Origin of the sequence: Lacticaseibacillus hegangensis (assembly GCF_003946465.1) — a bacterium.
GTDB lineage: Bacteria > Bacillota > Bacilli > Lactobacillales > Lactobacillaceae > Lacticaseibacillus > Lacticaseibacillus hegangensis.
The window spans coordinates 57,672-98,374 of sequence record NZ_RHOL01000007.1 but is presented as its reverse complement, the minus strand read 5'-3'; the positions used below and the strand labels follow the sequence as shown (position 1 = coordinate 98,374).

At 55.5% G+C, this 40,703-nt stretch carries 34 protein-coding genes, 7 tRNA genes, 1 riboswitch and 1 other annotated feature (1 of these 43 only partly in view); of the genes, 29 read left to right on the top strand and 12 right to left on the bottom strand.

All coding sequences use genetic code 11. The features are described from left to right. The first annotated feature begins 84 nt into the window (after window positions 1-84). From EKM86_RS03235 to EKM86_RS03215, 5 genes are all read left to right on the top strand, one after another. Window positions 85-156: transfer RNA gene (locus tag EKM86_RS03235), tRNA-Asn, on the top strand. 5 nt (window positions 157-161) lie between these two features. Then, window positions 162-250, top strand: a tRNA-Ser gene (locus tag EKM86_RS03230). Window positions 251-258: 8 nt separating this feature from the next. After that, window positions 259-330: transfer RNA gene (locus EKM86_RS03225), tRNA-Glu, on the top strand. 5 nt (window positions 331-335) lie between these two features. Continuing rightward, a tRNA-Val gene (locus EKM86_RS03220) sits at window positions 336-408 on the top strand. A 13-nt stretch (window positions 409-421) separates the two neighbouring features. Next, a tRNA-Asp gene (locus tag EKM86_RS03215) sits at window positions 422-495 on the top strand. Window positions 496-538: 43 nt separating this feature from the next. Here EKM86_RS03215 and EKM86_RS03210 read toward each other — a convergent pair. Further along, window positions 539-1,180, bottom strand: a complete 642-nt coding sequence (locus EKM86_RS03210; protein WP_125755074.1) for a hypothetical protein — start codon at window positions 1,178-1,180, stop codon at window positions 539-541. Between the two features lie 119 nt (window positions 1,181-1,299). Then, window positions 1,300-1,388: riboswitch (SMK box riboswitch) on the top strand. Here EKM86_RS03210 and metK point away from each other — a divergent pair. From metK to EKM86_RS03180, 6 genes are all read left to right on the top strand, one after another. Further along, on the top strand, window positions 1,386-2,570 hold the full coding sequence (gene metK / locus EKM86_RS03205) for a methionine adenosyltransferase (protein WP_125755073.1): 1,185 nt from the start codon (window positions 1,386-1,388) through the stop codon (window positions 2,568-2,570). Its footprint overlaps the riboswitch before it by 3 nt. Before the next feature lie 63 nt (window positions 2,571-2,633). After that, complete coding sequence (locus EKM86_RS03200) at window positions 2,634-4,097, top strand: MDR family MFS transporter (RefSeq protein ID WP_125755072.1); 1,464 nt, start codon at window positions 2,634-2,636, stop codon at window positions 4,095-4,097. A gap of 47 nt (window positions 4,098-4,144) precedes the next feature. After that, window positions 4,145-4,921 (top strand): MurR/RpiR family transcriptional regulator, encoded by a 777-nt coding sequence (locus EKM86_RS03195; RefSeq protein ID WP_125755071.1) that lies wholly within the window; start codon window positions 4,145-4,147, stop codon window positions 4,919-4,921. A gap of 248 nt (window positions 4,922-5,169) precedes the next feature. Then, window positions 5,170-6,531 carry a PTS sugar transporter subunit IIC gene (locus tag EKM86_RS03190; protein ID WP_125755070.1) on the top strand — a complete coding sequence of 454 codons (1,362 nt, stop codon included), beginning with the start codon at window positions 5,170-5,172 and terminating at the stop codon, window positions 6,529-6,531. Window positions 6,532-6,622: 91 nt separating this feature from the next. Next, on the top strand, window positions 6,623-8,065 hold the full coding sequence (locus EKM86_RS03185) for a 6-phospho-beta-glucosidase (RefSeq protein ID WP_125755069.1): 1,443 nt from the start codon (window positions 6,623-6,625) through the stop codon (window positions 8,063-8,065). 11 nt (window positions 8,066-8,076) lie between these two features. Continuing rightward, window positions 8,077-9,000, top strand: coding sequence for an ROK family protein (locus EKM86_RS03180; protein ID WP_125755068.1), 924 nt, complete (start codon window positions 8,077-8,079; stop codon window positions 8,998-9,000). 47 nt (window positions 9,001-9,047) lie between these two features. Here EKM86_RS03180 and EKM86_RS03175 read toward each other — a convergent pair whose 3' ends face one another. After that, window positions 9,048-9,731, bottom strand: coding sequence for a phosphatase PAP2 family protein (locus EKM86_RS03175; RefSeq protein ID WP_164506143.1), 684 nt, complete (start codon window positions 9,729-9,731; stop codon window positions 9,048-9,050). A 78-nt stretch (window positions 9,732-9,809) separates the two neighbouring features. After that, window positions 9,810-9,989, top strand: a binding site (T-box leader). A gap of 62 nt (window positions 9,990-10,051) precedes the next feature. Between EKM86_RS03175 and leuS the strand changes: the two genes are divergently transcribed. The 4 genes from leuS (at window position 10,052) to ltrA (ending at window position 16,823) form a co-directional block, all read left to right on the top strand. Beyond that, window positions 10,052-12,460 carry a leucine--tRNA ligase gene (gene leuS, locus EKM86_RS03170; protein ID WP_125755066.1) on the top strand — a complete coding sequence of 803 codons (2,409 nt, stop codon included), beginning with the start codon at window positions 10,052-10,054 and terminating at the stop codon, window positions 12,458-12,460. 164 nt (window positions 12,461-12,624) lie between these two features. Next, window positions 12,625-14,256, top strand: coding sequence for a putative polysaccharide biosynthesis protein (locus EKM86_RS03165; protein WP_125755065.1), 1,632 nt, complete (start codon window positions 12,625-12,627; stop codon window positions 14,254-14,256). A 5-nt stretch (window positions 14,257-14,261) separates the two neighbouring features. Further along, window positions 14,262-14,972, top strand: a complete 711-nt coding sequence (locus tag EKM86_RS03160; RefSeq protein WP_125755064.1) for a pseudouridine synthase — start codon at window positions 14,262-14,264, stop codon at window positions 14,970-14,972. Window positions 14,973-15,440: 468 nt separating this feature from the next. Then, entirely contained in the window at window positions 15,441-16,823 is a 1,383-nt protein-coding gene (gene ltrA / locus EKM86_RS03155) for a group II intron reverse transcriptase/maturase (RefSeq protein ID WP_125755063.1), read from the top strand. Window positions 16,824-16,911: 88 nt separating this feature from the next. Here ltrA and EKM86_RS03150 read toward each other — a convergent pair whose 3' ends face one another. Further along, the gene (locus EKM86_RS03150) at window positions 16,912-17,742 is read right to left on the bottom strand and encodes an NAD(P)H-hydrate dehydratase (protein ID WP_164506145.1); all 831 of its coding nucleotides are present in this window, start codon (window positions 17,740-17,742) and stop codon (window positions 16,912-16,914) included. 99 nt (window positions 17,743-17,841) lie between these two features. Here EKM86_RS03150 and EKM86_RS03145 point away from each other — a divergent pair. From EKM86_RS03145 to EKM86_RS03105, 9 genes are all read left to right on the top strand, one after another. Beyond that, window positions 17,842-17,925: transfer RNA gene (locus tag EKM86_RS03145), tRNA-Leu, on the top strand. Between the two features lie 436 nt (window positions 17,926-18,361). Then, on the top strand, window positions 18,362-20,329 hold the full coding sequence (locus EKM86_RS03140) for an ABC transporter substrate-binding protein (protein WP_225419342.1): 1,968 nt from the start codon (window positions 18,362-18,364) through the stop codon (window positions 20,327-20,329). A gap of 115 nt (window positions 20,330-20,444) precedes the next feature. Next, on the top strand, window positions 20,445-21,953 hold the full coding sequence (locus EKM86_RS03135) for an ABC transporter permease (RefSeq protein ID WP_125755060.1): 1,509 nt from the start codon (window positions 20,445-20,447) through the stop codon (window positions 21,951-21,953). A 3-nt stretch (window positions 21,954-21,956) separates the two neighbouring features. Continuing rightward, on the top strand, window positions 21,957-22,904 hold the full coding sequence (gene oppC / locus EKM86_RS03130) for an oligopeptide ABC transporter permease OppC (RefSeq protein ID WP_125755059.1): 948 nt from the start codon (window positions 21,957-21,959) through the stop codon (window positions 22,902-22,904). 14 nt (window positions 22,905-22,918) lie between these two features. Continuing rightward, window positions 22,919-24,034 carry an ABC transporter ATP-binding protein gene (locus EKM86_RS03125; RefSeq protein ID WP_125755058.1) on the top strand — a complete coding sequence of 372 codons (1,116 nt, stop codon included), beginning with the start codon at window positions 22,919-22,921 and terminating at the stop codon, window positions 24,032-24,034. After that, window positions 24,024-24,974, top strand: coding sequence for an ATP-binding cassette domain-containing protein (locus tag EKM86_RS03120; RefSeq protein WP_125755057.1), 951 nt, complete (start codon window positions 24,024-24,026; stop codon window positions 24,972-24,974). The genes EKM86_RS03125 and EKM86_RS03120 overlap by 11 nt, the downstream gene beginning before the upstream one ends. 138 nt (window positions 24,975-25,112) lie before the next feature. Then, a tRNA-Leu gene (locus tag EKM86_RS03115) sits at window positions 25,113-25,196 on the top strand. Between the two features lie 172 nt (window positions 25,197-25,368). Then, window positions 25,369-27,111, top strand: a complete 1,743-nt coding sequence (locus EKM86_RS03110; RefSeq protein WP_125755056.1) for an ABC transporter ATP-binding protein — start codon at window positions 25,369-25,371, stop codon at window positions 27,109-27,111. Continuing rightward, on the top strand, window positions 27,086-28,879 hold the full coding sequence (locus EKM86_RS03105) for an ABC transporter ATP-binding protein (RefSeq protein ID WP_125755055.1): 1,794 nt from the start codon (window positions 27,086-27,088) through the stop codon (window positions 28,877-28,879). The genes EKM86_RS03110 and EKM86_RS03105 overlap by 26 nt, the downstream gene beginning before the upstream one ends. A 34-nt stretch (window positions 28,880-28,913) precedes the next feature. Here the strand turns inward: EKM86_RS03105 and EKM86_RS03100 are convergent, their stop codons facing one another. Further along, window positions 28,914-30,257, bottom strand: a complete 1,344-nt coding sequence (locus EKM86_RS03100; protein WP_225419341.1) for a metallophosphoesterase — start codon at window positions 30,255-30,257, stop codon at window positions 28,914-28,916. 127 nt (window positions 30,258-30,384) lie between these two features. On the opposite strand from EKM86_RS03100, the gene EKM86_RS03095 reads away from it, so the two are divergent. Continuing rightward, entirely contained in the window at window positions 30,385-31,449 is a 1,065-nt protein-coding gene (locus EKM86_RS03095; protein ID WP_125755054.1) for a competence protein CoiA, read from the top strand. 68 nt (window positions 31,450-31,517) lie between these two features. Here the strand turns inward: EKM86_RS03095 and EKM86_RS03090 are convergent, their stop codons facing one another. Continuing rightward, window positions 31,518-32,129: a DsbA family protein gene (locus tag EKM86_RS03090; protein WP_125755053.1), complete on the bottom strand. Its 612-nt coding sequence runs from the start codon at window positions 32,127-32,129 to the stop codon at window positions 31,518-31,520. Between the two features lie 115 nt (window positions 32,130-32,244). Then, a complete protein-coding gene (locus EKM86_RS03085) occupies window positions 32,245-32,838 on the bottom strand; it encodes a CYTH domain-containing protein (RefSeq protein WP_125755052.1) in 594 nt (197 codons plus the stop codon). Between the two features lie 103 nt (window positions 32,839-32,941). Between EKM86_RS03085 and EKM86_RS03080 the strand changes: the two genes are divergently transcribed. From EKM86_RS03080 to EKM86_RS03065, 4 genes are read left to right on the top strand one after another with little or no spacing between them, the layout of a single operon-like run. Beyond that, on the top strand, window positions 32,942-33,661 hold the full coding sequence (locus EKM86_RS03080) for a GTP pyrophosphokinase (protein WP_125755051.1): 720 nt from the start codon (window positions 32,942-32,944) through the stop codon (window positions 33,659-33,661). After that, the gene (locus tag EKM86_RS03075; RefSeq protein ID WP_125755079.1) at window positions 33,633-34,442 is read left to right on the top strand and encodes an NAD kinase; all 810 of its coding nucleotides are present in this window, start codon (window positions 33,633-33,635) and stop codon (window positions 34,440-34,442) included. Before EKM86_RS03080 ends, EKM86_RS03075 begins: the two co-directional genes overlap by 29 nt. Further along, window positions 34,432-35,331 carry an RluA family pseudouridine synthase gene (locus EKM86_RS03070; RefSeq protein WP_125755050.1) on the top strand — a complete coding sequence of 300 codons (900 nt, stop codon included), beginning with the start codon at window positions 34,432-34,434 and terminating at the stop codon, window positions 35,329-35,331. The genes EKM86_RS03075 and EKM86_RS03070 overlap by 11 nt, the downstream gene beginning before the upstream one ends. Before the next feature lie 16 nt (window positions 35,332-35,347). After that, window positions 35,348-36,217, top strand: a complete 870-nt coding sequence (locus tag EKM86_RS03065) for a DegV family protein (protein WP_125755078.1) — start codon at window positions 35,348-35,350, stop codon at window positions 36,215-36,217. A gap of 54 nt (window positions 36,218-36,271) precedes the next feature. On the opposite strand, the gene EKM86_RS03060 is transcribed toward EKM86_RS03065, so the two are convergent. The 6 genes from EKM86_RS03060 to EKM86_RS03035 form a co-directional block, all read right to left on the bottom strand. Beyond that, window positions 36,272-36,739, bottom strand: a complete 468-nt coding sequence (locus EKM86_RS03060; protein WP_125755049.1) for a hypothetical protein — start codon at window positions 36,737-36,739, stop codon at window positions 36,272-36,274. Between the two features lie 48 nt (window positions 36,740-36,787). Further along, the gene (locus EKM86_RS03055) at window positions 36,788-37,426 is read right to left on the bottom strand and encodes a copper homeostasis protein CutC (protein WP_164506144.1); all 639 of its coding nucleotides are present in this window, start codon (window positions 37,424-37,426) and stop codon (window positions 36,788-36,790) included. A 12-nt stretch (window positions 37,427-37,438) separates the two neighbouring features. Continuing rightward, window positions 37,439-38,260, bottom strand: a complete 822-nt coding sequence (locus EKM86_RS03050) for an undecaprenyl-diphosphate phosphatase (protein WP_125755047.1) — start codon at window positions 38,258-38,260, stop codon at window positions 37,439-37,441. A 136-nt stretch (window positions 38,261-38,396) separates the two neighbouring features. Continuing rightward, the gene (locus EKM86_RS03045) at window positions 38,397-39,431 is read right to left on the bottom strand and encodes a lactonase family protein (protein WP_125755046.1); all 1,035 of its coding nucleotides are present in this window, start codon (window positions 39,429-39,431) and stop codon (window positions 38,397-38,399) included. A 107-nt stretch (window positions 39,432-39,538) separates the two neighbouring features. Next, window positions 39,539-40,516: a GMP reductase gene (locus EKM86_RS03040; RefSeq protein WP_125755045.1), complete on the bottom strand. Its 978-nt coding sequence runs from the start codon at window positions 40,514-40,516 to the stop codon at window positions 39,539-39,541. A gap of 179 nt (window positions 40,517-40,695) precedes the next feature. After that, window positions 40,696-40,703, bottom strand: the end of a protein-coding gene (locus EKM86_RS03035; protein WP_125755044.1) for a magnesium transporter CorA family protein. Its footprint extends 940 nt past the window's final position; 8 of the gene's 948 nt are visible here — the last part of the coding sequence; its start codon lies off the right edge, out of view; its stop codon occupies window positions 40,696-40,698.

The following is a 40,703-nucleotide window of genomic DNA, read 5'->3' as shown; positions in this document are numbered from 1 at the left end:
AACACAGAAGTTAAGCTTCTCTACGCCGAGAGTAGTTGGTGGGTGACTGCCTGCGAGGGTAGGAAGCTGCCGCGCTTTTTTTATTCCGGATTAGCTCAGTGGTAGAGCACCTGACTGTTAATCAGGGTGTCGTCAGTTCGAGCCTGACATCCGGAGCTTATGGAGAGTTGTCCGAGTGGCCGAAGGAGCATGGTTGGAAACCATGTATACGGGTTTTCCCGTATCAAGGGTTCGAATCCCTTACTCTCCGTTGCGTATGGCCCGTTGGTCAAGTGGTTAAGACACCGCCCTTTCACGGCGGTAACATGGGTTCAAATCCCGTACGGGTCACTTATGGAGGATTAGCTCAGCTGGGAGAGCGTCTGCCCTACAAGCAGAGGGTCACAGGTTCGAGCCCTGTATCCTCCATTTTTTTATGTTTGGTTCCATGGTCTAGTTGGTTAGGACGCCTGCCTGTCACGCAGGAGATCACGAGTTCGAGTCTCGTTGGAACCGCTAATTCAAAAACCGTTCATCCCAGGAGGATGAACGGTTTTTGTTAGCCATGGATGCGGATCAAAACAAAGGTGAGACTCAAGGCGATGCCTGCCCAAGTGAAAGGCAGCATGGTTGCCTTGATGCGGCGGGTGTTAAGAACGCTCAACACCACCAGCACCGCCGCGCAAAAAGACAAGGTAAATTGCTGGAGCCAGTAGCCTGTGCCAAGTCCGGCTAGGATCAAGACTGCCAGGGCCCAAAGCGGGAGCTGATCGGCCCAAACGCTGAGCAAGAGCAGGGCATTGATCAAAGCGAAGACGACAGGCACAAGGGTCGTCAGGCCATGGGTGAGGCTTGCGCTCAGCATGAGTTGAATGAAGGTGACTTCAATCAGCCAACCGGAAATCGCGGATTTGACGCTCATTTTTTGGGTGGCAAGCAGCCAACCCAGGCCCACCTGAGCAAGGGCGAGCGGCAAAAGCGCCCACTGGTTACTGCTCCCGATGATCGCTAGAGTGAAGGCCGCAATCGTCCAAGTTCCTGGGCGCGCCGTGGTGGCAAGCGCCGCCAGGGCGATGGTGAGGCCAATCAGCGCGAGAAACGGCCAGTCATGAAAGCTGAAGTTCGCCCAGTTCAGCAGAAGCGGCAGGGCCGCAGCTTGAATGAAGCGGCTCACAGTGAGCACACTTTTTTGTATCGTCATAGGCAAATTCCTTTCGTCACGTGTCCTATCATACCGAAAGGGTAGACGCGGTGCAAAAGTAATTTGGCTGGAAGCTTGCCTGACGCGTTAGATTTAAGGGTGACCCTGTGATAAGATTAGACAGTTGCAAAGAATTCCCGATGGGATTCAAGACGATGTGTCTTGGAGATGCCTTGTAACCGAAACAATAAGGGGGAAAAATAAGATGCAGGAACGACATTTATTTACTTCGGAGTCGGTCTCTGAAGGACATCCAGATAAAATCGCGGACCAGATTTCGGACGCCATTTTGGATGCAATGCTGACGCAAGATCCAGATGCCCGTGTGGCGTGCGAGACGACAGTGACGACGGGGCTGGTGCTGGTGGTCGGAGAAATCTCGACGAGCGCCTACGTCGACATTCAAAAGACGGTGCGCGACACGATTCGGCGGATCGGATACGACAAGGACTCCGGATTTGATCCGGATTCCGTGGGGGTCATGACCGCGCTTGATGAGCAGTCGCCGGACATTGCGCAAGGCGTTGATGACTCTTACGAAGCGCGAGAAGGCGAAGACGATCCGCTCGACCGCATTGGGGCCGGCGATCAGGGCATGATGTTCGGTTACGCGATCAACGAAACGCCGGAGTACATGCCGCTGCCCATCGAGCTGGCCCACCAGCTGATGCAGCGCATCGCTAAGCTGCGCAAAGAGGGCACTATCACCTATCTGCGCCCGGACGCCAAGGCCCAAGTGACCGTCGAGTATGATGACAACGAAAAGCCAATGCGGGTGGACACCGTGGTCATTTCCACGCAGCACGATCCCGACGCTACCCTGGAACAGATCCGGCAAGACGTCGAGGCCCAAGTCATTCGCGCAGTCATTCCTGCCAACTTGCTGGATGACAACACCAAGATTTACGTCAATCCGACCGGGCGCTTTGTGCTTGGCGGACCAGAGGCTGACTCTGGCTTGACCGGGCGGAAAATCATTGTGGACACCTATGGCGGGTTTGCCCGGCACGGCGGCGGTGCTTTTTCCGGCAAGGACGCGACTAAGGTCGACCGCTCGGCCTCTTACGCGGCGCGCTACATCGCGAAGAATGTTGTGGCCGCCAAGCTGGCCGATAAGATGGAAGTGCAGCTCGCGTACGCGATTGGCGTCGCACAGCCAGTGTCTGTCTCAGTAAACTGCTTTGGCACGAACAAGATCTCAGAAGAAAAAATTACCCAGGCCATCCGCGAAAACTTTGATTTGCGGCCGGCGGGGATCATAAAAATGCTTGACCTAAAGCGGCCGATTTACGAGCAAACCGCGGCTTATGGTCATTTTGGACGTACAGATGTTGATCTGCCGTGGGAGCACCTGGATAAGGTGCCTGAGCTGGCGAAGTACTTAGATTAACGAGAAAAGAGGCGGCCGTTCCGGGGGATCCTGGACGGTCGTTTTTTATGGAATGGAGTAAATATGTTAAGTAAAACCAAGCAAACTAACGTGGCAATTACGACAATCGCGATTTTTGTGGCGACCTTCATGACAGCAATTGAGGGCACCATTGTCGCAACTGCCATGCCCACCATCGTGGGAGACCTTCACGGCGTTCGCCTGATGAACTGGATCGTGTCGATTTACCTGCTGACAAACGCGATGGCCACCCCGATTTACGGGAAGTTCGCGGATAAAATTGGCCGCAAACCGGTGTTCCTGCTGGGACTGCTGCTATTTATCATTGGTTCCGCGGCTTCGGGTCTGTCGCAGTCGATGCCCATATTGATCATCTGCCGCGCCTTTCAGGGCATCGGTGCTGGGGCCATCATGCCGGTGACCTTCACCATCATTGCCGACATCTATCCCTACGAAAAGCGGGCCAAGGTGCTCGGGTTCAATGGTTCGGCCTGGGGGATCGCTTCGGTAGTGGCGCCGCTGTTGGGTGGGTTCATCGTCGATACGCTGTCGTGGCACTGGATCTTTTTCATCAACGTCCCAATTGGGCTGATCACGATGCTGCTGATTGCCGTGTTCTTTCATGAACAACACGAAACGGTGCCGGCGCCAGTTGATTACCTGGGGACGCTGTGGCTGGTCTTGACCCTGCTGTTTTTGATGCTGGGCTTTCAGGCGCTGGCGAGTGCCCATGGAATCGTCAACTTCTTGGGGCTGCTGGTCGCGGCTGGGGTGGCGCTTTGGTGCTTTGTCCGGCGCGAGCGGCGTGCCGCAGATCCGATCATCGATTTAAAGCTGTTTAAGAACCGGCCCTTTGTGGTCGCCAATGTGCTAGCCGCCCTGGTTTCGGGCGTTGTGATCGGCTACGAAACGTACATGCCCATGTGGGTCCAAGGGGTACTGGGGATGGCGGCCTCGTTTGGCGGCTTTGCCATCACGCCCAGCAGTTTGATGTGGGTCGTCGGCTCGTTTATCGCCGGCCGGTGGTTGACTAAGATGACGCCAAAGCGGATCTTGACGCTGGCCTTGCTAGATATTCTGGTGGGGATTGTGGTCTTATCCCTGGTGCCGGAAAGCACGCCTTATGTCGCCTTCTTGGTGATTGCAGCCGTGATGGGTTTTGGCTTTGGGATCGTGATCACGACGACCACGGTGCGGGCCCAGGCGGTGGTCAAACCGGAGGAGATTGGTGTGGCTACCAGCTTCAACACCTTGTCCCGCACGCTCGGGCAAACGCTGATGGTCTCGCTATACGGCGTGGTATTGAACCTGCGCATGGCGCAAGGTGTCGCAGCGCATCCTGATGTGAATATGAACATGCTGAACCGCCTGATCAATCCCCAAACCGCGGTCAGCTTGCCGAAGCACCTGCTGCCGGTGTTGCATGAGATCTTGTACTCGGGCCTGCACAACATTTACTTTTTCTCGGTCGTGATCGTCGTGCTCGGGCTGGTGTTCAATGCACTGGATCGGCCGGCGCGGCAATAGCATTCGCTGAAAAGAATTGAGAGTTGTATTTTGCGTTTCAAGCCGTCATGATAGAAGAAAAGGCTACAGGGGGCGCTGGGTTGTTCTCATACGAAAAATTGCAGACGCTGAATGAAATCGAGACGGCAATTTACAATTACGTCATCAAGCACGAGGCGGCAGTGGAAACCATGCCGATCCGCGAACTGGCCAAGCACGCGCATGTCAGCACAGCTTCGGTGCTGCGGTTTGCCGAGAAAATGGGTTACGACGGCTACGCAGAACTGCGCTTTGCGCTGAAGCAGGACCGCAAAGCCAAGGCAGCGGAATTTCAGGCCACCAGCTATGACTCATCGGTGCCGTTAGCCGATTTTTTCAATAAAGTGAACTCGGCTGATTTCAATAAGCTGATCGACGAGGCCTTGGCTATCGTTCAAAAGGCGCCACTGGTCATGTTCTTTGGGTTAGGGTCCGGGAACTCACTGGCTCAGTATGGAGCCAGGTTCTGGTCAAACGCGGGGAAAATTGCGCTGCCAGTCTTCGATCCGTTCCAGCCGTTTCCGCAAAGCAGCCCACTGCCGGCGGGCACAGTCGTGGTCGTGCTTTCGGTGTCCGGCGAAACGACCGAGGTGATCGATTTCGTCAACAAGGTGCGGCCGGAAGACGTGAAAATCATCGCAGTTACCAATTCTGGGGCCTCGACCTTGGCCAAGCTGGCGGATTTGACCATCGCTTACTTCATGCCGGAGATCAAGCACGCGTCGCTAAATTTGACGACGCAGGTGCCAGTGGTCTACCTGATCGAGCTGATTGGTCACCGACTAGATGAGCTCAACCACCAGTAAACATAACGATAGTTTTGACACCCGTTACATTTCTGTAACGGGTGTTTTTACGTGAAACCGGTTTCTTTACGGGCCTCAAGGGTAGCGCTTACGTGGTGGAAGCGGCTACACTAATAACTGTGATGAGCGCATCACATTGATTTCGGCCGAAATCATTCATATCGCAGGGTGACCTGCACAAGTGTTTAGCAATGATACATTGACTTGGCTGTCGAGTGAAATCGGCGGCAGAAAGATAGGTGAACATAATGGGGGATTATATCAACCAAAAAGTTTTGCCTAAGATCATGAAGTTCACGAGCACCCGTCCGATCACGGCGTTGAAGAATGGCATGATGTACACCATTCCTTTCATCATCGTGGGGTCCTTCTTCCTGATTTTGGGTTCGTTGCCTGTTGAATCATGGGCAAACTGGATGAACAGTACCGGCTTGGTGCCGTACTTCAACCAGATTTACAACTTCAGTTTTAACATCATGGCGCTGATTGCCGTCACCGGTATCGCGTACGAATGGGCACGCGCTGAAAAAATCGATCCGCTGGCTTCAGGGATCACTGCGCTGCTGTCATTCCTGATCGTGCTGCAGCCTTCTAACCCAATCGTTAACCAGGCTGGCAAGACCATCGTGACCAACTCCCGTGGGATCACGGGCTGGATCGATACCGGCTTCTTAGGCGGCAAAGGGATGATCGCTGCGATCATCATCGGCCTTTTGACCGGCTGGATCTATTCTTGGTTTGTTAAGAACAACATCACCATCAAGCTTCCCGATTCAGTGCCGGCGAACGTTGCTAACTCGTTCATCGCGCTGATTCCAGCCGCCGTTCTGCTGACAGGCTGGGGCCTGGTTTACATGGCCTTCGATCACTTTGCTCACGAAGGCATGCTGCAGTGGCTGTACCAAGTCATTCAGACACCGCTGCAAGGGCTGACTGATTCCTTCGGTGGGGTCCTGGTTGTTTCCCTGCTGATCACGTTCCTGTGGTTCTTCGGGGTTCACGGTTCCGCCATCATTTCCGGTGTTATGACCGGGATCCTGATGTCCAACTCGACTGATAACGCGGCGCTGTTCCACTCTGGTAAGGCGCTGACGGTTGCTAACGGCGGCCATATCTTCACGCAGGCGCTGCTGGACCAGTTCGGGACTGTTACTGGTGCTGGTATCACTGTTGGGCTGCTGTTCTACATTTTGTTCTTTGCCAAGTCAGATCAGTTGAAGGCGCTGGGCACTTTGGAAATTGCCCCAGCGATCTTCAACATCAACGAGCCATTCCTGTTTGGGATTCCGCTGGTTATGAACCCTGTTCTGGCCATTCCGTTCATGGTTGTTCCAGCCCTTTCCATGTCGCTCACTTACTTTGCGATTAAGCTCGGGATAATTCCACTATTTAACGGGATATATGTGCCATGGACCACACCCGCGATCTTCTCCGGGTTCTTGGTCGGCGGCTGGCGCACTGCCCTGTGGCAGGCCCTCATGCTGGCCATGTCCTTCGCGGTTTACTTCCCATTCATTCGCACCTACGACAAGACACTGCTCAAGCAGGAGCAGGAGAAGTTGGCTGAGGAAAATAAGGAAAAATCTGATACTGCAACGGCTCAGGCTTAATGCTGAACTAGTCTAATTAGTGCTTAAGCGTCCGGATCCCGTGGATTAAACACCGGGCTTCGGGCGCTTTGTTTGTTGAAAGGAGTGCCACATGGCAAAATTACGCAAAGATTTTCTCTGGGGCGGGGCAGTGGCTGCCCACCAACTGGAAGGCGGCTGGCAGGAAGGCGGCAAAGGCGTCTCCGTGGCCGATGTGATGACCGTGGGTGCAAACGGCGTTGAGCGCCGGATCACCGATGGCGTGCAGCCCGGCGAGAATTACCCCAACCATGACGCCATCGATTTTTACCACCACTACAAGGATGACGTGAAGCTGTTTGCCGAGATGGGACTCAAGGCGTTTCGGACCTCGATTGCTTGGACGCGGATTTACCCGAATGGGGATGAAACCGAGCCGAACGAGGCCGGGCTGAAGTTCTATGACGACCTGTTTGATGAGCTGCTGAAAAACGGCATCCAGCCCGTGATCACGCTGTCCCATTTTGAAATGCCGTATCACCTGGTGACCGAGTACGGCGGCTGGCGGAGTCGTAAAGTGATCGACTTCTTCGTCCGTTTCGCCACCACCGTGTTCAAGCGGTACAAGGACAAGGTGAAGTACTGGATGACCTTCAACGAGATCAACAACCAGGCCGACTACAACGCCAAGTTTGCGCTGTTCACGAATTCCGGCCTGTTGATCAAGCCTGGCGAAAACGCCGAGGCTGTGATGTATCAGGCGGCGCACTACGAAACCGTCGCCTCCGCCTTGGCCGTGCAAATCGGCCATCAGATCAACCCGAATTTCCAAATCGGCGCGATGATCGCGATGGTGCCGATTTATCCGGCCAGCCCTGACCCGCGCGACGTCTTCAAGGCCGAGCGGGCCATGCAGTCACGCTACTGGTTCGCGGATGTCCAGGCCAACGGGCGCTATCCAAGCTGGCTGACCGAGTATCAGAAGGCCAAGCAGATGAACCTGGATATCACGCTGGCGGACCTGGATGTGCTGAAGGCGGGCACGGTGGATTACATCGGCTTTTCTTACTACATGTCCTTTGCGGTCAAGGCCAAAAAGGATGAGCCAGCCGCCTTCGACTATCAGGAAGGCGTTGACAAGGTCGAGAATCCGACCGTTGAGCGCTCCGAATGGGGCTGGCAGATCGACCCGGTTGGCCTGCGTTACGCGATGAACTGGTTCAACGACCGGTACCGTCTGCCGCAGTTTATCGTCGAAAATGGTTTCGGTGCTGTGGACAAAATCGACGCGCAGCATCACGTTTACGACGATTACCGAATCGCCTACCTGAAGGCGCACATCGAGCAGATGAAGCTGGCCGTTGAAGTCGACGGTGTCGATCTGATCGGATACACCCCTTGGGGCTTCATCGATCTGGTATCAGCCGGCACCGGCCAGATGGATAAACGTTACGGCTTCATCTACGTGGACAAAAACGATGAAGGTAAAGGCACCTTGGCGCGGTACAAGAAGGATTCCTTCTACTGGTACCAGCAGGTGATCAAGAGTAATGGTGAGGATCTGGACGCCAAGTAGGAGGCGGACGCATGAAAACATTTGTCGGCTTTGATGTCGGCGGGACGACTATCAAGTATGGCTTAGTCTCGGCGGCGGGCAAGATCCTAGATCATGGGTCGTTTAAGACGCTTAAGCGCGCTTCGAGCAACGTCAATAAGATGGTCGGCGTGGTGACCGCGTATCAAAAGCAGCAAGTGATCGATGGCGTGGGCGTAGATGCGCCAGGCATTGTCGACAAGGCCGGGTACATGATTACTGGTGGGGCCATCGACAGCTTTTACCAGTACCCGCTGGGCAAAACGCTGGCAGATCAGTTGAAGCTGCCGGTAAAAGTTGAAAACGATGCGAATGCGGCGGCCATTGCCGAGCGCTGGCTGGGCAACGCCAAGGACGTCGACGATTACATCTGCCTAGTTTTGGGCACAGGCATCGGCGGCGGCCTAGTCCTGAACGGTCAGGTCTACCGCGGCGCCCACGGGATGGCCGGTGAAATTGGCTGGAGCATCACGCATGACTTGGATTTTCGCGACGACCTGGAAGGGGTTTCGCTCAACTATTCGGCTTCTGTGGTCACGGGGCTGGTGCGCCGCTACAACCTGTCGCTTCAGCACTATGATTCCAAAGCCAAGGCGGAACAGGACGCGGCGCAGATCATCGCGCTGGCGCACGAGGACGATATGATCGCCCAGCCAATTTACAGTCAGTTTCTGAGCGACGTGGTCGTGATGCTGATGAACCTGATCGGGACCCTTGACCCCGAGCGGATTTTGATCGGTGGCGGCATCAGCCAAAACGACCTCTTCATGCAAGACCTGCAAGGTCGCTTTGACGAGTTCATTGCGCGCCATCACGGCCTGAGCAGTGCCCGTCAAAGCTTTCCGTACCGCATCATGCCGGCGGGTCTGCGCAACAACGCGGGCCTGATCGGGGCGGTTTATCCTTTGACAAGGTAAAAAAGAGGATTCGGACGGCTGGGTGGCCGTCTGAATCCTTTTTTGGGTTACGGGCGAGGGGCGCGTCCGGCCCAGCCGGTCGGCCCCACTGCAGTCAGCCACGGGTACATCAGCCACCACAGCAGCATCAGTCCGGCCAAGGCGGAACTCCAGCCGGCGAGCACGTCGGTGGGAAAGTGGACCTGCACGTAAATACGCGAGACCCCGATCAAAGCGATCATCACCACCGAAAAACCCACCAGCAGGCGCCGAGCCCACGGCAGCGACACGAGGCTAAGTGCGATCAGAATCACCGTGCCGTACAGTAGCATTGAGCCGCTGGCGTGGCCGGAAGGGAAACTCCAGCCGCCCGCGGGAGTCAGCGGCGTGATGGCTGGATCCTGGATGAACGGCCGGGGCCGGCGGATCCAACTTTTCACGATGTGGTTGAATAGGCTCATCAGGCAGATCGAGGCAAAGGCGAACCAGGCGTAGCGGCGCCGCCGAAAGTAAAAAAGGATGCCCGCGACGATCAGGCCAACGATCACCACCACTGGCGGGTCGCCGAGGTTGGTGATCACCAGTACAATGGCGGTCAGCCACGCCGGCCGGTACGCTGTGACCACCTGAATCACGCACTGGTCGACTGCCGTGATCCAGGCCGCGTGCGTGGTCACGCCAATTAAAATGGGGATGAAGACCGCTAAGCTGACTGCCGCGATGATCAGCGGATAAACAGGACGTTTTTTCATAATAAACGATTTTAGCATATTTGCGCCCCGGCGCGGCTTGTTTCAAGCTTAGGATTTTGCTATGATTGACCCAACATCGAACGTGTTGGGACGAGTAGGCAAGATGATTCACTGAAGAAAGCAGGCGGCCGCTGCGAGCCTGCGTGAAGCCTTGCCGAACTGACCCGAGTAACGCACGCCGGCACTGGCCGTTATCCAGAAACGAGGGCTGCTGTTAGGCAGAACTTAGGTGGTACCGCGGCAAAAGCCGTCCTAACAATGTTAGGGCGGCTTTTGGCGTTTTTCCCGCCACGTTCGGTAAATTCAAGGAGGCATTACGCATGTACGATCACAAGGCGATCGAGAAAAAGTGGCAAAAGCACTGGGCTGAGCACAACGAGTTCAACACCACAACGGACCCGAACAAGAAGAACTACTACGCGCTGGACATGTTCCCGTACCCGTCAGGCCAAGGCCTGCACGTCGGCCATCCGGAAGGCTACACGGCCACTGACATTATTGCCCGCATGAAGCGTGCCCAGGGCTACAATGTGCTGCACCCAATGGGCTGGGACGCGTTTGGGCTGCCTGCCGAGCAGTATGCGCTGAACACCGGCCACAATCCGAAGGGCTTCACCCACAAGAATATCGAGACCTTCAAGCGTCAGATCAATAGCCTCGGGTTTTCTTACGACTGGAACCGGGAAATTGCCACGACGGATCCGAACTATTACAAGTGGACCCAGTGGATCTTCGAGCAGCTGTACAAGCACGGTTTGGCCTATGAGGCGGAGGTGCCGGTCAACTGGAGTCCGGATCTGGGCACCGTGGTCGCCAACGAGGAAGTCATTGACGGCAAAACGGAGCGCGGCGGCTTCCCGGTCATCCGCAAGCCAATGCGGCAATGGATGCTGAAAATCACCGCCTATGCGGATAAGCTGCTGGCCGACCTTGATGACCTGGACTGGCCAGAAAACATCAAGCAGATGCAGCGCAACTGGATCGGCCGCTCAGTCGGCGCGCAGATCACCTTTGACGTTCAGGGCACAGACAAGCACTTTGATGTTTTCACCACGCGCCCGGACACGCTGTTTGGCGCGACTTATGTGGTCATGGCCCCAGAGCACGAGCTGGTGGACGCCATCACGACCCCTGAGCAGAAGGCTGCAGTTGACGCGTACAAGGCGGACATCGAGCACAAGTCGGATCTTGAACGCACCGACTTGAACAAGGACAAGACTGGTGTGTGGACCGGCGCGTATGCCACCAATCCCGTCAACGGGGAAAAACTGCCAATCTGGATTTCCGATTACGTGCTGGCCACATACGGCACCGGCGCCATCATGGCGGTGCCAGCTCACGACGACCGCGACTTTGCCTTTGCCAAAAAGTTTAACCTGCCAATCCGCGCCGTGATCGAAGGCGGCGACGTTGCCGACGCGGCCTACACTGGCGACGGCGTGCACATCAATTCCGATTTTTTGAACGGCAAGAACAAGCAAGACGCCATTGACGCCATGCTGCAGTGGCTTGAAGACAAGCAGATTGGCGAGAAGAAAGTGAACTATAAGCTGCGCGACTGGGTCTTCTCGCGTCAGCGATACTGGGGCGAGCCGATTCCTGTGATTCACTGGGAAGACGGCGAAACGACCCTGGTGCCTGAAGACGAGCTGCCACTCGTGCTGCCAGAAGAGGCGGACATCAAGCCAAGTGGCACCGGGGAGTCGCCGCTGGCCAACCTGGATGACTGGGTCAACGTGGTCGATAAAAACGGCCGCAAGGGTAAGCGTGAAACCAACACCATGCCGCAGTGGGCAGGGTCCTCTTGGTACTTCCTGCGCTTTGTCGATCCCCACAACAAGGAAAAGCTGGCCGATTACGATAAGCTGAAGGACTGGATGCCAGTCGACTTGTACATCGGCGGGGCGGAGCACGCGGTACTGCACCTGCTTTACGCGCGGTTCTGGAACCTCTTCCTGTACGACATCGGCGTGATCCCGAACAAGGAGCCATTCCAGCGCCTGTTCAACCAGGGGATGATTCTGGGCGACAACCACGAAAAGATGAGCAAGAGCAAGGGTAACGTGGTCAATCCCGACGACGTGGTCGAGCAGTACGGAGCCGATACGCTGCGCCTGTACGAAATGTTTATGGGCCCACTGGATGCCGGTATTGCCTGGAGCACCACTGGCCTGGCCGGGGCGCGCAAGTTCTTGGATCGTGTCTACAGCACCTTTATCGATGACAATGGCAAGATGCGCGATCATATCACGACCATCAACGACGGCAAGCTGGACAAGGTCTACAACGAAACCGTCAAGAAGGTCACCGAGGACTACGAGACGCTTCACTTTAATACCGCCATTTCGCAGATGATGGTCTTCATCAACGAAGCGCGCAAGGTCGATGACCTGCCATACGCCTACGTGGAAGGCTTCGTCAAGCTGCTGGCGCCGATTGCCCCGCACCTGATGGAGGAAATCTGGCAGAAGCTGGGCAACGCGCACAGCCTGACCTACGCGCCGTGGCCGAGTTACGACGAAAAGGCGCTGGTGACCGAGCAGGTTCAGCTGATGGTGCAGGTCAACGGCAAGCTGCGAGGGCACGTGATGGAGCCAGTCAATGTCGATCAGGCCCAGGCGATCGCCGATGCGATGACGATTGAAAACGTCAAGAAGTTTACGACGGGCAAGACAATCGTCAAGCAGATCGTGGTGCCAAACAAGATCGTCAATATTGTCGTCAAATAGCATTTTGAATGGTCCGACCCCGGTCGGGCCATTTTATGTGAAAACTTACGGATTGCTAACGTCTTGGGGTTCCAATTGAAAGGGGCCGAGGCTTCCCTTAAAATAGAGACTAATCTGATCCGCAACGGTAAACGCATTTTTATTGAGGAAATTGGGGTAACGGCATGGCAAAAAATCCGCAGGTCAACACACCGAACGCGCAGGAGCAAATGCTGCGCGGTTCGGCTTGGATGACGGCCGGAAGCATATTGTCCCGCGTACTCGGGGCGATTTATATCATTCCATGGCGCATCTGGCTAGGTGCGGCCTTTTTGGCGGCCAACAACCTGTTTACTAAGGGCTATAACATCTATAGCATCTTCTTGACCATTGCGACGGCTGGTGTGCCTGGGGCGATTTCCAAGCAGGTGGCCCATTATAACGCCATGAACGAGTACCGCACCGGCGTCCGGCTGTTTCGGCAGGGCACCATTTTAATGGGCGTCATGGGGCTGCTGTCATTCGGTCTGATGTGGATGCTGGCCCCGTGGCTGGCGCTGGGCGATGCCGCGCTGACTCAGGTGTATCGGTCGCTGGCCTGGCCGCTGTTGATCATACCGGTGATGAGTACGCTGCGCGGATTTTTCCAGGGGTACAGCGACATGGCACCGTCTGCGCTGTCTCAGCTGGTTGAGCAAGTCGCGCGAGTGATTTACATGTTGGTGATGACATATGCCATCATGGTGCTCGGCAGTCATAATTACGTGGACGCGGCCTCACAGTCAACGTTTGCGGCGTTTGTCGGGGCACTGTTCGGCCTGCTGCTGTTGGTGCTTGTGTTGGTGTCGCGCCGGCAAAAGTTTCAGACTCTGGTCGCCGGCTCGACCGATGCTGTCAAGATCTCGACGCCTCGGATCCTGAAGGAAATCATCTCCCAGGCGGTGCCGTTCATCGTCATCGGCTCTGGCATCAATCTGTATTACCTGTTTGATCAGTATACTTTCAATCCCATGATGGCCAGCCACTGGCAGGCGACCACGCAAGAGCTGAACAGTCTATTCACGCTTTACGCTGGCAATGCCAACAAACTGATCATGATCGTGATCAGTTTGGCCGTTGCCATGGCGTCGACCGTGCTGCCGCTGCTGTCCGGGGCGAAGACCCGGGGGGATAAGCACGCCATCGGCGAACAAGTCACCAACTTGCTTCAGCTGTTTTTCATTGTCATGGTGCCTTGTGCCCTTGGCATGGCGGCGGTGGCCAAACCGCTTTACGTAGTCTTTTACTCCTATGATCAGTTAGGTATTCGCCTGCTGGTGCTGTCGGCCTTTGTTGCCGTTGCCATGGGACTGTTCACGGTACTCGCAGCGGCTCTGCAAGGCCTGTTTCACAACGGCATCGCGATTTACGATATGCTGATCGGGATGGTGGTCAAGGTCGTGCTTCAGTGGCCCCTGATTTATTTTTTGAACGTCTGGGGGGCGCTGGTTGCGACCCTGGCCGGTATGCTGGTCTCTAGCGTCTTAATGATTCAGGCGCTGCGTCAGCGGTATCCGGTCCGCCTGCGCCAGACTGCGCGGCGGCTGCTCGGCATCACACTGTTTTCCGCCGTGATGGCCGTGGTGGTTCGACTGCTCGTGTGGCTGATTGGACTCGTGATCGCGCCTGAGCGCGCAGTTGGGGCCGTTGTGGCCTTGCTGATTGCCGTGCCAATCGGCGTGCTGATTTACGGGTATGCGCTGCTCAAAACCCGGCTGGCCGATATGGTGCTAGGCGAGCGCGTCGGGCGGCTGCGTGCGCGGCTGCACATCAGGTGACGCCGATGCGATTAGACCGCTACTTGGCCAATCTGCAATACGGCACGCGCAGTGATGTCAAAAAAATGATCAAGGCCAACCGGGTGGCCATCAACGGGCAAAAGGTGCGCAACGGCAGCGTGTCAGTGGTGCCTGGGGCGACTGTGACGGTCGACGGAAAAACGGTGGGCGGCAGCTTGCAGGTGTACTATCTGATGAACAAGCCTAGCGGGGTCTTAACCGCGAATTCTGACGCCGCGCAGAAGACAGTGTTGGACTTGATCGCGCCGGCAGACAGGCGACCAGGTCTTTATCCCGTTGGTCGGCTGGACAAAGATACTACTGGACTGCTGCTTTTGACCAACGATGGAGCGTTGGGCCATGACCTGCTTTCGCCCAAGCGCCACGTGCCTAAGACTTATCTGGTGTCGCTGGCGGCTGCGCTGACGCCAGCCATGGCGGACCAGCTGGCCGAGGGGATTACCTTCCAAGAGTTCACCAGTGCTCCAGCGACGGTGGCAGTGCGGCCAGGCAGTGAAGGCCGGTTGATCGAGTTAACGATTCATGAAGGCAAGTTTCACCAGGTGAAGCGGATGCTGAAGGCGGTTGGCAACCAAGTGACCGACTTGCAGCGGATTCAGATGGGCCCGTTGCACTTGCCAGCGTCACTGCCTTCAGGGCAGTATCGCAAGCTGACAGAAGCAGAGCTGGCCGCCTTACTGGAGGCAAAAAAATAGCCGAATCACCCGCGGGTGGTTCGACTTTTTTGGTGCGCCCGGCATGGGCGTCAACTAGGTGGTGAAAGTCCACTGCGGGCCGTAGTAGTCGGAACCGCTAGCCAAGGGCAAGGGTGTCCATCGCGAGGTGGAATCTGAAGGAAGCCTGATGAGCAAAGTACCGCACCGATGTATAAGAAGCAGCTATAAGGCTTGAACTGACTGGATGAGGTTGCCAAACAAACTGAAGTCCGATACTGCTCGAAGTCACGAGAGTAGAGCTGACGGTGACATGGTACGAAAGTTGACGTTCTTACCCGGGGAGGCCTGTATCGCAGTATTCTGTCTGGGAATGCCCTAATGTAAACAGAATAAAGCGGGTCAGTGATGGCTCGTTGAGCGATCCAGGAGTCAGCCGAGGTCATAGTAGTGGCGAAGCCACGAAGGACCGAACAGTAATAACTCACATTGAGATTGGAAGTGGAGACCGTGCGACAATCGCAGAAAACAGAACAAGCTGACCGCCAGCGAAAGGTAGGTCTGGAAGACCAAGAACAAGCTGGGGCGCGTAGTAAGACCTCCGTGGAAGAAGAAATGATGAGTGGCATTCAGTTTCAAGCGTTAGTTCTTGACCGCGACAACCTGAACAAGGCGTATCTACGAGTGGTCAGGAATAAGGGAGCGGCAGGCATCGACGGTATGACCGTTGATGGTCTACTGCCATACTTACGTAAACATCGAGCAGAGCTGCTTGCGCAGTTGCGCGACGGTACTTATAAGCCGGCGCCAGTGAAGCGAGTAGAAATACCAAAGCCCAACGGTGGCATGCGAAAGCTTGGCATACCAACGGTAATCGACCGTTTTGTGCAACAGGCCGTGGCCCAGGTACTCTCGCCGATGTATGAGCAAGTATTCTCTGACAATAGTTTTGGTTTTCGCCCGCACCGAAGTGCCCATGACGCTATCCAACGTGCCGTGGAGCTGGACGATCAAGGTTACCGCTATGTCGTTGACCTCGATCTGAAAGCATACTTCGATACGGTGAACCACGACATGCTTATCAAGTTTCTCGAACGGCGCATCAACGACCGCTGGCTTCTGCGGCTCATTCGCCGCTTTCTAACCAGTGGCACGATGAATGGCAAGATGCTCGAACGCAGCGAGCAAGGGACACCGCAAGGCGGTCCCATCTCCCCGCTGTTAGCTAACGTTTACCTCAACGAATTTGACCAGGAGCTCACCGCCCGTGGCCATGAATTCGTGCGCTACGCCGACGACTGCAATATCTTCGTCAAGAGTCCTAGAGCTGGTGAGCGTGTGCTCGCTAGTGTGACCCGTTTTCTCGAGAAGGAGCTCAAGCTCACAATCAATCAGGAGAAGACGAAGGTCGTTTCCACCAATAGGATGAAGTTTCTGGGGTTCACGATTGGACATACTAAGGATGGGGCATATCCGTATCCGGTGAGGCAATCGAAAATCAGAATCAAACAGGCGTTAAGGAAACTAACTAAGCGAAATCGTGGGGTTCCATTGGACCGGATGTTACAGGAGATTCAAATGAAGATGCGCGGCTGGTTGCAGTACTACGGCTTCGGCAAAATGAAGACATTTGTGGCGCAATTAGACGCCTGGCTTCGAAGTAGAATTCGTCAGTACATTTGGAAGCAGTGGAAGAAGGTCAAAACTAAAGTCATGAACCTGAAGCGATTAGGATTGTCAGCTAATGACGCGTTTACCGCCGCAAGCACCCGTAAGGGGGCATGGCGAACGGCTCACAGCAAGACATTGACTTATACCTTAGGAAACGAAAAGCTGGAGCACCTTGGACTGATAAATCTGTCCAAGACGCTCCAGCAAATCCAGAATGCTTAAATTACTGAACCGCCGTATACGGAACCGTACGTACGGTGGTGTGAGAGGTCGGTAGCTGAATTAATCAGTTACCTCCTACTCGATTGTATCAGGCCCGAGTTGTCGCAGCCTGCTGCATGTACTGGGGCAGCTGCTGGATCAGCGCGGAAGGCAGTACGACATAATTCGTTTTGGCGAGCGCTTCGGCGATGGCGCTGTGGGTATAGACTGCCGCGCAAAGTGCAGCGTCGTTCAGGCCAAATTGAGCAGTGAAGCCGGCCAGAATGCCCACCAAGGTATCACCCATACCGCCAGTGGCCATCGCCGGCGTGCCCAGGGGATTTTCGTAGCTGGTCGTCGGGGTGAAGATCTGAGTGCGGTGCGATTTGACGATCACAGTGCCAGGCAGCTTGGCGGCGGCTTGTTGATTTGAGTGCTCATCTTGAGCCTTAATAGTAATTCCTGACAGCCGCTGCCATTCCATTTGGTGCGGGGTCCACACGGTTTTCGCGTGAGTGAGCATCAACTGGCGGTCGGCTATCAGCGTGATTGCGGAGCCATCAATAATGAGCGTCTGCGACTCAGTGACTGCTTCAAGTGCCCGCGTCAGGATTGTTTCTGCCAGTTCATCGATGCCAAGGCCCGGCCCGATGGCGACCACGTCCATGGTTGGGATTAGCTTTTTCAGCTCGGGATCATCGTAGGGGATGACCATAGCCTCGGGCAGGCGGGCATGCAGTGCCGTGTGGTTGACCGGGTCGGTGGCGACACTGACCAGGCCTGCGCCACTATAAACCGCAGCACTGGCAGCCATGATTGCGGCCCCACCGAACTGGGCGTTGCCGCCAATCACGAGCACGCGCCCAAAAGTGCCTTTGTGGCTCTCTGGCGGCCGCGGCTGAACCACTTGGTTGATGCAGGATGCCGGAATTTTCTTCACAATGCTCACCTCATGGGCATTATACCGCAGCATTACCCGGCTTTTTTCAAAAAAGGGTTGGCAAGCAGGCCTTTGGTTGATATACTTAATCCTGTTGTTGCCGCAATGGCGGAATTGGCAGACGCGCAGTGTTCAGGTCGCTGTAGGGTTTTCCCTGTGCAGGTTCGACTCCTGTTTGCGGCATCAGGCATCAACAAAACTGGTCATCAAGAGATGGCCGGTTTTTTTGTGTCGTTTTAGGCCAGACATTTCAAAACCAACGCAGATGAGTCGACGGCGGGAAAATATTCTCGGTTTAGATATTGCTTTCTTCGTTGCATATTCTAAGAAGCCGGCTGGGCGGCTTAGAATCCTTTAATACTTAGCGAATGCTGAGAGAGCGGGGCTGGTGAAGGAGCGGTAGGCACCAGCAAATCGGCAAAAATCAGCGTGAAGTGGTCAAAAAAAGGTGCTTCAACCCCAGCGCCAGCCTGAATTGTTCAAGGAAAAATCGCATTTGTTCGCGAAAAATCTCCACACATGCTTGACACCCCCCTCTAATCAATTTATAATCTTAGATATTCTCAAGAACGTTAGAGGCGGAATTGGGAACTATCTCATAGGTTGGAGGCTTATGTGTATGAAGATGAATAAGAAACGAGGCGCGGTGGTCGTCGCATTGACGTTGGCCACACTGCTCGCAGCTTGCGGGAATAAAGCAAGCAGCAACGGTACCTCAACCAGCACTTATAACTATGTGTACAGCACCGATCCGGATAACTTTGATTACTCGGTTTCCGGCCGTGCCACAAACAGTGACCACTTGAGCAACTTCGAAGAGCCTTTGATGACCACCAACAAGTATGGTGAAATCGTCCCAGGTCTGGCAAGTTCTTACAAGGTCAGCAACGGTGGCAAGACTTACACTTACACCCTGCGCAAGGGTGCCAAGTGGGTCGATAACCAAGGCAACACATATGCTAACGTTAAGCCACAAGACTTCATCACTGGCATGAAGCATGCGGTTGCAGCAAAGTCTGAAACCCTGTACATCGTTCAAGACTCCATTGTTGGTTTGGACGACTATGTCAATGGCAAGACCAAAGACTTCAGTAAGGTTGGCATCAAGGTGGCTGGTAAGAACAAAATTTCTTACACCTTGAATCAGCCGGAACCATTCTGGAACTCTAAGTTGCAGTACGGGATTTTGGAGCCAGTTAACGCTAAGTTCTTGGCCGAAAAAGGTAAGAGCTATGGTCAGCCAAAGGCCAGTGGTATTCTTTACACTGGGCCGTACCTGCTGAAGAACTTCACTTCAAAGTCGGTTATCGAGTACACGGCTAACCCGCAGTACTGGAACAAGAAGGACGTTCACGTTAAGGACGTCAAGGAAACGTACAACGATGGGTCCAACCCAGACGCTTTGTACAAGTCCTTCCAGAAGGGCGACTTCAGCCAGGCCCGAGTATACCCGAACCTGCCTGGTTACAAGGATGTTAACAAGAAGAACATCGTTTGGGGCCCACAAGACGCTTCGACGTACAATGTGACCTTTAACTTGAACCGTAAGTCATACAACATGACTGATAAGAAGACGGACAAGCAAAAGCAAGACACCAAGAAGGCCGTTTTGAACAAGGACTTCCGTCTGGCAATTCAGTTCGCGTTCAACAAGACCGCGTACAATGCGCAGTCTACTGGCGCCGCTGGTGCTACGAAGTCGCTCCGTAACTCCTTCATCCCACCGACCTTTGTTCAGGCTGACGGCAAGAACATTGGTACCTTCACGCAGAGTGATCTGCACGCATTGGGCTCCGAGTACAAGACTATGAATTTGACGGACGCGCAAGACGGCACTTACAACAAGGCTGCCGCCAAGGCTGAATTTGCCAAGGCGAAGAAAGCCCTGCAGGCTGAAGGGGTTTCCTTCCCAATCAAGCTTGATCTTCCTGAAGAGGAAAAGCAGGCCCTGCTGTTGAACCAGGCCAAGTCCTTCAAGAGCTCGGTTGAGTCCGTTCTGGGCAAGGATAACGTTGAAATCGACATCGTCCAAGCTGCTGAAGACAAGTACCTGGCTGGGACTTACCAAGCCGCAACCGGGGCACAGGCAGACTTCGATATCAGTAACGCCTCTGGTTGGAGTCCTGACTATCAGGATCCTTCCACCTACCTGGACGTTTACAAGCCATCTAGCGGTGCACTGCTGCAGACGTTGGGGATGACACCAGCATCAGCACTGACTTCAGCTGCTGACAAGGCTGATTATGCTGCGGTAGCAAAGGCCACTGGGCTTGATCAGTACGAAAAGTTGGTCGATCAGGCTGAAGCCATCAAGACTGACACGAATGCGCGTTACAAGGCATTTGCGAAGGCTGAAGCTTATCTGCTGAGCATTGGTGTTCAGATCCCTGTCAATTCTCTGGGCGGTACTCCTTCTGTAACGAAAGTTGTTCCATTCACTGGCAAGCGGACTTGGGCCGGTGCAGGTTCTTCGCGCTTTGACGGCGTTAAGCTGCAAGCTAAGCCTGTCACGACTGCTCAGTACAACAAGGCTCTGAAGGCCTGGAACGCTAAGCGGGCTGAAATCGCAAAGGAACAGGACAAGTAAACTAAGCTTTGAGCTGACCTGATAAGCTCTTTGATCTTAGGCGTGTTAAAGGGCTAGCACACTGATAATGTGACTAGCCCTTTTTCTTTAACGAAGATAAGAGGGGGAACCGCACATGAAGAAGTATCTGTTCTTTCGCGTACTTCGGTCGATTGTGAGTATCTTTCTGGTCACGACCCTGACATTCATCCTGATCTACACCATGATTCCACGCCGGGATGTGTTCAAGCAGGATCCGATGATCCAGAAACTCTCATCAAAGCCCGATTCGCTAACTGACTACAAGAATAACGCGTACGAAAAAATGAATTACATCGATTACATGGACACTAGGTCGCTGATCAAGAAGATCGAAGCTGATAATTCGAAGATCACTGTGACAGCTGCCCATACCGCCTCCAATAAAGCTGCGTTCGAAAAATGGACGAAGGCCAATGGTTACACCTTGCATCGCTTTAAGATCAGCAAGGATTACTATGCGACTCGTGATCTGCCCATTTGGGAACGGCTCAGCCGCTTCTACGGCAATATGATCAAAATTGATACCCCTTGGGCCATTCATGACCCGAAGAATCCGAATCTGCCACGTTACCTAAAGATCAAGCATGATCCTTTGGTTGGCTGGGCCGTGGTCGGGTCTGGGACTAAGTACCGCTACCAGCTGTACTTCAACTCACAGTTTCCGTTTATTCACGAGAACTTCTTGAAGTTTAATCTTGGCACCTCATACCCGTCATACGCGGGCGAGGAAGTCACAGAGGTGATTGGCGGCGGCCAAGGCCCGGCTGACAGCATTACTAAGACGTTCCCGAACGGCCGCAAGATCATCACCTCGGATGATGTTTACACGCGGGCCTATCAGCCGCGAAAGCACCGCAACGAGATGGATTATGAGCAGTACAAGGACGATTACACCAACACAGAACAGATCAATCGCGACCCGTCAATGATTGGGACCTCTGTGCGCGCCGGTCTCATCGGTCTGATCATCTCCTATGCAATCGCAATTCCGGTTGCCATTTACATGGCCCGGAAGAAGGGCAAGTGGTTCGACCGTGCTGGGACCTTCGTGGTCACTGTGCTGATTGCGGTACCAAGCCTGGCTTTCATCTATGTCTTCCGTTACCTAGGTGCCACACTATTTGGCCTGCCGGATTCATTCCCGACGCTGGGTGCAGAGAACTGGCGCTCCTGGGTCCTGCCAGCAGTGGTCTTGGGATTGCTGAGTGTGTCTGGACTGGTCATTTGGTTCCGGCGCTTCATGATCGACCAGCAGAAGTCTGATTACGTGAAGTTTGCCAAGGCCAAGGGCCTGAACGAGAGTGAAATCTACACCAAGCATATCTTCAAGAATGCGTCGATCCCAATTGTTCAGGGTATCCCTGGATCCATCATCGGCTTGATCGGCGGGGCGACGATGACCGAAGAAATCTTCGCCACTCCTGGGATGGGGAAGATGCTGCCAGATTCGATTCAAGCGCATAACAATGCGGTGGTCATCGCGCTGGTGTTCATTTTCACCACCATTGCGGTCTTGTCGGTGCTGCTTGGCGATATTGCCATGGTGCTGGTCGATCCGCGGATCAAATTGTCGTCTTCTGACACGTCGAAAGGGGAGGAATAGCCAATGGCTGAAAAAGATACGACTCAACCAGAAATTTTGGATTCCGACTTTACCCCGGTGGAGATCGACAAGCTGGAAACGGAAAAACTGGATACGGAAAAGTACTCCTACTGGGGTTCTGTGGGCCGCGCGTTTTTCTCGAGCAAAGTCACGATTTTCCTGTTGCTGTTGATGTTGGCGATCCTGCTGATGTCATTCATTCAGCCGTCATTTTCTGGGTACTCCCTTAACAACGTAGCCAAGATCAATGACTTTGGGGCGCGGTACAACTGGCCGAATGCCAAGAACTGGTTTGGGACCGATGATAACGGCCAGTCGCTGTTTGACGCGATTTGGGCCGGTGCCAAGATTTCCATCTCGATTTCTGTCATTGCGACCTTGATCACGACCGTCATTGGCGTTGCGGTCGGCGCGGTCTGGGGCACCTCCAAGGGCCTCGACCGGATCATGCTGGAAGTTTACAACGTCATTTCAAACGTGCCGCAGCTGCTGATCATCATGGTTCTGTCCTACTCCTTTGGGGCAGGTTTCTGGAACCTGATCTTCGCGATGACCGTTACCGGCTGGTTAGGCACGGCATATTTCATCCGCGTCCAGGTCATGATCATGCGCGATCGCGAGTACAACATTGCGTCTAAAACGCTGGGCACTGGGTTGGGCCGGATGGTCTTGCGCAACATCATGCCTTACCTGACCTCGGTTATTGTGACAAACGTGTCGCTCTCCTTGCCGTCCTACATTTCGTACGAAGTGTTCCTTTCCTTCCTAGGGGTTGGGCTTTCGGCAAGCACCCCGTCGCTGGGCCGATTGATTTCGAAGTACTCACCGTACATGACCAGTTATCCATATCTGTTCTGGCTGCCAGTACTTGTACTGGCGCTGATCGCGGTCTCCCTGTACTTAGTCGGCCAGCGGCTGGCTGATGCCTCGGATCCGCGCACACACTTATAAAAGGGGGAGTGACAATGAGTGACGAAAAAGAACCAATTCTAAAAATTGACGACCTCTCTGTTCACTTCCATGTCCGCGGCAAAACGCTCAAGGCGATCCACCATGTGTCGATGGATCTGTACAAGGGCGAGGTGCTGGCCATTGTTGGTGAGTCCGGTTCCGGTAAGTCAGTGTTGACCAAGAGTTTCACCGGGATGCTGGAAGAAAATGGTGAAATCGCCGGTGGCACGATCGTGTACAAAGGCAAGCATCTGGAAAAGCTGACCAAGGATAAGCAGTGGGAAGGCATTCGCGGTAATGAAATTGCCACGATTTTCCAGGATCCCATGACTTCGCTTGACCCGATTCGGACGATTGGATCTCAGATCGCAGAAGTTGTGGTCAAGCACCAGGGCAAGTCCAAGGCGGAAGCCAAGCAGATCGCCATCGAGTTGATGAACCGTACCGGCATTCCGAACGCGGCGGCGCGCTACAATGAGTACCCATTTGAGTATTCTGGTGGGATGCGGCAGCGCATTGTCATCGCCGTTGCCCTGGCATGTCGGCCTGACATCCTGATTTGCGACGAGCCAACGACTGCGCTGGATGTCACGATTCAGGCCCAGATTCTTGACCTGATCAAGTCTTTGCAAAAGGAAGATGGGTTCACGACCATCTTCATCACACATGACCTGGGGGTGGTGGCGTCAATCGCCGATCGCATCGCCGTCATGTATTCCGGCCGCATCATCGAGTACGGGACCTGCGACGAGATCTTTTATGATCCGCGTCACCCGTACACCTGGAGCCTGCTTTCTTCTCTGCCGCAGTTGGCGCAAAAAGGCGGCCAGCTGTACTCAATTCCAGGCACGCCGCCAAGTCTGTACAAGGACATTGTCGGTGACGCCTTTGCGCCGCGTGATCCGTGGGCGATGAAGGTCGATTTTAAGGCTGATCCGCCGTTCTTCAAGGTTTCCGACACTCACTATGCCAAGACCTGGCTCTTGGACCCGCGGGCGCCGAAGACGGAAAAGCCGGAACTGATCCAAAACCTGCACGAACGGATGGCGGCGACGGTGGCCGAGTCTCACTTGGAGAACTTGGATCTTACGTTAAGCGACAAGAAGGAGGACGATGCAGATGGCGAATGATCGAGAAACAATTGTCAGCCTGAAGGATCTGCAGATCTCCTTTGGCTCAGGTAAAGATAAGTTTGTCGCCGTTCAGGATGTCAACTTTGACATTTTCAAGGGTGAGACCTTCTCGCTGGTTGGCGAGTCCGGTTCTGGCAAGACCACCATTGGTCGCGCTATTCTGGGCATCAACCCGACCGAAAAAGGCACCATTACTTTTGAAGGCGAACAGATCAACGGCAAAATCTCCGAACGGAAAAAGCATTCGATCGAGCGCAAGATTCAGATGATCTTTCAGGATCCGTCTGCCTCGTTGAACGACCGCGCGACCGTCGACTACATCATTTCGGAAGGCCTGTACAACTATGGGCTGTTCGATTCCGAGGAAGATCGCGTCAAAAAGGTCCGCACAATGCTGGAAGAAGTCGGACTGCTGCCAGAGCAGTTGTATCGTTATCCCCACGAATTCTCTGGTGGCCAGCGTCAGCGCATCGGGATCGCCCGTGCGCTGATCATGCAGCCGGACCTCGTGGTGGCCGACGAGCCAATTTCCGCGCTAGATGTTTCGATTCGGGCGCAGGTGCTGAACCTGCTGAAGAAGTTCCAGCGTGAACAAGGTGTCACGTACCTGTTCATCGCGCATGACCTGTCCGTTGTTCGGTTCATTTCCGATCGGATCGCAGTCATTCGCGCCGGCCGAATCTTGGAGCTGGCACCCACTGAAGAGCTCTTCACGAACCCGATTCACCCGTACACCGAAGCGCTGCTTTCGGCTGTACCGGTGCCGGATCCGCAAATTGCCCGCACCCGCAAGTCGTATGTCTACGACCCAAGCATGCACCACTATGAAACCGACAAGCCGAAGTTTGTCGAGATCAAGCCTGGCCACTACGTTTACTGCAACGAAGAGGAAGAGGCCCGCTACACCAAAGAGTTAAAGGAACAAGGTCAGCTCTAATCGCATTCGAGGTGCCATTTGGCCCCCTCTGAATGGTACTTTCAATCGTCCCCGCTCAGTTGAGCGGGGATTTTTGGGTCGCGCAATGAATCACAGTTGGCAAAGCCTGCTACGCTTGCTATAATGTGTCTTGGTGCTGCCGCAATGGCGGAATTGGCAGACGCGCAGTGTTCAGGTCGCTGTAGGGTTTTCCCTGTGCAGGTTCGACTCCTGTTTGCGGCATCAGGTTTGATGAACCGGCCATCCTCAAATGGCCGGTTTTTTATAGCCGTAAATATTTGACAGCCGACCGATGTGCAGTAAACTGACCTTATGAACATTTCAATCAGCGCCACGGATCCTTAGTCCTTACTAGGCCTGGGTTCAGTGGCGCTTTTTTCGTGGAGGTGGCAAGGTGTTTAAAATCCTGATGCAAAATATGCATGGCAAGGTGCGCCTGACCTTTTTTCTCGCGCCGCTGGTGATGCTGATTGAGGTCTTCTGCGACTTGCAGCAGCCGACGATGATGGCGGACATTGTGGACTCAGGACTGGCCAAGGGCGATATGCAGTTCGTGATCAAAACGGCGGCCTTAATGCTGATGTTTGCGTTGATTGGCATCTGTGCCGGCGGCGGGTCCGGCGTTTTGGGTAATTATGCCTCACTGCACATGGGGCAGAGCCTGCGCACCAAAATGCTGACCATCGCTTTAAATTCTCGCGCGGCTGGCGGGCTGCCCCCAGCAACTTTGATTACCCGCATCACCAACGACGTGACCCAGATGCAGAATTTGGTGATGATGATGACGCGGGGGATGGTGCGGGCGCCGATGCTGATGCTTGGCGGCGTCGTGATGTCGACGCTAGTGTCGCCACGCCTGGCGCCGATTTTATTCGTGATTCTGCCAGTTCTGCTGGTTTACACACTGCTCGTGATGCGTCGCAGCCTGCCGTTTTACACGGACATGCAAGGCAAAACTGATGACATGAACCGAGTGATGCGGGAGAATTTGCAAGGGGCTAAAACCATCAAAGCGTTTGTCCTCGAAGATCACCAGCAGGCGCAGTTTAGCGAGACCAATAACGCCTTGCTGAACAGCTCCGTGCGGGCTGCCATGGCGGCGGTGCCGCTTGCGCCGGTGATTCAATTTTTGCTCAATCTCGGGGTCGTGATCGCGTTGGCGTATGGCGGCAGCTTGGACGTCGGTGGGGTGATTCTGGATGGGCAAATCATTGCCTTCATCAATTACATGATTCAAATCACCAACGCGATGGTCATGACGGTGAACATTATCACCGCCTTTTCACGGGCGATCACGTCGGCAACGCGTGTTCAGGCGGTCCTCAGCGAGCAAGTTGGTGAGGTGCGGGTTGGTTCTGCTGCTGGCGCGCCGCAGGATTCAAGTGTGACGTTTGATCACGTCTCGTTCGGCTACGATCAAAGCAAGCCCATCCTGGATGACATCAGTTTCGCCGTGCCAAGTGGGCAGTGGCTCGGCATTATCGGCACCACTGGTTCTGGCAAGTCAACTTTGATCAATTTACTGACCCGTGGGTTTGATGATTATACCGGCACCATTAAGATCGGCGGTGTGGACACCCAGCAGCTCGACTTGGCGGCGGTGCATCACAAGGTGACCGTGGCCACCCAAGACGCCATGCTGTTTTCTGGGACGGTGCGGCACAACCTGACCTTTGGCGACAAGGTGGCCACCGATGCTGAGCTGGCCGCCGGCGCGCACCTGGCGGACGCGGATGAGTTCATCGATCCGCTGCCCAAGCGGTATGATGCGCCGGTTGAGCAGGGCGGGAAGAACTTCTCCGGCGGCCAGCGGCAGCGGCTGAACATTGCGCGCGCGGCCGTGCCAGATCCCGATATTCTGGTGTTCGACGATGCGACCAGTGCCGTCGACCAGACCACGAACGCTAGGATTCAGCAGCGTCTGGTTCAGCACCGGCGCGGCCGCACCACGCTGATCATCTCGCAGCGGGTGGCCAACTTGCTGCAGTGCGACCAGATCCTGGTCATGCAGGAGGGACGGCTTTCGGCTCGCGGCACCCACGAGGAGCTGCTGGCTAGTTCGCCATTTTACGCGCAATTGGTTGAGACTCAGCTGGGAGGAGGACGCTCAGATGCAAGTGATGAATCGCGGTCCTAGACACAACCTGCACCAGGAAAAAGTCCAAGTCACGGACTGGAAGAAGACGACTCGGCGGATTCTAGGCTACATTGGCTTTGCACGCGGGAAGCTGCTGATTGTTTTTGGGCTGACCATTTTCACCACCGCAGCCACCATTATTGGCAACCGGGTCAACGGCATTGTCGTCGATCAGTTTCTCAAGGCCAGCAAGCTGCATTTACTTTATGTCATTTGCTTGGTGCTCGGTGTGATGTACCTGCTTTCAGCGGTGTTCACCTATTTTCAGAATTCGGTGACGGTGAAAGTGGCCCAGAAGGCGTCAGCGGACATTCGGGGCGATATTTTCAGCAATCTGCAGCGCCTGCCGATGCGCTACTTTGACACGCATGACAACGGGGATGTGATGTCGCGGCTGACAAACGATGTGGACAACATCAACACCGCCATGATGCAAACCTTTGTCCAACTTTTTACGGGGATTGTTTCCGTTGTTGGCATGGGGGCGGCGATGCTGGTGCTGTCGCCGCTGCTGACGCTGATCGCGCTGGCTGCTTCAGGGCTGACGTACCTATTCACTCGCGCCGCGGCTAAGGTCACCCAAAAGGCTTTCATGACGCAGCAGGAGGCGCTGGGTGCGTTAAACACGCAAATTGAGGAATCGGTTTCGGGTAAGCAGGTGGTTCAGCTCTTTGATCACGAGGCAGACACGATGGCGACGTTTAATCAGACCAACGCGCGATACACACATGCTGCTTTCATCGCGCAGTCTGTGTCCAGCTTCATCGGGCCGGTAAACAACGGGACCAACAACCTGGCGTACCTGGCGATCACTGCGGCAGGGGCGATTTCGATGCTCACCGGCAGCAGCACAATCACGGTTGGGATCATCTTCACCTTTCTGATTTATCTGCGGAATTTCACCGGGCCGATCAACAATGTCCTGAATTTGATCAACACCCTGCAGCTGTCTCTGGCATCGGCTGAGCGTGTCTTTGAGGTGATCGATGAGCAGCCCGAGCAAGATCTCCCAGGCGCCGTCACAGTTAAAACAACCACCGGTCACGTTGAGTTTGAGCACATTGATTTTGCCTATGAACCCGGCCGCCAGATTTTGCATGACATTAATCTCGTTGCCGAGCCTGGCCAGACCATCGCGCTGGTGGGGGCAACCGGCGCGGGCAAGACCACCATCATGAATTTGCTGACGAATCTTTACCCGCTGCAGACCGGCCGGGTGCTGCTGGACGGCCGCGACGTGACGACAATTCGGCGAGCCGACTTGCGGCACTTGATCACCGTGGTGCAACAGGAGCCGTACATGTTCCAACTGTCGATTCGAGAAAACATTCGGCTGGGGCGAGCGTCTGCCAGCGACGATGACGTGGTGCTGGCAGCCCAGCGCGCCCATGCTGACGGGTTTATCCGCCAGTTGAAAGACGGCTATGACACGGTTCTGTCAGAAAACGCGCACAATATCTCGCAAGGCCAGCGGCAGCTGCTCAGCATCGCCCGCGCTTTTATTGCGGAGGCGCCAGTGCTGGTGCTGGATGAGGCCACAGCCTCGATTGACTCCAACACCGAGGCGGACGTTCAGCGCGCCATGACTGGCTTGATGAAAGGCAAGACCAGCTTTGTCATCGCGCATCGTCTGTCAACCATTCGCCACGCGGACCAGATTTTGGTCATCGATGCCGGCCGGGTGGTTGAACGCGGGACCCACGAGAGCCTGCTTAAGCAAAATGGCGCCTATGCCGCGCTGTATAATAGCCAGTTTGATCAGCAGTAAAAAACCAGTTGACGCATAGGCGTCAGCTGGTCTTTTAGTTGGTGGCAATGACTTGATGCAGATCATTGCGATCCTTATCCTGCATGATCGATTGCATGTAGCGGTGCAGACTCGGTAATTGGTTGTCGACCTGGTAGCCGGGAGTTTTGCGGAGTTTAGCTGCCTGAGCGTTTGAGAGCGCGTCTTGGCCAGTAAAGAACCGCCAGTTGAGCTGGCCGAGAAATTTGACGCCGGCGGCTTGCTTTTGGGGACTCAGTTTTTTCCCGTACAGACTGTTCAGCGCGAGCGCCTCGCCATTTTGCAAGAACAGCCGCTTCAGGTAGGGCTGGTAATGCCTTAGGTCCGGGTTTTGCCGCTGCTTCGCACTCAGGACTGGCAGCACATTCACTGCCTTGCGATCATAAGTCAGCTTGGTGGGGGTGAGCTGAACCACCCCGTAGCCCCCAGGGGAGATAGAGAATGCACCATTGACGATTTCGACCGGTTCACCGGGCTGACTGCCGCTTTTGATGTCTTGTGCGTGGATATGGCCGGAGAAAACGACTGGGACATGATACGTCGTCAGCAGTTTCCGCAGGGCGGAGGCGTTATTCAGCACGTAGCCATGGTTGACCATCGCATTGTGTGAGTAAAGGTTGTGGTGCATGAACACCAGGCTGGTGCGGCCAGCCTTTTGACCAGCGGCCAGTCGGCTGCGCAGCCAGCTCATGGTGGCTGGTTTTAGCTCGCCGCCGGTGTTCGGGTTGCGGTTGCTCGGCTGGATGGTGTAAATGTTGGAATCGAGCATGATCAGCTGGTAGTCGCGATTTAAGTTCATGGTATAGCTGAGCGAATCAGCGTCTTCGCTGGTTTCATTGCGATATCCATCGCTGAAGATATTCCGCCAGTCGGTGGGGCTGATCTGTTCCACCTTCAGCTGCTGCTTGCCCTGATACTTGCGGGCCCAGCCGTCATAGATGTCGTGATTGCCGGGGATGGCCAGCACGTGAATGCCGGCCTTTTGAAGCGGAGCCAAGCGCTTTGCAAGGCTTTCGGCGCTGGCCTTGGCCCCGTTCAGGGTGACATCGCCCGTGAGAATGACCGCGGTCGGCCGTGGCCTTGCGGTCAGCGCCTCGTGCACCAACGCGCGGATGGCGATGGGCTGATACCTCAGGTCCTTGCCGGCGGCGCTTTGCTGGATTTCCCGAAAAGCGGTTCGGTTGTCGTGAAGCGCCGGGGCAATGAAATGATCGTCAGAAAGCACCCAGAAAGTGGGGGTGCGGCTGCTGGTCAGCGTCTTGGCCGCTTGTGCGTGCTGAGGGGCCGCCGCAGTCAGCCCCCAGGCTAAAAGCACCAGTGCCAGCAGCGCCCCACCAATTTTGCCCAGCCATTTCATCATGTCACTCCCCCAGTTGTATTTGATGATTCGATTGTACCGCAATTAGTCGTGCCGCGTGGATGCGTTTTCTAGGCATGAACGCGGTCAATTAGGGCTCGCCGCGTAATCTTTAACTGGAGGTGAGGCCATGTTAGTTGCACTGAATCAGGCCGACGAGCTGGTGACGCTGAGGAGCCACGACCAGGCGCGGCAGCTTTTCGGTCAATCGTTTCGTTGTCCGGCTTGCAAGGGTGAGCTGCGGATCAAAAATGGGGCGCAGCTCATCGCGCATTTTGCACACAAGGACAACGCCTGCAACGCGTCAAGTGAGCCGGAAAGTGAAACCCACTTGGCCGGCAAATGGTGGCTGGCCAAGTTCGGTGAGCAACTGGGCGACCAAGTCGCACTGGAGACCTATTATCCGCAGATTCAGCAGCGCGCCGATGTGGTGTGGGAGCACCACGGACGGTCCCGAGTGCTCGAATTTCAGTGCAGTGGGATCAGCCCTGAACGTCTGCGAGTACGGACGGCTGGCTACCAGTCACTTGGGCTTGAAGTCGTCTGGATCGCCGGTCCGGCATACATCACCCGTTGGCCAGGTGGCAAGCAGGCCCGGTTCGTGCAGTGGTCAAAGAACGCCGGTTTTCATCTTTGGCAGCTGAATCCCCAGAGCAAAGTCCTGACGCGCTTGCAACTGATCGGCCCGGCCATTGTTGAAACCGATTACCGTCAAGGGCTGCCGCCTCAGACGCGGCGCCGGGAATACATTGAGCCACTCGCCAGTCGGGCCAAGGCGATTCAACTGGCCTTGGTGCACCGCGCGCCTGCCGTGATGAAGCTGCAAGCGCAGGCGAGCGCACAGGGGCGCAATCTGGCCGGCGCGCCCTGGCTGATCCACATGCAGCTGCGGCATCTGCCCGGGCTCGATGCGCCGGAGTGGGCCATGCGGGCGGCTTGGTTGCTGACTTTTCAGGCTCAGCCGATTAAAAAAGCCGCCGAGGCCGCTTTTTGGAGGCAGTATTCGAGTGTGCGGGCGCCGCAACTGCCTGAAGGACAGTTGCAAAGCTCAATCAGGCGCCAGTGGCTTGAGGTGCTGAACCACGCCGGGTTGCTTCAGGAAACCGCGACCGGCTGGCAGTGGCTTCGGGTCCCTCAATGGTATCAGACCATCGACGAGAAGTTGCAAGCCCTCGGTCAGGCGAGGCAGGGTTAGTGCGATACGTATACCGTGCGGCGGTGAAGACACAAAAACGGCCAGGCTGCTGCCTGGCCGTTTGGTTATTACTGCAAGACGTGGAACAAGTCCTTGGAGGGCTGTAGATCCGGCTGCGTGATGATGGTTTGCACCAATGATTTGAAGCGTTCGTAAGATTTTAAGTTGCCTAGGCGCAGTCCTGGATTGGGACTGGCACTGTTCATGATGACGACGGCGGGCAGCTTGGTGATGCCCATTTCCACGGCGATGGCCTGATCTGAGGCCAGGCAGTGGTGCATTTCCTCGCGGCGGCGGTCTTCGGCAAACGCCGCCAGGTCAAAACCAACAGCTTTAAGGCACTCATAGGCCGTTTCTTTGTCGTACGGCGCAACCGGAATCGTCATGTGACTCTGCTCCATGATCAGCAACTTGCGGGCTTTCTCATTGCCCTGAAACTGCGCCGCTTTGTAGTCGACCGCCAACTGGTAGGCGGTGTCGAAGAGCTGGTTGCGCAGTGGCAGGTTGTGCGGGTCCAGGTGCGCGTCGGCCATGTACTGGTCGATGACGGTGAAATTGACCAGCGGGACAAAGCGCAGGCTGACTTTTTGTTTCAGTTCCTGGGCGAGCCGCTGAACAACCAGCTCCGCTTCGCGGCAGCGGGTGCCAATGGGATTGATGAACAAGAAAAGTTCTAGCAATGCATTTCCTCCAGTATAGGCTAATAAGCAAGCGGTTAAGGTTTTGACAACCTTTGGGACAGTTAAGTGGGCCTGTTGTTTATCCTTACCTTACCAGAAATCTTATTAAAGACAATTAATCAGCTTGTGAAATATTCACATTTGCATTGGCGCGCTGCACCTTGTTTTGAACCGGCTGAACGCGGATATTAAACTCGCTCACAAGCTGCGACCAGTACGCCTTGGCGGCTGGCTCGTCGTGGTATTCCAACTCGAGTTCCCAATCGCGCTTGCCGTTTGGGTAGTGGGTCTCGTCCAGGGTCAATTTGCCTGCCGGGATGTCGAGCAGGTGTCGCCGGGTGGTCGCCGCTGCAAATTGTTGCAGGCTGGCCGGCTCGATCTGCTGGCTGGCCAGGTATTCGCGAATCTGGCCGTGGGTCGCGATGCTGTTGGCACGAATCAGCTGGCGCGCTTCGCTCACCGTAAGCGGGTCGGTCATTTCTTCCAGCAGGCGGTCAGGCCCCTTGGGCAGCTTCAGGGTTTCCTCTGCCCGGGTGTTGAACAGCCGGATGCGCAGTCCCAGCGATGCCTTTTGCAGGCGAAAATCAGCCGTGTCATAGTACGTGTTGGCCTGGCCGAATGCTGGGGCAAAAGTCAGCGCGGCCTGCATGGCAGCGGCCTCATCAGCCGTGATCAGGGTTTTGAACTCTTGCTCGGATTGGATACTCATACAATTCACCTCGCTAATAGTATACAGCTACTCTTCCGGCCGGGGGGTGGCCCGCACTGCTTTTATGGTAAAATGAAGCAGAATCAGATGTGGAGGCTTGAGCATGCAGCGCGACTGGGAAACGTTTTTGATGCCATACGAACAGGCAGTGAAGGAACTCAAAATCAAATTTCGCGGAATGCGCAGCCAATTCCTGCAAGAAAGCCGCCATTCGCCAATCGAGATCGTCACCGGCCGGGTCAAGCCGGTTGACTCGATCATTGAAAAGCAGTCGCGCCGGTACATTTCCGATACGCTGCTGGAACAGGACATGCAGGACATTGCAGGGCTTAGGATCCAGTGCCAGTTCGTCGAAGACATTTACGAAGTGGTCGATCTGATCCACCAGCGCACGGACATGAAAGTAGTTGAGGAGCGCGACTACGTAACCAACGTCAAGCCCTCCGGATATCGCAGTTACCACGTGGTCATTGAGTATCCGGTTCAAATGGTGGAAGGCGAAAAGAAGCTGCTTGCCGAGATTCAGATCCGCACGATGGCCATGAACTTCTGGGCCACGATCGAACACTCGCTGAACTACAAGTACCAAGGCGAGTTTCCGGACGCCTTGAAGGAACGCTTGAAGCGTGCGGCCAAGGCCTCGGCGCTGCTTGATAACGAAATGTCCGAGATCCGTGAGGAAATTCAGGAAGCTCAGCGCCTGTTTTCTTACGGTAAAGGGCAAAATATGCCGCGGCGCTTGGATGATCTTGATCACCCGGGCCCTGGCGATAGTAAGCAAGGGATGAATGACGATGCGCATCGCGATCCAAGCAAACAGTAACGCGAGTTCTCAAGCGGCCCGGCAAAAGCTGATCCGCGGGCTTAAGCAGGACAATTTTGAAGTCGACGTGCCGCATCCTGAAGTTGTGATCACGATTGGCGGGGACGGGACGCTGCTTTCGGCGTTCCACCGGTACGCCGATGTGTTGGACCAGGTGCGGTTCATCGGGGTCCACACTGGACACTTGGGCTTTTACACGGACTGGCGCGACTACGAAACAGACGACCTCATCGCCGCCTTGAAGCGGGACTCAGGGGAAAGCACCAGCTATCCGTTGCTCGACGTGCTGGTCGACTACGAAGACGGGACCACTGCGCATTTTTTGGCGCTGAATGAAGCCACGCTGAAAGGAACCAGTGGCACGATGCGCACGGACGTTTACGTGAAGGAAAACTTCTTTGAGAGTTTTCGCGGCGACGGCCTGTGTGTGGCAACGCCCACTGGTTCGACGGCGTATTCCAAGTCCAATGGCGGTGCGGTGATCCACCCGCGGCTGGCGGCGCTGCAGATGACGGAAATCGCGTCGATCAATAACCGTGTCTTTCGCACGCTGGCGGCGCCGATGATCTTGGCGCCTGACGAGTGGGTTTCACTGCGGCCTGAGCCGTTTCAGGATTACGTGATGTCAATTGATCAATTCACTGCTAAGCCGGCGATGATCACCGCCATCCGGTTTAAGGTGGCTGCGGAGAAGATCCGCTTTGCCAGCTATCGGCACATGCACTTCTGGGACCGGGTCGAGGATGCGTTCATCGGGGAGAAAAAGCCCGATGCGCTTTAAATGGACCTATCAGGGACCGCGCGTGTCCCTTCAGACCTTTTTGCGCCGCCAGGGGTTTTCGCTCGCGCAGCTGAAGCAGTTGAAGTTCCATGGCGGTTTTGTGTTTGTGAACAAACGACAACGAAACACCGCTTTTACTTTGCGCCCGGGCGATGTTGTCTTCCTGCAAACCGCGCCGGAGGTGGCCGCCGATGCCGTGGTGCCGTATACTGCACCGCTGGCGATTGTTTACGAAGACGAGTACCTGCTGGTGGTCGACAAGCCCGCCGGTGTGCCCTCGATTCCGGATGTCGGCAAGAGTCCGGACACCATGGCCAATCGCGTCAAAGCGTACCTGCTCAAGACCCACGCTGAGAGTGTGGCCATTCACGTGGTGACGCGGCTTGACCGCGACACCAGCGGGCTCATGTTGTTTGCCAAAAGCGGGTTGATTCACAGCCTGCTGGACGCCCAGCTGCATACCGATGACCTGCAGAAAGAATATCTCGCCTTGGTCGCCGGTGCCGGTAAATTGCCACAGCACGGCTGGCTGGTGCTGCGAATCGGCCAGGGCCAAGAGTTTTACATGAAGCGGGCCGTGACCCCTGCAGGCAAGCGCTCGGTGACAGAATTTGAAACGCTGGCGCAAAACGGCCGGGCCAGCTTGGTCCGGGTACAGCTGCACACTGGGCGCACGCATCAGATTCGGGTTCACTTCGCTGCCATCGGCCACCCGCTGTTTGGCGATACGCTGTACGGCGGTCCGGCAGCCGGCCTGAACCGGCAAGCGCTGCACTGCGCACACCTGCACTTTTGGCACCCGATTTTAAAAAGGCCACTTGAGTTGACGGCGCCGCTGCCGAACGATATGTTATCTTTGGAGAATGAGTTGGGCCTAGCCCTAAATTAATGAGGATGTGGAAATGATGTATCAACTGTTGACCGATTCGGCCTGTGACCTGCCGCGCCAAACCTTAAAGGACGCGAATGTTGATTTTGTTTCCTTTCACTTCAACGTGGAAGGCCAGGACCTGACAGATGACATGGGCGGCTCATACGAGCTGAAAGATTTTTTTGAGAAGATCAAAAATGGGGTCATGCCTTCTACTTCCGCCATCAACGTCGGCGAGTATGTTGATTTCTTCACCCCCTACGCCAAGGCCGGCACGCCGGTCGCGTACATCGCCTTTTCCAGCGGACTGAGCAGCTCTTTTGAGGCGGCCACTGAGGCCAAGGCCATGGTGCTGGAACAGTATCCGGACGCGCAAATCGAGCTGGTGGACACCCTTGCCGCTTCGCAGGGCGAGGGCCGCATGGTGCTTGAGGCCATCAGGCTTCAAAAAGAAGGAAAAAGTCTGGCGGAGCTGGTGGCATGGTTTGAAGCGAATCGGCTGCGCCTGCAGGAATGGTTCACAGTTGATTCACTGGATTACCTTTACCATGGTGGTCGGGTGTCGCGGACCTCTGCAGCGCTGGGGACACTGCTCAACATCAAGCCAATCATGGATGTGGACACCCTGGGGCGGCTGCGCGTTGACGGCAAGGTCCGAGCCCGTAAGCGCTCTTTGGCCACTTTAGGCGACAAAATGTTGGCTGCACTGCCAAGCGATCCCGCGCAACCGATCCTGATCGCCACGTCTGGCGATTACGACGCGGCCAATCAGGTGCGGGATTACATCCTGGCTAAGGCGCCAACCGCTCATGTCACTGTCGGCGATATTGGCCTGACAATCGCCAGTCACACCGGGTTTGGCTGCGTGGCAGCGTTTGTCATGGGCGCAGAGAAGCGGCAATAACGTCAAAAAAACCGGTCGCCTGGCAGTGAACTCGCCAGGCGGCCGGTTTTGTGTTCAAATACTTAATTCAAAGGCAAATGTGGTGTTGGGCTCAACCGGCTCGTCATCGCCGGCATAGAAGCCGTGCAGCTGCAGGCGCGAGTCGGTGTTCACCAGCACAAACCCGCGTGGGCCTGAGTTGCTGAGCGCAGGGCTGGCGACAAAGACCTGGCCGGGTGCTTGCGTGCGCCACTGTAAGCGCAAGTAGACCGCGGCAGCCAGTGGCACCAGTCCCAACCCGTAGTGCTGGGCCGTCTGCGTCAGGCGCGGCAGGGTCGCACCTTGCCCCAACCCCAGGTCGCTCGCGTGCATCAAACCAAGGCGAATCGGGTAGGACCGCTCTCCTGGGTAAACCGGCATGGTTTGAAGCAGGGTGCGTGCCGCGTCATCACGCGCAATGTGGGCGGCCGTCAGTGCCGCGGCCAAGGCCTGGCGCGACATGCCGCCGACGCGCAGCGCAATCGTCGTGAACTCAGGATTCATCTGTTGCCCTCCTAAAAAGCCTCGAGGATTACCTCGAGGCTTGATCACTTACTTGAACGTGACGACCTTAGTGCCGTGAGCTTGCTTGACGCCGATGGCGGCGGTCAGTTCGTCCACATTGGCTGCCGTGACGCCGCCGCCAGGCAAAATCTCGAGCTTGCCAGTCGCCATTTTGACCAACTGCTGCAGGTGCGGGACGGTTTGGGTGATTGGCACGCTCAAAGGGCCCCCGTGCGTCAGGATGCGGGTGACGTCATGATCAGAGAGCCAGTCAATGGCTTCCTGCTGGCGCGCTTCCGGAATTTCGTCGAACGCCATGTGCATGACTACTTCCATGCCACCAGCGGCGCCGATCAAATTTTCCATGGCGTCTTCGTCCAGCCAATTAGCGTTGGTCAACGCACCGAAGGCCACACCGTCCGCGCCGAGTTCTTGTGCGGCGAACAGGTCGGTTTCCATGATTTTCAGCTCAGTGTCGGTGTAAACAAAATTGCCACCGCGTGGCCGAATCATGCAGACAATCCGCGCATCGTGCTCGTGCACGTACGAGATGGCCGCCGCCATGACCCCGCGGGACACCGTGGTGCCGCCGGCGGTGAGATTGTCGTTCAGCTCGATACGATTAGCGCCGGCCCGTAAAGCAGCCGGAATATCGGTGAAGTTTTCAACACACGCTTCTTTTAACAGCATGAGAACCTCCTAGATGAATAAGACTAACAAAACGACGAGCCCGAGCGCGATGCGGTACCAGCCAAACGGCTTGAAGTCATGGGTCTGAACAAACTTGAGCAGCCACTTGATGGCCACGATCGCGACTAGGAACGACACCACCATGCCCGTCAGCAGGATCGCCCACTGCGCGCCGGTGAAGACGTTGCCTTTCATAAGATACGAGCCGATTTTTAAAATCGACACACCCACCATGGTCGGAATCGCCAGGAAAAAGGAAAACTCGGTGGCGACGTAGCGACTGGTACCCAAGATGATGGCGCCGAGAATGGTCGCGCCGGAGCGGCTGGTGCCAGGGACAATGGACAACGCCTGGAAGAGGCCGATGAACAGCGCGGTTTGGAAGCTGATGTCTGCCAGGGTCGTGATTTTGGGCGAGCGGTCCTTGAAGTAATTCTCAATGACAATGAACAAGATCCCGTACAGGATCAACATCGATGCCACCACGATTGGCTTGTGCAAATGAGCGTCCATGAAGTCGTTCAGCGGCAGGCCAATGATCACGGACGGCAGGACCGCGACGATCACCTTGAACCACAGGGTCCAGGTGGCCTGGCGCTCGGGTTTGTACTTGCTTGGGGCCCACGGGTTGAGCTTGGTGAAGTAGAGCAGCACGACAGCCAGGATCGCACCGAACTGGATCACGTACTCAAACATCGCCATGAAGGCCGGACTCTGATTGATTTTGACCAGTTGATCGACCAGGTCGATGTGGCCGGTCGAACTGATCGGCAAGAACTCGGTCAGCCCTTCGACAATACCGATGATCACGGCTTTGACTATATCTAACATAATTTCCTCCTCAAAGTTGCCAATGGGTCAAGTATACCGGACTCGGCAAGGATGACTAGGCGCAAAAGGCAAAATTTCGGTAAAATCTGAATTGCCTGCATAAAAACAGCGCACCCTCTAGGCACGCTGCAAGAACTTAAGCTTTGAGAAACACGACATTGACTGATTCCGGGGCGACGATGTCCTTTTGGACTGCCGTCAGTTTGCCAGAGCCGCTGTCACGTGAGTACAGGGTGGCGTTGCTGGTGTTCTGGTTGACCGCCAGCAGGTAGTTTTCGGTCAAGTCGAGGTTCGCATCGCGCGGGAAATCACCTTCCGTCGAAATTTGCTGCACTTCGGTGAGCTCGAGGCCGTCCTCGGAGACTGAGTAAACGACAACGCTGTTGTACCCGCGGTTAGTCGCATAGATAAATCGGGAGTCTGAGCTGATGCGGATCGCGGCAGCGCCGTTGTGCTTGGTCCAGTCGGCCGGGATGGTCTTTTGAGTTTGCCCCTGCGTGAACCCGCCTGTGGCTGGATCGTATTGCAGCACGCTGATCTGGCTGGACAGTTCGCCCAGCAGATAGGCGATCGGCTTGTCATGATGGAAGACCAGGTGACGAGGGCCAAAGCCCGGGGCCAGTTTCAAAATGGCTGGGGTGCCGAGCTTGCCGGCGTCGTCGACCGGGTAGGTGTAGACCTCGTCAGTGCCCAGGTCGATCACAGCCAGCCGCCCGTCCGGCGTCAAAGCCGCAAAGTGCACGTGGCTGGCGTCCTGCTCGGGCAGCGGACCGTGGCCGTGGTGGCGGGCAACATCAGTCGGGGTCAAGGTGCGGTCGGCGTTGATCTTATAAACGTTAACGCGGCCTTCATGATAGTTCGCCGCAAAGACCAGCTGACGTTTTTCATCAATTGACACATGCGCCGGGCTAGTCCCGGGCTCTAAGACGGTGTTGAGCAGCTGCGGCGGCGTTTGATTGAGGTCAAAGGCGGCCAGCCCGCCTTTGCCGTCCGCGGCGTCGACCAGGTAGGCAGCGTTGGCTTTGGAGACGGCCAGGTAGGTGGGCGAGCCGATACCGGTGATGTATGGTTCAGCCTTGCTTAACCGGCCAGTTTCGGAATCGAAGGTCGCCCGGTAAACGCCTTGGCCTTCGTGTTTGGTGTAACCACCAAGTAAAACTGTTTCTTTCAATGTATTGCCTCCTCGTAAATGCGTACTCGGTCATTATACCAGAAAACGGATACAGCTATGCAGCCAGCAACAGCCCGCCGAATCCGGCAGGCTGCTGGGTGAGCTGATTAATATTGGTCGCCGTTGAAAATGGAATTTTTGACGATGACGTAATCAACCGCCTTTAAGGCGCCGATGTCTCGGCCGCCGGCGTAAGAAACAGCCGACTGCAGGTCTTCTTGCATTTCAATCAAAGTGTCCTTGATCGAGCCTTTGACCGGCAGGAGGATCTTCTTGCCTTCAACGTTGTGGTGAGCCCCTTTTTGATACTCTGAAGCCGAGCCGTAATACTCCTGGTACTCCTTGCCGTCCTTGACGATGTGCTTGCCTGGGGTCTCCTTGTGGCCGGCAAACAGGGAGCCGATCATGCACATGGTGGCACCGAAGCGAATGCTTTTGGCGATGTCACCGTTGTTGCGGATCCCACCGTCAGTGATGATCGGCTTGCGCGCAGCTTTGGCGCACCACCGCAGGGCCGCCAGTTGCCAGCCGCCGGTCCCAAAGCCGGTTTTGAGCTTGGTGATGCAGACCTTACCCGGGCCGATACCGACTTTAGTGGCGTCTGCACCGGCGTTTTCCAAATCGCGGACGCCTTGTGGGGTGCCGACGTTGCCGGCAATGACGAAGCTGTCCGGCAGATATTTTTTAATGTGGCGGATCATGTCCATCACAATGTCAGCGTGGCCATGGGCGATGTCAATGGTGATGTACTCAGGTACCAGCTGCGCGCCGGCGAGTTCTTTGATGAAGGAAAACTCCTCGTCTTTCACACCGACGGAAATCGACGCGAAGAGGCCGGCGTCGTGCATGTCAGCGACAAATTGCGCCCGCGTTTCCGGGTTGAAGCGGTGCATGACGTAGAAGTACCCATTGGCAGCCAGCCACTTCGCCAGTGGCGCATCGATGATGGTCTGCATGTTGGCCGGCACCACTGGTAGTTTGAATGTGTGGCCGCCCAATTCAACGCTAGTGTCCACTTCCTTGCGGGACCGCACCACGCATTTGTTTGGGATCAGCTGAATGTCTTCGTAATCAAAAATTTCCATGCTTATCGTCCTTTCACGCCTCGAGAACTCGTGTGACCTTTGCCACACCACGCGCTAATATACGGTAAGTGTTCGGAAATGTCAAATTATTTCTGTAAATAACATTTTATTGTTCGTAACGTATCGAACAATTCAGCTGAGGAGCAAAAGAATACCCTCGCCGCGGCGAGGGTCAGCTGTCAAAAAT

Coding starts and splice junctions, on each gene's coding strand:
- EKM86_RS03060 (WP_125755049.1), bottom strand. CDS start 36,739: ATGAATCCTGAGTTCACGACGATTGCGCTGCGCGTCGGCGGCATGTCG.
- EKM86_RS03135 (WP_125755060.1), top strand. CDS start 20,445: ATGAAGAAGTATCTGTTCTTTCGCGTACTTCGGTCGATTGTGAGTATC.
- EKM86_RS03050 (WP_125755047.1), bottom strand. CDS start 38,260: ATGTTAGATATAGTCAAAGCCGTGATCATCGGTATTGTCGAAGGGCTG.
- EKM86_RS03080 (WP_125755051.1), top strand. CDS start 32,942: ATGCAGCGCGACTGGGAAACGTTTTTGATGCCATACGAACAGGCAGTG.
- EKM86_RS03160 (WP_125755064.1), top strand. CDS start 14,262: ATGCGATTAGACCGCTACTTGGCCAATCTGCAATACGGCACGCGCAGT.
- EKM86_RS03095 (WP_125755054.1), top strand. CDS start 30,385: ATGTTAGTTGCACTGAATCAGGCCGACGAGCTGGTGACGCTGAGGAGC.
- EKM86_RS03105 (WP_125755055.1), top strand. CDS start 27,086: ATGCAAGTGATGAATCGCGGTCCTAGACACAACCTGCACCAGGAAAAA.
- EKM86_RS03125 (WP_125755058.1), top strand. CDS start 22,919: ATGAGTGACGAAAAAGAACCAATTCTAAAAATTGACGACCTCTCTGTT.
- EKM86_RS03200 (WP_125755072.1), top strand. CDS start 2,634: ATGTTAAGTAAAACCAAGCAAACTAACGTGGCAATTACGACAATCGCG.
- EKM86_RS03175 (WP_164506143.1), bottom strand. CDS start 9,731: ATGAAAAAACGTCCTGTTTATCCGCTGATCATCGCGGCAGTCAGCTTA.
- EKM86_RS03190 (WP_125755070.1), top strand. CDS start 5,170: ATGGGGGATTATATCAACCAAAAAGTTTTGCCTAAGATCATGAAGTTC.
- leuS (WP_125755066.1), top strand. CDS start 10,052: ATGTACGATCACAAGGCGATCGAGAAAAAGTGGCAAAAGCACTGGGCT.
- EKM86_RS03070 (WP_125755050.1), top strand. CDS start 34,432: ATGCGCTTTAAATGGACCTATCAGGGACCGCGCGTGTCCCTTCAGACC.
- EKM86_RS03195 (WP_125755071.1), top strand. CDS start 4,145: ATGATAGAAGAAAAGGCTACAGGGGGCGCTGGGTTGTTCTCATACGAA.
- EKM86_RS03065 (WP_125755078.1), top strand. CDS start 35,348: ATGTATCAACTGTTGACCGATTCGGCCTGTGACCTGCCGCGCCAAACC.
- EKM86_RS03100 (WP_225419341.1), bottom strand. CDS start 30,257: ATGATGAAATGGCTGGGCAAAATTGGTGGGGCGCTGCTGGCACTGGTG.
- EKM86_RS03185 (WP_125755069.1), top strand. CDS start 6,623: ATGGCAAAATTACGCAAAGATTTTCTCTGGGGCGGGGCAGTGGCTGCC.
- EKM86_RS03210 (WP_125755074.1), bottom strand. CDS start 1,180: ATGACGATACAAAAAAGTGTGCTCACTGTGAGCCGCTTCATTCAAGCT.
- EKM86_RS03120 (WP_125755057.1), top strand. CDS start 24,024: ATGGCGAATGATCGAGAAACAATTGTCAGCCTGAAGGATCTGCAGATC.
- EKM86_RS03085 (WP_125755052.1), bottom strand. CDS start 32,838: ATGAGTATCCAATCCGAGCAAGAGTTCAAAACCCTGATCACGGCTGAT.
- EKM86_RS03140 (WP_225419342.1), top strand. CDS start 18,362: ATGAAGATGAATAAGAAACGAGGCGCGGTGGTCGTCGCATTGACGTTG.
- oppC (WP_125755059.1), top strand. CDS start 21,957: ATGGCTGAAAAAGATACGACTCAACCAGAAATTTTGGATTCCGACTTT.
- EKM86_RS03040 (WP_125755045.1), bottom strand. CDS start 40,516: ATGGAAATTTTTGATTACGAAGACATTCAGCTGATCCCAAACAAATGC.
- metK (WP_125755073.1), top strand. CDS start 1,386: ATGCAGGAACGACATTTATTTACTTCGGAGTCGGTCTCTGAAGGACAT.
- EKM86_RS03165 (WP_125755065.1), top strand. CDS start 12,625: ATGGCAAAAAATCCGCAGGTCAACACACCGAACGCGCAGGAGCAAATG.
- EKM86_RS03075 (WP_125755079.1), top strand. CDS start 33,633: ATGCGCATCGCGATCCAAGCAAACAGTAACGCGAGTTCTCAAGCGGCC.
- EKM86_RS03180 (WP_125755068.1), top strand. CDS start 8,077: ATGAAAACATTTGTCGGCTTTGATGTCGGCGGGACGACTATCAAGTAT.